The organism is Mesorhizobium sp. M1217, assembly GCF_040318275.1.
Lineage (GTDB): Bacteria > Pseudomonadota > Alphaproteobacteria > Rhizobiales > Rhizobiaceae > Mesorhizobium.
In genome coordinates, this window is the sequence record NZ_JAMYMA010000012.1 from 137,797 (window position 1) to 192,554 (window position 54,758).

The window sequence follows — 54,758 nt, forward strand, 5'->3', positions numbered from 1 at the left end:
GATCGGCGCGATCCTTAAACGCATCCTGCCGTCTTCGGTACTCTATCGTCTGCTCGCCAAACGCGCCTGAACGCAATCCAACTGGAACACACCATGGCAACTGTCTTCAACATCCTCGCTGTTCTCGTCATGGTCGCCGTGGTGATCGTGCTGATCCGCGGCCTCATCAACATGATGCGCGGCGGCTCCAGCATGACCTCCAACAAGCTGATGCAGACGCGCGTGCTGTTGCAGTTCGTGGCCTTGGTGCTGATAATGCTGGCGGTGTATTTCACCCGTAAGTGACGCACCGGCCGGCAGCCGGGAGGTAACCCGTGGTCAAGCTCAACAAGATCTACACCCGCACCGGCGACGATGGCACCACCGGCCTCGGTTCTGGTGAGCGGCGGCTGAAATCCGACCTTCGCATCGACGCCTACGGCACGGTCGACGAGGCAAATGCCTGCATCGGCATGGCTCGCATCCATACAGCGGCGGTAAATCCGGCGATCGATGCGATGCTCGGCCGCATCCAGAACGATCTTTTCGATCTCGGCGCCGATCTGGCAGTCCCCGATAATGGCAAGCCGCTCGACTACGAGCCGCTGCGCATCATCGCCTCGCAGACCGAGCGCATCGAACAGGACATCGACCTCCTCAACAAGGACCTTGAGCCGCTCAAATCCTTCGTGCTCAACGGCGGTACGCCGGCAGCGGCTGCCCTTCACCTCGCCCGCACGGTGGCCCGCCGCGCCGAGCGCATCATGGTGGCGCTGTCACAAGATCCAGACGAGCACGTCAACCGCGAGGCGATAAGATACATCAACCGTGTCTCGGACTTTCTGTTCGTCGCCGCACGCGCGGTCAATGACAATGGAAATGCCGACGTGCTATGGGTTCCCGGCAAGAACCGCTGAATCCGCCGGAAGCGGGAGAGGCCCGATGTTCATCCCGCTTTACGACACCAACCGGCTGCGGCACATCAAGCTGCAATATGTGACGATCAGCCTGATCGCGCTCAATGTGTTGATCTATTTTGTAACAACACTTGGCGGCGAGGACTTCGCCAACGCCGCGGTATTGGGCCTCGGCTTCATCCCGTCGGTTGTGCATGACAGCGTCGAGCTCGCTACGCAATTTGTCGTCATTCCGGAGAGCCTGAGCTATCTGACCTATTCCTTCCTGCACGCGGATATCTTCCACCTCGGCGGCAACATGCTGTTCCTGTGGGTGTTTGGCGACAATGTCGAGGATGCGCTCGGCCATGTCCGCTATCTCGTCTTCTACCTGCTTTGCGCCATTGCCGGCCTTTCTTCCAGGGCTTGGTGGCCTGGGATTCGCAAGTGCCGCTGATCGGCGCGTCGGGCGCCATCGCCGGTGTCGTCGCCGCCTATCTGATCCTTTATCCGCGGGTGAAGGTATGGGTGCTGGTCTTCGCCCGCATCCCGTTGCGCATCCCGGCCTTCATCCCGCTCATCCTGTGGATTCTGTTCCAGATCTTCATGTTTGCCCAGGGTGGCGAGGACCAGGTCTCCTGGGCCTGCCACATCGGCGGCATCATCGCCGGAGCCGTGCTGGTGCTTGTCTTGCGCAGCCGCGGCGTGCCGCTACTCGCCGGCGCCGACGAGGAGCCAGCCGTAGTCGCCGGGCCGGCGCCCATTGCCGTGGAGCCGCCGGCAAGCGATCTGCCGCCCGCCCAGCCGGCGCCGCGCTGGGGCCGGGGAAGCGTTTCCGGGCCGGACTGAACCGATTTGAATGCTTTGCCGAGGATCCGAGTGCGCCCGGGATATTGACGGGCGGGGTCGCCGCAACTACGGAAGCGCCACCCTACTGGCGTGGCGAGACCAGAATTCCGTCCGGAATGTCGGCTTTCGACAACTCTGAAGAGGTGCACGCTGCTATAGCGCGCCCGACGAGCGTGAAGAGACTATCGTGAAAGAGGTGACAGGCAAATGAAGATCCTTGTGCCCGTGAAGCGGGTTGTGGATGCAAACGTCAAGGTCCGGGTGAAGGCGGACGGTTCGGCGGTGGAACTCGCCAACGTCAAGATGGCGATGAACCCGTTCGACGAGATCGCGGTGGAAGAGGCGATCCGGCTGAAGGAAGCGGGCAAGGCCGAAGAGATCATCGTCGTGTCGATCGGGCCGCAGCAGGCACAGGAGACCTTGCGCACGGCGCTCGCCATGGGCGCCGACCGCGCCATCCTGGTCAAGACCGACGAGCAGACTGAGCCGCTGGGCGTCGCCAAGGTGCTGAAGGGGGTCGTAGAGGCAGAACAGCCCGGCCTGGTCATTCTCGGCAAGCAGGCGATCGACGATGATTCCAACCAGACCGGCCAGATGCTGGCTGCACTTCTCGGGTGGGCGCAGGGCACCTTCGCCTCCAAGATCGTGCTCGACGGTGACAAGGCCACGGTGACGCGCGAGGTCGATGGCGGCCTGCAGACGCTGGAACTGAAGATGCCGGCAATCGTCACGGCCGATTTGCGGCTGAACCAGCCACGCTACGCGTCGCTGCCCAACATCATGAAGGCCAAGAAGAAGCCGCTCGACGAGAAGAGCCCTGCCGACTACGGCGCCGACGTCAAGCCGCGGCTGAAAGTGATCAAGACCGAGGAGCCGGGCGGCCGCAAGGCGGGCGTTAAGGTCAAGAGCGTCGCCGAACTGGTAGACAAGCTGAAAAACGAAGCCGGCGTGCTGTAAGGCCAGGAAGGGACAACAAAAATGACAATTCTTCTGATTGCCGAACACGACAACGCGACGCTTTCCGACCAGACCGCGAAGGCGCTTTCCGCGGCGCTGCAGATCGGTTCGGACGTGCATGTGCTGGTTGCCGGCAAGGGCGCCAAGCCGGCAGCGGACGCCGCCGCCAAGCTCAAGGGCGTCACCAAGGTGCTGCTCGCCGACGCCGACGAACTGACCGAGCGTCTCGCCGAACCGCTGGCGGCGCTCGTCATTTCGCTTGCTGAGCCATACGACACGATCATTGCGCCGGCGACCTCGTCGGGCAAGAACGTCTCGCCGCGCGTCGCGGCCCTGCTCGATGTCGCCCAGATATCGGAAATCATCGAAGTCGTGTCGCCCGACATCTTCAAGCGGCCGATCTATGCCGGCAACGCCATCCAGACCGTGCAGTCGAGCGACGCCAAGAAGGTCATCACCGTGCGCACTGCTTCCTTTCAGGCAGCACCCGAGGGCGGTTCCGCGCCGGTCGAGACGGTTCAGGCGGCAGCCAATCCCGGCCTGTCGAGCTTTGTCGAGAACAAGCTGTCCGAGACCGACCGCCCGGAGCTGACCTCGGCCAGGATCATCATTTCGGGCGGCCGTGCGCTGGGCTCCTCCGAGAAGTTCCAGGAGGTCATCCTGCCGGTCGCAGACAAGCTCGGTGCGGCTGTCGGCGCATCTCGCGCCGCGGTCGATGCCGGCTATGCGCCGAACGACTGGCAGGTCGGCCAGACCGGCAAGGTGGTGGCGCCCGATCTTTATATTGCCGTCGGCATCTCCGGCGCCATCCAGCACCTTGCCGGCATGAAGGATTCAAAGGTCATCGTCGCCATCAACAAGGACGAGGAAGCGCCGATCTTCCAGGTCGCCGACTACGGCCTCGTCGGCGACCTCTTCGTCATTCTGCCGGAACTGCAAAAGGCGCTTTGACGCCCTCTGCCAAAGCGTATTAAATTCTGCGGGGTGGGGTAGACGAAGTCGCCCCGCCCTTTTAGTTTGCACTGCACAAAAAGCAGGCCGCAAAGGCCTTGACGGGATCGGGTAATGAGCAAGATCGAGACGATCGGCATCATCGGCGCGGGCCAGATGGGTGGCGGCATCGCCCATGTATCGGCGCTGGCGGGCTACAAGGTGCTGGTTTACGACATTTCGCCCGACCGCATCGAAAAGGGCATTGCTACGGTCAGCGGCAACATGGCCCGTCAGGTCGGCTCCGGCAAACTTGAGGAAAAGCTGCGCAACGAGGCGATGGCGCGCATTTCCGCGGCGCCGGCCATGGCCGACCTTGCGGGCGCCGATCTGGTGATCGAAGCGGCGACCGAAGACGAGACAGTCAAACGCAAGATCTATGCTCAGCTCTGCCCGCAGCTCAACCCCGAGGCCATCCTGGCGACGAACACCTCGTCGATCTCGATCACCCGGCTGGCTTCGCAGACCGACCGCCCGGAACGCTTCATCGGCATACATTTCATGAACCCGGTTCCGGTGATGAAGCTGGTCGAGCTGGTGCGCGGCATCGCCACCGAGGACCAGACCTTCGAGGCAGCAAAAACCTATGTGAAGCAGCTCGACAAGACGATCACCGTCTCGGAGGATTTCCCGGCCTTCATCGTCAACCGCATCCTGCTGCCGATGATCAACGAGGCGATCTACACGCTCTATGAAGGTGTCGGCTCGGTCGACGCCATCGATACCGCCATGAAGCTCGGCGCCAACCATCCGATGGGGCCGCTGCAGCTTGCCGACTTCATCGGGCTGGATACCTGCTTGTCGATCATGCAGGTGCTGCATGACGGCCTGTCGGATTCGAAATACCGCCCCTGCCCGCTGCTGGTCAAATATGTCGAGGCCGGTTGGCTCGGCCGCAAGACCGGGCGCGGCTTCTACGACTATCGCGGCGAGCATCCCGTTCCGACGCGCTGATCGCCACCGCTACCAGCGCACGAAAAGCCGTCCGCCGACCGCCCCGAGCGCGGCAAGGCCGGCGATCGCGATCGTATACCAGGTGCCGACGAAAAGCGGCGAATCGTCGAAGCAATGCGCTGCATAGAAGGTCGCCGCCAGCCCGCCGGCAAGCAGGCCCGCGGTCGCACCGGCAAGCACCGGCCTTGTTGGCGCGCCATGGCGCAGCACCGCGAGAAAGACGGCAAGCGGGCCGATGCCGATCAACGGAATGAAGGTCAGGCAGATGACCATGTTCGTGCCGACCAGGCGCGTGCCCCAGTCGGACACAGGCACGACGAGGAGTTCGAGAATCACGGCCATAATCACCAGCAGCGGCGCGGCGATCATCCAGCTCGCCGCCCGCCCTGACGATGCACCGGGCGTCGACAGCGCGCGGACGAGGGCAAAGGCGCTGACGGCTAGAGCAATCGTGAAGACGAATTTGGACAGGAACCGCATCGTGTGCATGGCAAATGCGATGTCGGGACGTGGGCCGATCGTCAGCCAGAAAACCGCGGCCGCGATCACGATGGCCGCGCCGGTTGCAAGCAACCAGGCGGCGCCCAGCGGCAGCGCCTTGCTGCGGACATCGGCATCGAGCGCCTTGATAAGATCTTCGGTCCTCATGCTATTCCCGCCCCGCCCCGAACCGTTTGGCAATGGCGGCAAGCCCGCGGTGTAGTGACACCCGCACAGCCGTCTCGCTGATGCCGAATTTCGCCGCCGTCTCGCCGATCGAACGGCCTTCGACCGACACGGCCGAGACGACCGAACGCTGCGCCGGCGACAGGCAGTCGAGTGCCCGGTTGACGTCGCGCTCGCTGATCGTCTCCGATTCCGGCTCGGCAAAGGTCTCGGCGATTTCGTCGATCTCGATCTCGATCCGCCGGCCGCGCCGCCGGAACGCATCGATCAGCTTGAAGCGGGCTATTGCATAAACCCAAGGCAGCACCGGCGCATCATGGCGCCAGGTATGTCGTTTCACATGAATGGCCAGCAAGGTTTCCTGCACGACGTCCTCGGGATCGACCCCGCCCTGCACGATCTTGCGCCGGGCAAAGCCACGAACGAGGGCGGCGATCCGGTGCAGAAAGTCGGCATAGGCCCTTTCGTCTCCGGCGATTGCGGCCCGCAGCAGCCGGGAAAGCTCGGCTTCGTCCTTGCCGCTCACAAGAGTTCACTCCCCGATATTCGCGTCTCGGCGCTGGTTTGTTACGTGGCCGGCGAAATAATGTCCAAGGCAAATTAGCTGGGCATCACGAAAGTTTGCTCCTTTTGAGCGATTGAGCGGGCCAGCAATGTTGACTGCGCTAGTCATGTATTGATAGGTGCAGCATACCAAGCCAAAGACCATCGAAATCGAGGACGATGCCATGAAATATGCTCTTTCCGCCCTTGCCGGTGCGACAGCACTTGCAATCAGCCTGATCGCCGGCCCGGCGTTAGCCGAGGACGAGGGCATCGTCGTCTACAACGCCCAGCACGAAAACCTGACCAAGGCCTGGGCGGAAGGATTCACCAAGGAAACCGGCATCAAGGTCACCGTCCGGAACGGCGGCGACAGCGATTTCTCCAATCAGATCGTTGCTGAGGGGTCCTCTTCGCCAGCTGATGTGTTCCTGACGGAAAACTCACCGGCCATGGTGCTGGTCGAGACAGCCGGCCTGTTCGCGCCGGTCAACGCCGAGACGCTGGCCCAGGTTCCGCAGGAGTACCAGCCGGCGAGCGGCAAATGGGTCGGCGTTGCCGCGCGCAGCACCGTCTTTGCCTACAACAAGACCAAGCTGACCGCCGACCAGCTGCCCAAATCGCTGCTCGATCTCGCCGATCCGAGCTGGAAGGGCCGTTGGGCCGCTTCGCCCTCCGGCGCCGATTTCCAGGCGATCGTCAGCGCCTTGCTGCAGCTCAAGGGTGAGACTGCCACGGCCGACTGGCTGAAGGCGATGAAAGAGAATTTTACCGCCTACAAGGGCAACAGCACGGTGATGAAGGCGGTCAATGCCGGCGAGGTCGAAGGCGGCGTGATCTATCACTACTACTACTACGGCGATCAGGCCAAGACCGGCGAGAACAGCAAGAATGTCGAGTTGCACTATTTCAAGCACGAGGACCCCGGCGCTTTCGTCTCGGTTTCCGGCGGCGGTGTGCTGGCCTCGAGCAAGCACCCGAAGGAAGCCCAGGCTTTCCTGAAATGGGTCACCGGCAAGGGCGGCCAGGACGTGCTGAAAACCGGCGATTCGTTCGAATACGCAGTCGGCAAGGGCGCCGAGTCCAATCCGAAGCTGGTGCCGCTGGCCGATCTGCAGGCGCCGAAAGTCGACCCGACGGCGCTGAACTCGAAAAAGGTGACCGACCTGATGACGGCGGCCGGCTTGCTTTAGCCGGCGTTCGTCCTAAAAGGGCAACCGACTGCGCTCCTGTGGGAATTCGCTTTCCGCGGGAGCGCTCTGTTTTCAAAATGGCATTTGCCCATGACCACAAGCTGCTCGCCACATTGTCGGCCGCCGATCGTTTCCGCCTCCGGGCGGACCCGGCGCAACGTCTGATCTGATGCAGTCTGCGATCGATCTCGCACCTTCAGGCTTGCCGGCCGACACCACGGCCGTGCGGGCACGTCGTTGGTCGGTCTCATGGATTGCGTTGGCTGCCGTCTTTGTCTCGCTTTTCGCGCTGCTGCCGCTTGCCTTCATCGTCTGGGTGGCGGTGCAGACCGGCTGGGAAACGGTGGCGGCGCTGGTGTTCAGGCCGCGCGTCGGCGAGCTTCTGGTCAACACCAGCCTGTTGGTGGTGCTGGCGGTGCCGATCTCGATCGTGCTGTCGGTGGCGCTGGCTTGGCTGACGGAGCGCAGCGATCTGCCGGGTGCCCGCTTATGGGCCTGGCTCTCGGTGGCGCCGCTCGCCATTCCCGCCTTCGTCCACAGTTACGCCTGGATCACCATGGTGCCCAGACTGCACGGCCTGTGGGCTGGCGTGCTTGTGTCCGTCATCGCCTATTTCCCGTTCCTCTATCTGCCGGTGGCGGCAGCTTTGCGCCGGCTCGATCCGGCTCTCGAAGATGCAGCGGCAGCCCTCGGGCTCGGCCCGTGGCGGGTGTTTCGGCGTGTCGTACTGCCGCAGCTCAGGCTCGCCATCTGCGGCGGCTCCCTGCTGGTCGGCCTGCACCTCCTGGCCGAATACGGGCTCTACGTGTTCATCCGCTTTGACACCTTCACCACGGCGATCGTCGATCAGTTCCAGTCGACCTTCAACGGCCCGGCCGCCAACATGCTGGCCGGCGTGCTGGTGACCTGCTGTTTCGTGCTGCTCGGGCTGGAGGTGCTGGTGCGCGGCGAGGAACGCTATGCCCGCGTCGGCTCGGGCGCCGCGCGCCACCAGCAGCGCACGAGCCTGGGGCGCGCCACCATCCCTTGCCTGCTGCTGCCCGCTGTCACCACGCTGCTGGCGCTGGGCGTGCCGTTCGTCACCATCGGCCGCTGGCTACTGGCTGGCGGCGCCGATGTCTGGCGGCTCGACGAGATCGGCCTGGCGCTCAGCCAGACACTGTTCCTGGCGATAGCCGGCGCGCTGCTCGCTACCGTCGCGGCAATGCCGATGGCGTGGATTTCGATCCGCGCGCCGGGGCGGCTGCAACGCGTCCTGGAAGGCTGCAACTATATCGTCGGCGCGTTGCCCGGCGTCGTCATCGCGCTGGCGCTGGTCACCATCACCGTGCGTATCGCCATGCCGCTCTACCAGACCTTGTTCACCATCCTGGTCGCCTATGCGCTGATGTTCCTGCCGCGCGCCCTGATAAGCCTCAGGGCGTCAATCGCACAGGCGCCGGTCGAGCTCGAACGCGCCGCCTCCAACCTCGGCCGGTCGCCGCTCAAGGCACTGTGGTCGACGACGATCCGCCTGTCGGCGCCGGGCGCCGCGGCCGGCATGGCATTGGTCGCGCTCGGCATCATGAACGAGTTGACCGCAACCCAGATGCTGGCACCCAACGGCACCCGCACGCTGGCGATGGCGTTCTGGTCCTATAGCGGCGAGATCGACTATGCGTCGGCGGCGCCTTATGCCCTGATCATGGTGGCGATGTCGCTGCCTTTGACCTGGCTGCTCTACGTCCAGTCGAAGCGGATGGCCGGGCGATGAGCTTTCTCGAGCTGAGCGGCATCCACAAGCACTACGGCCCGGTGGCAGCACTTGCCGGCGTCGACCTCAGCGTGGCCAGCGGCAGCCGAACGGCGATCGTCGGGCCATCCGGTTGTGGCAAGACCACCTTGCTGCGGCTGATCGCCGGCTTCGAGGCGCCGGACCAGGGCCGCATCGTGCTCGATGGCGAGGTGCTGGCCGATGGCGACACGGCCGTGCCGGCGCATCGCCGCGGCATCGGGCTGGTGGCGCAGGACGGCGCTCTGTTCCCGCATCTGAGCATCGCCGCCAATATCGGGTTCGGCATGGGCCGTCACGAGGAAAAGCGGAGCGAGCGCATCGCCGAGCTCGCCTATGTCGTCGGGCTGGACAAAGGGATCCTGAAGCGCCGCCCGCACGAACTCTCCGGCGGCCAGCAGCAGCGCGTCGCGCTCGCCCGCGCCATGGCCATGAAGCCGCGGCTGATGCTGCTCGACGAGCCGTTCTCGGCGCTCGACACCGGCCTGCGCGCCTCAATGCGCAAGGCCGTGGCCGAGCTCCTCGAAACGGCCGGCATCACCACCATCCTGGTCACCCATGATCAGGCCGAGGCGCTGTCATTCGCCAGCCAGGTCGCGGTGATGCGCGACGGCAAATTCTCGCAGGTCGGCACGCCGCGCGAGCTCTATTTCAAGCCGAAGGACCGGATGATCGCCGAGTTCCTCGGTGACGCCATCGTCCTGCCGGCCAGGATCGCCGATGGCGTTGCCACCTCGCCGCTCGGCCGCATTGCCGTCGACAGCACGGAGCGGCGCGACGTCGCCCGCATCATGCTACGGCCGGAGCAGGTGCTGCTGAAACGGACATCGCGTGAAGGCATGTCCGGCACGCCGGACATGCTGTTCGGCGAGGTGACGGAATCCGAATTCGCCGGCTCGATGTGCACGATCGCGGTGCGTCTCTTGAACAGCCCCGATCCGCCCGATGCTGCCGCCATCGGCAACACGCCGTTGATCCTGCGCAAGCCGGGCATGGACGCGCCGGCGATCGGCGAGATCGTCCGGCTGACCGTGTCTGGCAAGGCGCATGTGTTTGCCTGAACGGTTTGCACGAAGCCAACCTCAATCGACCCGTTTACCGGCCTGATCGAACCAGTGCAGCTTTTCAGACCTCGCCACGACGCGCAATTGGTCGCCTGGCTTGGCGCTGGCGCGGCCTGAGACGCGCACGACGATACGGCTGCCGGCTGCCGCGCAGTGGAGAAAGCTTTCGGCACCGACCGGCTCGACTGCTTCCACTGTCGCCGGCAACGCAAGCGCGCCGGCCGGCGCCTCTGCCGCGAAGGTGATATCGGCATCCTCCGGACGAAAGCCGAGTGTCACCGCCTTGCTTTGTCCAGGCGCCGAGCCAATCACCGTCCCGTCCGTCAGTACCGAGCCTGGAGAGGCCCCTGTGAGGGCCAGCAGATTCATCGGCGGCGCGCCGATGAAGGAAGCAACGAAGGTCGAGGCCGGCTTCTCGTACACGTCGAGCGGCGCGCCGATCTGCTCGACCAGGCCGGCGTTCATGACGACAAGGATGTCGGCCAGCGTCATCGCCTCAAGTTGGTCGTGGGTGACATAGACCGAGGTGACGCCAAGCGAGCGCTGCAAATTCTTGATCTCGACGCGCATCTGCCCGCGCAATTTCGCATCGAGGTTGGACAGCGGTTCGTCGAACAGGAAGACCTTCGGGTTGCGCACGATGGCGCGGCCCATGGCGACACGCTGGCGCTGACCGCCGGAAAGCTCGCGCGGGCGCCGGTCGAGCAGCCCCGAAAGCTCCAGCACCTTGGCAGTCGAGCGTACCCTGCTGTCGATCTCGTCCTTCGGCGTGCCGCGGTTGCGCAGGCCATAGGCCATGTTGTCGTAGACCTTCATATGCGGGTAGAGCGCATAGTTCTGGAACACCATGGCGATGTCGCGCTCGGTCGGGCCAATGGCGTTGACCACCTTGCCGTCGATGGCGACTGTACCGGCCGAAATCGTCTCGAGCCCGGCGATCATCCTCAGCAGCGTGGACTTGCCGCAGCCGGAGGGGCCGACCAGCACGCAAAGCTCCTTGTCGGGAATGGCGATGGAAACGCCCTTCACGGCCTCGACGCCGCCGGGATAGATCTTCTTGACATCCTTCAGATCGACGGTCGCCATCGGCTTCTCACTTTTCGGATTCGACCAGGCCGCGCACGAACCAGCGTTGCATCAGCACCACGACCAGGATCGGCGGCACGATGGCCAGTATCGCGGTGACCATGACCAGGTGCCATTGGGTGTCGGCATCTGCGAAGGAAACCATCTTTCGCAGCGCGATGACGATGGTGTTCATGTCGTTGCTGTTGGTGACGAGCAGCGGCCAAAGATACTGCGTCCAGCCGTAGATGAAGAGGATCACGAACAGCGCGGCGATGTTTGTCCGCGACAGCGGTACCAGAATATCGAAAAAGAAGCGCCATGGACCGGCACCGTCGACACGCGCCGCCTCGACCAGTTCGCCCGGGATGGTCATGAAGAACTGGCGAAACAGCAGCGTTGCGGTGGCCGAGGCGATCAGCGGGATAATCAGGCCGGCATAGGTGTCGATCATGCCGAGATCGACCATCACCTTGTAGGTCGGCAGAATGCGCACCTCGACCGGAAGCATCAAGGTGATGAAGATCAGCCAGAAGAAGGTCATGCGCAGCGGAAAGCGGAAGAACACGATCGCGTAGGCCGACAGGATCGAGATGAAGATCTTTCCCACCGCGACGCCGAGCGCCATGATCGTGGTGTTGAGGAGCAGTCTGCCGACGCTGATACCGCCGATACGACCGATGCCGCCGAACAGCGCCTCGCTGTAATTGTTCCATAGCTGGTCGCCGGGCAACAGCGGCAGCGGCGGCCTGAGGATCGTTTGCAGCGTGTGCGTCGAGGCAACGAAGGTGTAGTAGATCGGAAAAACCACGATCAATATGCCAAGGATAAGCACGGCATGGGCGATGACGGTGCGGAGCGGGGATTGGCCGATCATCGCTGCCCTCAGCCGTAATGGACTTTGCGTTCCACATAGCGGAACTGGATGGCTGTGAGCGCGATGACGATGGCCATCAGGATGACCGACTGCGCCGCCGAGTCACCCAGGATCAGATTGACGAAGCCGTCATTGTAGACCTTGTAGACCAGCGTCTCGGTCGTCTTGCCCGGGCCGCCCCCGGTGACGGCATGAACGATGCCGAACGTGTCGAACAGGGCATAGACGGTGTTGACGACCAGCAGGAAAAAGGTTGTCGGCGCAAGCAGCGGGAAGACGATGGTCCAGAAGCGCTTGGTCTCGCCGGCGCCATCCATGGCCGCCGCCTCGATCAGCGTTTTCGGCACCGCCTGCAGGCCGGCGACGAAGAACAGGAAATTGTAACTGATCTGCTTCCAGGCAGCCGCCGACACCAGCAGGATCATGGCGTGGGTGCCGTTGAGCAGCGGGTCCCATGCGATGCCGAGGCTTCTCAGCAAATAGGCCAACGAGCCGATCGAAGGATTGAACAAGAAAAGCCACAGCATGCCGGCAATCGCCGGCGCGACGGCATAAGGCCATATCAACAGTGTGCGGTAGAGGCCTTTGCCGCGCACGGCCTTCTCGGCCATGACCGCGAGCAGCAGGGCCACAACCATGGCAACGATCGCGGTCGCAAGCGAGAACACCACGGTGACCTTGATCGAGTTGAGGTAGGCCGGATCGGCCAGCACCTTCCGGAAATTGGCAAACCAGACAAACCTGCTCTTCAGCCCGAACGGGTCTTGCCTGAGCATCGACTGGTAAAGCGCCTGACCGGCCGGCCAGTAGAAGAAAACCAGGGTGATGGCGAGTTGTGGCGCCACCAGCAGGTACGGCAGGATCTTGTTGGGAAATACGACGCGTGGAGACAGGCTGATTTCCCTCACTATCCAGGTGTCGCCAACGCGAGCTCGCGTGGGCGATATTTCAACCGACTAACGCATGTCGCCCAAAAGTGCGCAGCGGTTTTGGGATAACGACATGCATAAGAACAAGAGCTTAAAGCGCGTCGCATGTGGCCATTCAAACGCGACGCGCTTTAACCGAGATAATCTCGTCAGTTCTCCAGCGCTTCCTTGATCGCGGCGTTGCCGCGTGTGACCGCATTGTCGAGCGCCTGCTGAGCGGTTTGCTGGCCGGCCAGCATCTTCTCCAACTCCTCATTCTGGATATCACGCACCTGCGGCAGATTCGGCAGGCGCACGCCCTTCGAGTTGTCGGTCGGCGCCTTGCCCGTCATCTGCAGGATGGGTGTCTCGCGGCCGGGGTTTTTGTCATAGAAGCCTGATTTCTTGGTCGCCTCATACGCGGCGAGCGTCACAGGCAGATATCCCGACTTCTGGTGCAGATATTTCTGCACATCGGTCTTGGACAGATAGGCAAAGAAGGCGGCAACACCCTTATATTCCTCGTCCGACTTGTTGCCGAACACCCACAGGCTGGCACCGCCCGGCGTGGTGTTCTGTGGTGCGCCCTTGGCGTCGCTATCGTAAGGAAGCTGGCCGATGCCATAGTTCATGCCGGACTTGACGATATCGCCGAGGCCGCCCGACGATTCGGTGAAGATGCCGCATTCGCCAGCGAGGAATATCTGCTTGGCTTCGGAGGTGCGACCGCCATACTTGAACGTGCCGTCCTTGGCCAGGTCCGCGAGCGCCTGGAAGTGGTTGACGAAAATTGGCGCATTGATCTTGAGTTCGACATCGCCGCCGGCCAGGCCGTTCTGCTGAGTGGCCCAAGGCACGTCATTCCACGCCGCGAAATTCTCCAGATGGATCCAGGTCAGCCAGGTCGAGGTATAGCCGCAAGGGGCGGCGCCGCTCGTCTTGATCTTCCTGGCAGCTTCCCACACCTCGTTCCAGGTCTTGGGCGGGCTGTTCACGTCGAGGCCTGCCTTCTGGAAAATGTCCTTGTTGTAGTAGAGGATCGGCGACGAGGAGTTGTAAGGGAACGACAGCATGGTGCCGTCCGGCTTCGAATAATAGCCGACGATGCCGGGCAGATACTGGCTCTTGTCAAAGGTCATCCCGGCACTGGTCAGCACATCGGCCGCCGGCTTGATCGCACCCTCGGCCGCCATCATCACGCCGGTGCCGACGTCGAACACCTGGAGGATATCGGGCGCCTGGCCGGCGCGGAAAGCGGCGATGCCGGCATTCAGCGTCTCCGGATAGGTGCCCTTGAACACCGGAACGAGCTCATAGTCGCTCTGGCTGGCGTTGAAATCCTTGGAGATCTTGGCTACGACCTCGGCGTTGGCGCCGGTCATGGCGTGCCACCAGCTGATCTGCGTGACGGCGAAGGCGGAGGTGGTGGAAAGCAGGGTCAAGGTGGCGGCGACACCGGCCGCGAAGCCGAAGAACTTCATGTTTCATCTCCCGTTTGTCATTGGCGAAAGGGGCACTCTCGCAAAGCCAATATGTGGCGCTGATGACAATCGGACAACGGTTTTGTTGCGGGTCAATGAACATCGCTTCCGGCTAAAGTGCGCTCGCTACCGAAAGCGTCGCCAGGAACTACATCACCGCCTTCTCGGCGGAGCGCATCGGTTTTCCCCCGAAAAGGCCCGCCTCATGGCCCGCGGGTTAACCATTCGTTATAATCTCCAAGAGCTAATCAGTCACACCTCCCCTGTTATTTGGCAGACCGAGTGAACCCAGGATGCTGACGGTCTATAATTGTATTGTAAGTCAGCACGACCTGAGACTGGTCGCACTTGCCGCCCTCGTCTGCGGCATTTCTTGCTTCTCTGCAGTAAATCTCCTTAAGCACATCGGCCGATCGACCAACCGAAACCGGCTTGTCTGGCTAATGATCGCCGCAACTTCGACCGGGTTCGGCATATGGGCGACGCATTTCATCGCCATGACTGCGTTTACGCCGGGAATACCAAACGCATATAATCCGGGATTATCCGCCTTTTCGCTTGCCGCCGCCGTCATCCTGACCGCGCTTGGGATGTGGGTTGCCACCTTGCGCCGCGGCATCGACCATTTCCTCGTCGGCGGTGCCATTCTCGGTGGCGCCATCGCGACGATGCACTATATCGGCATGGCGGCGTTCGAGGTCGAGGGCCGGATCGTATGGAACCTGCTCCTTGTCGCGATATCGCTTCTGGCCGGCGGGACGCTCGCGGCAATGGCGCTCCTTGTCGTCTTGCGCCGCCCGTCCGCGCTCGCAACACTTGGTGGCGCCGCGCTTTTGACGCTGGCGATTTGCAGCTTGCATTTCATCGCGATGGGCGCGGTGTCGATCATTCCGGATTCCTCGATTGAAATATCCGAACATTCCATCGAGCCCATTTCCCAGGCCTTTGCCGCAGCGGTCGCCAGCCTGGTAATCCTTGTGCTGTCAGGCGCCGCGCTGTGGATCGACCTGCGCTTTCGCCGGCAGAGGCTCGAGGCCGATCGCATGCACGATCTCGCCAATGCCGCGGTCGAAGGGCTGATCGTTTGCGATGGCACACGCATAGTCAGCGCCAATGACAGCATGGCGAAACTGACGGGCACGGCGACAGCCACCCTGAACACGATGCAACTCGGCGAGCTGTTCGATGGACAGAGCGCAGCCGATGTATCCAGCTTCGGCGAACAGGCACAAGAAACGAAATTGAGGGGCAGCGACGGCACGAGAATTCCTGTCGAGCTGATCGCCAGGAAGATCGCCTACTGCGGCAGGCCTCATACGGTGCTTGCCGTTCGCGACATCCGTGAGCGCAAGAAGGCGGAAGAAGAGATCCTCCGTCTCGCGCATTTCGATCCACTTACCGGACTTGCCAATCGGCGGAGCTTTTCTTCCCGGCTCGAAGCAGAAATCGCTTCGATGGAGCGTGGCAGCAAGGATGGATATCTGGCGCTCCTGCTGCTTGACCTCGACCGGTTCAAGCAAGTCAACGACCTCTACGGCCACAGCGCCGGTGACGCCATGCTGCAGAAGCTGGCGCACTGCATTTCCGGCATTCCGCGCCACGGACAGATGCTCGCGCGTCTCGGCGGCGACGAGTTTGCCGTATTAGCTCCGAACCTCCCCGACCCCCTGGCCGCAGGCCGCATAGCCGAGGACTTGCTGGCGGCGATCCGGGAGGAAAACAGGGTTTCAGTCGGCTCCGGCCTTGTTTCGGCCAGCATCGGCATCGCCTTCTTTCCGCTGGATGCCGAAGATCAGGCCGGCCTGATCGGCCATGCCGACACGGCACTCCATCGCGCCAAGACCGAGGGCAGGGACACGTATCGTTTTTTCGAGATAGCCATGGGCACCGCGGCCCGCGACAAGCGCGTGATGGAGCATGAACTGCGCCAGGCGATCGCCCGCAAGGAGTTCCACCTCGTCTACCAGCCGCAGAAGGAAATCCGCAGCGGCAAGATGATCGGCTTCGAAGCCCTGGTCCGTTGGCAGCATCCGGAGCGGGGCGACATTTCCCCGGCCGTTTTCATCCCCGTGGCCGAGGACAGCGGCGCCATCGCGCAGATCGGCGACTGGGTGCTGACGACGGCTTGTAACGATGCAGTTCGCTGGACAAATCCGCTGATGGTCGCCGTCAACGTCTCCGCCGTGCAGCTTCACAATCCGAACTTCAGCCGCAAGGTGCACGACGCACTGGCGAGATCCGGCCTCGCACCCGGCAGGCTCGAACTGGAGATCACCGAAACGGCCCTAGTGAAGGACATGCCCCGCGCATTGGCAACCTTGAGGCAGGTCAAGGCGCTTGGCGTGCATGTGGCGATGGACGATTTTGGCACCGGATATTCTTCGCTGTCCAACCTTAGCGCCTTTCCCTTCGACAAGATCAAGATCGACGGGTCGTTCATCAAATCGGTCGATAAGAACGGCCAGTTCGCGGCGATCGTCCGCGCCGTGCTGGGGCTTGGACGCGGTCTCGGGCTGCCGGTCCTGGCGGAGGGCATCGAGACGCCGGGCGAATTGCAGTTCCTTGACGCCGAGGCTTGCGAGATCGGGCAAGGCTATTACCTCGGCAAACCGGCTCCGATCGAGACATTCGGCGAGTTGACGGGCGTCACGGCTCCGGCAGTCCGCGCCGCCAGCCGGCGCGGCGCAAGCATCGCCGTGCTCAAGCCGCGCCTGCGCACGGTCTGAGCCTATCCCGGCTGAAGCGCTGCCTCGACCAGACGCTTGGCATCCGGCCCTGACCATTCGGCCGGGCCGTTCATATGGGCGATCAGGCAGCCTTGCCCATCGATCAGCATGGTGACCGGCAGACCGAGCGCCAGGCCGCGCGTCTTGACGTCGTTGAACAGTGCCATGGTGGCATCGCGATAATAGCCGAGCGCCTTGACGCCGGTGTCCTCGAGGAACTTCTTCGGCTTGGTATCGTCGCCGGCATCGACGTTGACTGCAACAACCTGAAACGCGTCGCTGCCCATCTCCTTCTGCAGTGCATCGAGCGCCGGCATTTCGGCGCGGCAAGGTGCGCACCATGTTGCCCACAGATTGAGCAGCACCGTCTTGCCGGCATGATCGGCGATCGTCGTCGGCTTGCCGTCGGGGCCGTTGAAGGCGAGGCTTTTCAGCGATTGCGGCGGATCCGCCGGCAAAAGCGCGGCGACTTGACCGGTAGCGGCCGCGGCGATCTTCTTGGCATGGTCGGTCTTGGCGGCGCAGGCGACGTCGTCCTTGCCGCCGCCGGCGGCCACTTGCGCGGGCGCGTTGTTGCCAGAACCGCTTTCCCTGACATATACCGCGACCGCGCCGGCCAGCACGCCCGCAACCAAAGCGGCGAGGATGAGACGCAAAGCCGGGAAAAATCTATTGCCGTCTGCCATTTTTCAAAAACTGCTCCGGAGCACGGGTTATAGCGATGAGCGACAAGAAGGCCAGCAACCAGATGTGGGGCGGACGTTTTGCCTCGGGTCCGGCCGCAATCATGGAAGCGATCAACGCGTCGATCTCGTTCGACCGCAAACTCTATGCCCAGGACATTCGCGGCTCGATCGCCCATAGCGAGATGCTGGCGCAAACGGGCATTATTTCGGCGGCCGATCAAGAAAAAATCAGTCACGGGCTGAACACGATCCTGGCAGAGATCGGGGCCGGCACATTCGAGTTCTCGACCAGGCTGGAAGACATCCACATGAATGTCGAGGCCCGCCTCGCCGATTTGATCGGCCCTGCCGCCGGCCGCCTGCACACTGCCCGCTCGCGCAACGACCAGGTGGCGGTCGACCTCAGGCTCTGGGTCAAAGACGAGTGCTTTCGTGTCGCCGAGGCGCTGAAAGGCCTGATCACAGCGTTCCTCGCCCGGGCCGAGGAGCATGCGGCAACGGTGATGCCGGGCTTCACCCACATGCAAGCGGCGCAGCCGGTGACCTTCGGCCACCACTGCATGGCCTATGTCGAGATGTTTGCGCGCGACCTGTCGCGCGTCCGCGATGCGATCGAACGGATGGACGAAAGCCCGCTCGGTGCGGCCGCCCTTGCCGGCACCAGCTTTCCGATCGACCGGCACCAGACGGCAACGGCGCTTGGTTTTCGCGAACCGATGCGCAATTCGCTCGACAGCGTTTCGGACCGCGATTTCGCGCTGGAATTCTTGGGGCTGGCGGCGATCTGCGCGACACATCTGTCGCGGCTGGCCGAAGAGATCATCATCTGGTCGACGCCGCAATTCGGTTTCGTCAGGCTGTCGGATAGCTTCTCGACGGGTTCGTCGATCATGCCGCAGAAGAAGAACCCCGACGCCGCCGAACTGGTGCGCGGCAAGACCGGCCGTGTCACCGGCCATCTGGTCGGCCTGCTGACGGTAATGAAGGGCATGCCGCTGACCTATGGCAAGGACATGCAGGAAGACAAGGAATCCGTCTTCGACGCGGCAGAGACGCTCGACCTGATGCTGGCGGCGATGACCGGCATGGTGCGCGACATGACGGTGAACACTGCCGCGATGAAAAAGGCGGCCGGCGCCGGCTATTCGACTGCGACCGACCTCGCCGACTGGCTGGTACGCACGCTCGGCCTGCCGTTCCGCGAGGCGCACCATATCACTGGCCGGGCGGTGGCGCTGGCCGAGGACAAGAAGGTCGGGCTCGACAGGCTTTCGCTGCAGGATTTGCAGTCCATTCACCTCGGTATCAGCGCCGACGTGTTTTCGGTTCTGGCCGTGCAGAATTCTGTAAAGAGCCGCACAAGCTTCGGCGGCACCGCGCCGTCCGAGGTGCGCAAGCAGATCCGCTACTGGAAAAAGCGGCTAGCCAAGGCGTAAGACGCGGGGTGCAATGGCCGCAAAACTCGGATAGAAGCGCTGCGGGCAACAGTTTCGGACGGATGACGCGATGACCGGAAGCAGGATTTTGGTGACGCTGACGCTGCTAGCGGCGATGGCGACCGTTGCGGCCTGCGGCAGGAAGGCTGCGCTCGATACGCCCTACGCGGCAGCCGTGCAGGCGCGCAAGGACGCCGAGAAGGCCAAGCAACCTTTGCCGCCGGAGCCGGAAAAACCTGTCGAGGACAAGAAATTCATCCTCGACCCGCTGCTCTGATTTTCGGACCGATCTCGTGAACCATTTCGACTACCGCGACGGCGTACTGCATGCCGAGGACGTGGCGATATCAGATATCGCCGCCAGTGTCGGCACGCCGTTTTATTGCTATTCGACGGCGACGCTGACCAGGCATTTTCGCGTCTTTGCCGAAGCTTTTGCCGGGCTCGACGCGCTCGTCTGCTATGCCATGAAGGCGAATTCCAACCAGGCTGTGCTGAAGGTGCTGGCAAGGCTTGGCGCCGGCGCCGACGTGGTCTCGGAAGGCGAACTGCGCCGCGCTTTGGCTGCCGGCATTCCGGCAAGCAAGATCCTGTTTTCAGGCGTCGGCAAGACCGCGCGCGAAATGGATTTTGCGCTCTCGGCCGGCATTCTCTGTTTCAACGTCGAATCCGAACCGGAGCTGGAGCTGCTGTCGGCCCGCGCCACCGCGCTGGGCAAGATCGCGCCGATCTCGCTGCGCATCAACCCGGATGTCGACGCCAGGACGCACAAGAAGATTTCGACTGGGAAGGCCGAGAACAAGTTCGGCATTCCCTGGCAGCAGGCGCGGAAGGTTTATGCCCGCGCGGCTGAGTTGCCGGGCATCAGGATCACCGGCATAGATACCCATATCGGCAGCCAGATCACCGAATTGCAGCCCTTCGACGACGCCTTCGCGCTGCTGGTGGAACTGGTCGGCGCGTTGCGTGCCGACGGGCATGCCATTGAGCATATCGATGTCGGTGGTGGCCTCGGCATTCCCTACCGCGTCGACAACAACCCGCCGCCTTTGCCCGAAGCCTATGCCCAGATCGTCAGTAAGCATGTCGCCAAGCTCGGGCTGAAAGTGATGTTCGAGCCGGGCCGGCTGATCGTCGGCAATGCCGGCATCCTGGTCTCGGAGGTCATCTTCGTGAAAGAGGGCGACGCCAAGAACTTCCTCGTCGTCGACGCCGCGATGAACGATCTGATCCGGCCGACCCTTTACGACGCCTTCCACGACATCAGGCCGGTGGTGCAGCAGCCGGTCGCGGCACCGCGCATGAAGGTCGACGTCGTCGGCCCGGTCTGCGAGACCGGCGACTATCTCGGGCTCGACCGTGACCTGCCCAGGCTGAAAGCCGGCGACCTGATCGCTGTCGCCACCGCCGGCGCCTATGGCGCCGTCCAGGCCGGCACCTACAACACCAGGCCGCTGGTGCCGGAAGTGCTGGTCGACGGCGACCGCTTCCACATCGTGCGCCCGCGCCAGACCTATGACGAATTGATCGGGCTGGATTCGGTGCCTGATTGGTTGACCTGAGAGATACCTTGCAGCGCTACAGCCGGTGCTGGATGAGCGCCCTGGCCTCGGCGATCCTGTCCTCGTTCCGGCGATAGAATATCCACTGCTTGATACGCTTGCTGCGCAAAAGCCCTGCCTGGGTGAGCACGCGCATATGCTCGCTGAGCGTCGCCTGCGTGATCCCCAGCTTTTCCGCGATCAGCAGCGCGCAGACCCCGTCCTCGACCAGATCACCGTCCGCCTGCGGCGGAAAATGCGCGCGCGGGTCCTTGAGCCAATCGAGGATCTGCAGTCTGCGCTCGCTGGCAATCGCTTTGAAGACGTCGACCTCTTGCATTTAGGCACTTTGCCAAGTTACTAAGTAATGTCAACTCTGAATGTCAACTCTGGGAGTGAAGCATGCTGCATGGCCACACGATCACCCGCGAGCGCATTGCGGCGATGGAACCCCGCATCCGGCCCTTCGTGCGCCACACGCCGGTGCTGCGCGTCGACATGGCCGATTTCGGCCGCCCGCCTCTGCCTGTCGACCTGAAGCTCGAATGCCTGCAGCATTCCGGCTCGTTCAAGGCGCGTGGCGCGTTCACCAATCTCCTCGAACGGCCGGTTCCCGCAGTTGGCGTCGTCGCCGCATCGGGCGGCAACCACGGCGCCGCGGTCGCCTATGCCGCCATGCGGCTCGGCCATAAGGCGACCATCTTTGTTCCCGAAGTGAGCCCGCCGGCCAAGCTGGGCCGCATCCGCGGCTACGGCGCCGAGCTGATCGTCGGCGGCGCCCGTTATGCCGAGGCGCTGGCCGCCAGCGAGAGCTTCGCCGAAAAATCCGGCGCGCTGCAGATCCACGCCTTCAACCAGGAGGAGACGCTGGTCGGGCAAGGCACGCTGGGCCTCGAGATCGAGGCCGACCTGCCGAAGCTCGACACGCTGCTGGTCGCTGTCGGCGGCGGCGGCTTGATCGGCGGCATCGCCGCTTGGTTTTCCGGCCGCATCAGGATCATTGCCGTCGAGCCAGAGGGTGCGCCGACGCTACACCGCGCTTTCGAGGCGGGCCGGCCTGTCGATGCCCCAACCGAGGGCATCGCCGCCGATTCGCTCGCGCCGAAGCGTGTCGGCGAAATGATGTTTCCTATCGCCGAGGCGTTCGTCGAGCGCTCGATCCTCGTCGGCGACGACGACATTATCGCCGCCCAGGCGGCGCTGTGGGACCGGGTGCGAATCATCTCCGAGCCGGGCGGTGCGGCGGCCTTCGCGGCGCTCCTGTCCGGCCGCTACAGGCCGGCTGTGGGCGAGCGCGTTGCCGTTCTGGTCTGCGGCGCAAACGCCAATCCAGCGAAATTTTGACAATATCCGGGGCATTATTGTTCACGTTTTGGGGAACCGCCTCGCCTTCGCCGTGTTTGTTGGTATCCTTAGGGCGACGTGCAGCCGCCTGAATGCACGACGTATGCGCTAAGATTTTGGGTCTTCGCATCGTGCTTCCCGAAAATCGACTTTTCGGGCCCATGCGATAGACTCGTGAGGTCCGGGCTATCCCGCCCGGCCAGGAAGGGCCGATGACGCAACGACCCGTCTTTACCAGCGATCGCAGCCTGGCCGGGCGCCTTGCCTTGAGCCGGCTGGCGACGCAGGTCTCGATAATCGTCGAGCGCGGCTGGCCGTTGCTGCTGCCGCTGATCATCGTCGCCAGCCTGTTTCTCAGTATCTCGTGGCTCGGTCTGTTCCCGCTTTTGCCCGATTTAGTGCGATTCGGTCTCATCACGGCATTCGGCGTCGCAGCGCTTGCCGCACTCTATCCATTGCGTTTCTTCCGCACGCCATCCAGTGCCGAGGTCGACCGCCGCATCGAGGCGGCCAACCGGTTGCTGCACAGCCCGGTGCAGGTCCAGACCGATCGCCCGAGCGGCAAGGAAAGCATTTTTTCGCGAGCCCTGTGGCGCGAGCATCAGCGGCGCATGGCGGACCGGCTGGGCGAGCTTGGCGGCGACGTGCCGCGCACGCGCGTCCCCGAGCATGACCCGTGGGCGTTGCGCGCCGTTGCGGCGCTTTTGTTGGTCACCGCCTTTGCCTTCTCCTTCGGGCCGTCGGGTGGCAAGCTGAGTGACGGGTTTGTTGCCCGTGCCGCGCGCGACGTCGTGCCGCCGCGCATTGATGCCTGGGTGACGCCACCGGCCTATACCGGCAGGCCACCAGTATTCCTCAACGCCCCTGTCCTTGCCAACAATGCCAATCAAGCGGCGCCGACCTTCACCGTTCCGGAGGGCAGCGACGTGTCGCTGCGCGTCACGGGCGGTTCGGGCGAGGAAACGCTGAGCTACGCCGACGCCGGCGGCAACACCCGCGCCATCGATCCGACCGGGCCGCAAGCCAAGCCAGAGGCAAATACTGCAACGCCATCCACCGTGCGCCAGTTCAGCGGCAAGTTGACGGCCGACGGCATGCTGACGCTGCAATCCGGCGACGGCGAGCTCGGCCGCTGGGCCTTCGCCATAATCCCCGACAAGCCGCCGCAGATCCGCTTTGTCGGCGAGCCGAAACGCGCCGTCAACGGCGCCTTCGAGCTCAACTACCAGATCGACGACGACTATGGCGCGGCCTCCGCCAAGGTGGTTTTCGCATTGGCCGATCCGCAGGTGCCCAACGCGCATCCGCTCTATGGCCCGCCGGAAATGCCGCTGACGTTGCCGCGCCGCGGCGGCAAGGCTAATGCCGCCAAAACGACGAAGGATCTGACCGACCATGTCTGGGCCGGTGGCAACGTCAAGCTGTCGCTTGTCGCCACCGACGGCGCCGGACACACGGCGACCAGCGAAACCAAGACGCTGGTGATGCCGGAGCGGCCATTCTCCAACCCCTTGGCGCGGGCCGTGGTCGAGCAGCGCCGCATACTGGCGCTCGATGCCTATGCCAAGGACCGCGTGCTCGACCTGATGGATGCGATCACGCTCAGGCCGGAAGACACGTTCGACAATATGGCGCACTACCTCGCCATCATGAGTGCCCGCACCCGGCTGAAGATGGCCGACAGCGACGACCAGTTGCGCGACGAGGTCGCTTACCTCTGGGAGATCGCGCTCGGCATCGAGGAAGGCAATCTGTCAGCGGCCGAGAAGCGGCTGCGCCAGGCGCAGCAGGCGCTGCAGGATGCGATCAAGAACGGCGCCAGCGACCAAGAGATCGAGAAGGCGATGAAGGAACTGCGCGAGGCGATGGACCAGTTCCTGCAGGAATTCGCGGCGCGGGCGCAGCAGAATCCGAATGCGCCGCAGATGCAGCAGAACGGCCAGGAGCTGCGCCAGAGCGACATCGACCGCATGATGGACCAGATCGAGAACCTGGCAAAATCCGGCAATCGCGACCAGGCGCAGCAATTGCTGTCGGAGCTGCAGGACATGATGAACAATCTGCAGGCAGGCCGCCAGCAGCAAGGCGGCCAGCAGGACAGCGAGATGCGCCAGCAGATGGACAAGCTGGGCGAGATCATGCGGCGCCAGCAGGAGATGATGAACGACACCTTCCGTATGGACCAGATGCAGCGCGGCCAGCAACAGCGCGGGCAGAACCGCGACGAGCAACTCGGCGAGAACGGTGAGCAAGGCCCGATGGGCGAAGAGGGCAAGCCCAGCCCGGGCGACGACCGCGATCCGCTCGGCCGGCCGAAGCCGATGACGCCGCAGGAATTTGCCGATGCGCTGAAGCAATTGCAGGAAGGCCAGGGCAAGCTGCAGAGCGAGCTCGATCAATTGAGGAAGGGCCTCGAAGGCATGGGCCTCGACCCCAATGAGGGGTTTGGCGAAGCCGGCAAATCCATGGGCAATGCCGAACAGGCGCTCGGCGAGGGCGAGGGCGACCAAGCCGTCGGCCACCAGGGCCGCGCATTGGAAGCCTTGCGCAGGGGCGCCAAGGATATGATGAAGCAATTGCAAGCGATGCAAGGCGACCAGGGCGGCAACGGGCAGGGCGGACGCCAGCAGAATGCCGACCGTGACCCGCTCGGGCGGCCCCGCACCAGCGAGGGTCCCGATGACGGAAGTTCGGTGAGAGTGCCTGACGAGATCGACGTGCAGCGCGCGCGCCAGATCCTCGAGGCAATCCGCAAGCGGCTCGGCAACGCGCTCAGCCCCGATATCGAGCGCAGCTATCTGGAGCGGTTGCTGGAGCTGAAGTAAGGCTGCACTCTACATTTTTGGAAGATCGCCGTGCGCGGTCCTCCGTGGTGGCAGCTATCGCCGGACCGAGCGACGTGTTTAACGGTTGGTGAACGCCTCGCGGATCGCCTCTTCCATGCCGTCGATCGCCTCGCCGGAAGCGTTCGGATTGCGCCGCAGCACTACGTTCGAGGAATCGATGTCGCCGAAGCCGTCGGCGGCCGTAAGTTCGCGGCAGCCGGCCGGAATGTTGCTGCGCGAGATCGGCGCAATCGCCAGCCCGGAGGTGACGGCGAGCCGCAGGCCGCCATTGGTATCGCTGGTGTAGGCGACACGATAGGCGAGACCGCGCTGTTCCAGCGACTTTATCGCGAAATCCTTGCACCAGCCGGCGCGGTTGTAGAGCGCGATCGGCACCGGCCGGTCCTCATGCATGTGATGCAGCTCCGACGTCACCCATACGGTCGGATCATGCATCAGCACCTCACCGCCCGAGAGATCCTGCCATTCGAACACCACCGCCAGATCGAGCTCGCCGGCGGCGAGCGCCGCGATCTGCGCACCGGAATGCGCGTAGCGGACGGTGATGTCGACCTGAGGATGGCGCTTGGCAAAGGCACCGAGCGCGCGCGACAGGATCGCGTGGCCATATTCCTCCGGGATACCAATGCGCACCGGCCCGCCAAGCGGCGCCGCGACCATCGATGCCGCCGTCTCGTCGAGCAGCGAAACGATGCGCCTGGCGTTGGCGATGAGCTCGCCGCCGCGCCGCGTCAGCGCCACACCACGCGAGCCGCGCTCGAACAGGCTGTCGCCGACCATGCTTTCGAGCTTCTTCATCTGCATCGAGACCGCCGACTGGGTGCGGCCGGCCCGCTCCGCCGCCTTGGTGAAATTGCCGGTGTCGGCGACCGCGACGAAGGTGCGCAAGAGGTCGCTGTCGAGATTGGGTCGCATGTGCCCGCCATAAGAAAATCTGATTGCTGGCATCATTCCAATTCGTTTGCAACATGTCAAACGGCGGACGATAGTCGCCTCACCCATTGGATATGCGGCCGCGAAATCGGCCGCGGACCAATCAAAAGTCCTCACTCGTACCCGCTGCCCGAAACGGTGGCGGGTTCTTTTTACCCGGATGCAGGCCTGCTTCCGGCCGGCGCGCAGGAGACCGGAGCGCCCATGCAGAATCGGCTTGTGCTCGGCATCCTCAGCCTCTGTCTCGGCGTGTTGGTCTTTTCACTGCAGGACCCGCTGGTCAAGGCGGTGTCGAGCCGCTATCCCGTCACCGAGGTGATGGCGATCCGCTCGATCGTCGCCCTGCCGATCCTGGTTTTCCTCGTCCACGCCGACGTCGGATTGCAGGCGATCCAGTCGAAGCGGTTCGGCATGTTGACGATGCGCGCCTTCATCCAGTTCACCTCCTACACGGCCTACTATCTGGCAATCGCCGCCCTGCCGCTGGCCGACGCGGTGGCGCTCTATTTCATGGCGCCACTGTTCATCATGGCGCTGGCCGGCCCGTATCTCGGCGAACGCGTGTCCTGGCAGGCGCTCGCCACCGTCCTGGTCGGCATGCTCGGCGTGCTGGTGATGGCGCGCCCGGGTGCCGGCGTGTTCGACTGGGCGGCGCTGCTGTCGCTAGGCTCGGCTCTGCTCTACGGTTTTTCGCAACTGATGGCACGCAAGATCGGCGACACCGAATCCTCGACCGTTATGGCGTTTTACCAGAACGGCGCCTATCTGGCCGGTGCTGCCCTGGTGGCGGGGCTGTTTTGGCTGGCAGACATCGACCATGCCGTGCATCCGAGCCTCGAATTCCTAGTCCGGCCATGGGTCTGGCCGACGACGTCGGATCTGCTGAAGATGGGGGCATGCGGCTTCGTTGCCTCGGCCGGCATGATCCTGTTGTCGCAGGCCTACCGGTTGGCGCCCGCCAACAGCGTCGCCACCTTCGAATACACCGGTATCATCTGGTCGCCGCTATGGGGTTTTCTGTTCTTTGCCGAAGTGCCGCGACCGGCGACGGCGGCCGGCGCAGCCCTCATCATCGGCGCCGGCCTGTTTGCGCTCAATGCCAGCCGGCGCCGGAGCGGCGCGCCAGCCATCGCTGCGACCTGCGACCCTGCGTGAAGGCGGTCGGCCTTGGGCTTTAGGCGAAACAGGCGAGCGCCTGTTCGACGCGGGCGCGAATTTCAGCCAGCGTGAACGGCTTTTGCACGACATCGAGAATAACGCCGTCCAATTCCTCGGCGCGCTCGCGCTGATCGGCAAAGCCGGTCATCAGCATGATCTTCATCGCCGGGAACAGCGCCGCTGCCGCCTTGGCCATCTCGATGCCGTCCATCTCCGGCATGCGGATGTCGGACAGCACAAGGTCGTAGCCCCCTTGCGCCGCCCGGATCAGAGAAAGACCGTGCGCGCCGTCGGCGGCAATAGTGACATTATGCCCGGCGCGTTCGAGCGCACGGGCGGCGAGGGTGCGGACGGATTCATCGTCCTCGACGATCAAGAGCTTTGCCATGGGCAGGATATTTGGCGAGGAAAAGTTGATGTTTCCTGAAGGCGCTGAGTGTCGATGAGGCCTTTTCAGAATTCGCTCCGGCGAGTCAGATGGCGTGGTTTTCGAGAACCGGAGCGGAGCGGACGTTCGAGTCCGGGAGCTTCGCGCTTGATCCCGAACTCGGTTTCGATTTCGGAAAGCATCATGCGCAAAATCAAAAGTGCTACAGCGTCCTTTGCGCGCCCAAAGGACGCGCTGCGCTGCAGGAAGCGCAGAACACTGCGTCAGGTGGCCGCCGGAGTAGAATTATCAAAAAGGCCTCAAGCGTCGCCCTTGACCATGCCGACGAACGGCAATTCGCGAAACGCGTGGGCGACGTCCATGCCATAACCGACGACGAAATAATCGGGGCAGTCGAAGCCGACATAGTCGGCGTTGAGCGTGGTCTGGCGGCGCATGCGCTTGTCGAGCAGCACGGCGATGGCACAGCTCCTCGCGCCGCGCGACAGCATGAGGTCGCGGGTGAAGCTCAGCGTCTTGCCGGATTCGAGAATGTCGTCGATGAGAAGCACATCGCGGCCGGCGACCTCGTTGTCGATGTCGCGCAGCACCCTCACCTCACCGCTGGTTGTCCCGGCGCCATAGCTCGAGATGAAGATGAACTCGACCTCCGGCGACAGGCCGACATCGTGCATGGCACGGATAAGATCGGCGGCGAAGATGAATGATCCCTTCAGCACCGAGATTACCAGAAGGTCGTGGTAGTCGTGCCCGGCGATCTCCTTGGCAAGTTCCAGATTCCGCCGCGCGATGGCGGACGCCGAAAACAGGACTTCGATGTCCTTGCCGCGCACAACTGGCATTGGCCGCCTTTCCAGAAATGATCGCCTTGTAGGCGAAGCTGACCGAAAACGGTCTTCAACCCCGTTTCTAGGCATGTCGAGCCGTCTGGCAAGGCCAAATCTTTGGCAGGGCGCCCGCGAACCGTCCCCTGCGCGTCGCAAATCGTTTATCTGGTGACCTGTTGATTTTCTGGCGCCGTTCTAACGAACCAGCGCATGGCCGCCCGAAATCCAGAAGGCGGCCAAGGCGGCACCGACGCCGGCAATCCAGAAGATCGGCCCACCGTGCACCCATAACGGCCGTTCGACGGCGGTTTCCGGCTTGCGCAACATGTCCATGCCTTCGATCGAAGGGGTGGAAATCGTGCGCGCAGGCGGCGGCGCAAAGTCTGGACGCGTAAAATGGCGGGGCAGCACCTCATAATCGGCATCGATGACGTCGGCGGTCACGTCGCGCATGATGCGTTCCGGCTCGGCGGCCGCATCGGTCATGATTTCGCCGGAAACCGGGCGCGCGGTTCGATCCTCAGCCATCGTGGCCCAACACTACGGCACCTGTTCGCTGTTCGTTTCTTTGGGTAAACGGAAATGGTTAACGCTTCCCCACCGGAACCCCTGTGACTCGTTTGAAAAGCCCCCAAATTAACCGTCGGTTAACCATGCCGGCCGATGGTCTTTCCACAGAAAGGGCTGGCATCTTGCCGCCGAGAATTTCAGGTCGTCGAAAGTGATCCGCTTCGAAAATGTCGGCCTCCGCTATGGCATGGGTCCGGAGATCCTCCGCGACATCTCCTTGCACATTCCGGAGCGCTCCTTTCAGTTCCTGAGCGGACCTTCAGGCGCCGGCAAGACGACGTTGCTGCGGCTTTTGTTCATGTCGCTGAAGCCGACGCGCGGCCTGATCACCATCTTCGGCAAGGACCGCTCGCGCATCTCGCGCACCGAATTGCCGCATCTGAGGCGCCGCATCGGGGTGGTGTTCCAGGATTTTCGCCTGCTCGACCATATGACCACCTACGAGAACGTGGCATTGCCGCTGCGCGTGCGCGGCCGCGAGGAGGCGACCTACCGCACCGACGTCACCGAGCTGCTGAAATGGGTCGGCCTCGGCGAACGCATGCATGTGCTGCCGCCGGTGCTGTCTGGCGGCGAGAAGCAGCGCGCCGCGATCGCCCGTGCGTTGATCGAGCAGCCCGAGATCCTGCTCGCCGATGAGCCGACCGGCAATGTCGATCCACCGCTGGCACGACGCTTGCTGCGGCTGTTCATCGAGCTCAACCGGCTGGGCACTGCCGTGGTGATCGCCACGCACGACCTCGGCCTGATGGAACAGGTCGACGCACGGCGCATGATCCTGGCCGGCGGAAGGCTGGACATCTATGACTGAGCTCTCCGTCGAACATTTCGAGGGTCACGACGCCGCAGCGGCCAAGCCCCGCGTCCAGCGCAAGATGGCGCCGATCGTGCCGGCGCAGAACATCGCCGGCCGGGCGCTGGTGCTGGTCATCGCCATCATGACGTTTCTGTCCTGCCTGACGTTTGGCGCAGTCACGCTGGTGCGTGACACCGCCTCGGTCTGGGAGAACCAGATCTCGCGCGAGGCGACCATCCAGATCAAGCCGGTCGACGGCCTCGACATGGAGGCCGCGCTTGCGCTGGCCTCGCAGATCGCCGGCGAATTCCCTGGCGTGAAAAGCGCCAGGATCGTCGACCGCGAAGCAACGGCCCGGCTGCTCGAGCCTTGGTTGGGCTCGGGCCTGAACATCGATGAGCTGCCGGTGCCGCGCCTGATCATCATCACCATCGACGAGAACAGTCCGCCCGATTTCGCCGCACTGCGCGCGGCGATCACGCCGAAGCTGCCGAGTGCATCGCTCGACGATCATCGCACCTGGGTCGACCGGCTGGTCACCATGGCCCGCACCACGGTAACGATCGGTCTCGCAGTGCTGGCGCTGATGCTGTCGGCGACGGTGCTGACCGTGGTGTTCGCGACGCGCGGCGCCATGGCCGGCAACGGCCACATCATCGAGGTGCTGCATTTCGTCGGCGCCGAGGCGCGCTTCATCGCGCGCGAATTCCGCCGGCATTTTCTGGTCACCGGCATGAAGGGCGCCGCGGCGGGCGGCGCCGCGGCAATCCTCGTCTTCATCGTCTTCTCCTGGTGGTCGTCACGCAACATGGCAACGCCGCAGGCCGACCAGGCGACCGCCCTGTTCGGCAATTTCGCCATCGGCTCGGCGGGTTATCTCGGGGTCGCTGTCATGGTGCTGGTGATCGGCGCGCTGACCGCGGCAACCTCCCATTTCACCGTGGTTACCTATCTCAGCGACATCGACATTCGCCAGCCGGACGCCGGCTAAAGGAAAGATCGATCACGGATGAAAACGCATCGTCACGAAAATTGCATTTTTTTCCTACCAAAGGCCGTATTTCGGGGTTAACCATTTCATGATGGACGTTCGGGACTCGACCGATACCGCTGGGTGCATGCCAGTGCTGGTTGCGCGTCCGCATGAATTCGCCGGGCCTGATGAATTTGCCAAGCCGGATCAGTTCGCCAAACACGGGCGGCTGCTGGCAGCCCGCTCCTTACGCCTCTCGGCTCTCCTTCTGCTCGGTCTTGTGGCGTTGTTTGTCGCCGGCTTCGGCTGGTTCGCCAATACCGTCAGCCGTCTGACGACGCCCGCCAATCCGGCAAGGGCCGACGCTATCATCGTGCTGACCGGCGGTCAGTCGCGCCTCGACGCCGCAATGGGGCTGCTTGCGTCAGGCAAGGGCGAGCGGCTGCTGATCAGCGGCGTCCATCCCTCCGCCAGCCGCCGCCAGCTTCAGGCCGCGACCGGCGGCGACAAGAGGCTGTTTTCCTGCTGCGTCGACATCGACCGCGCCGCGCTCGACACGATCGGCAATGCCGAGGAAAGCGCCAAATGGGTCGAGGACCACGCCTACGGCACCGTCATCCTCGTCACCAACAATTATCACATGCCGCGCAGCCTGCTGGAAATGGGACGGCTGCTGCACGGCGCCAGGCTTGAACCCTATCCGGTGGTCAACACCAACCTTGGGAATGGCGGCTGGCTGACCAAGCCGGAAGCGCTGCGCGTGCTGTTCACCGAATACAGCAAATACCTGCTGGCGCTGGCGCGTGGCATCATGCCGGTGAAGCAACCGCCCAACAGCGTCACGCTGGCCGACGCCGCGGGCGGAAACTGAACGGCACCGGCAGTTTTTATTCCCTGGCTGTTGCACCCGAGCGCAAGCGCGCGATCTCCTGCTCGAGCCGTTCTATACGCCTGTCGCGTTCGGCCAGAGCCGCCGCCACATCGGCCGCTTCGAAACGCTGCGGGATGTGCTGTGAGCAATTGGAATCCCAGGCAGAAACGGTAAACAGGATGACCTGTTCGGGTCGCGCTTTGTAGTCTTGCGGCACCAGCTTTGCCATCAGTTCGGCATCGCCCTCGACGACCTGCGCTGTGCCCCAGATCTTGATGCGCTGCCGGTGGGCATAATCGATGAGGAACAGGAAAGCCTGTGGGTTGTCGCTGAGATTGCCTTGGGTGATGAACTGCCTGTTGCCGGAAAAATCGGCAAAGCCGATCGTCCGTTCGTCGAGCACCTTGAGGAAACCGGCAGGCCCGCCGCGATGCTGGATGTAAGGCTGCCCGTCAGCATTGGCGGTCGACAGGAAGACGCTGGTCTGCGCCTCGATGAAGGCGGCGAGATCGGGCGTGATTGCCGCCTGCCAGCCACCACGCTCCTCAACACGGGCATAGGCCTGGCGCGAGCCCTTGCGGGCTTGGATCGCCTTCACCGTCGGTGTGAAGGCAACATCGCTGGTGTGAGCGTTCATGAAGACCCTCCTCAACTGCCGAGCTACGCTGCATTACTCACCGAAAAGTAGATACTTCCATCTTCGAGAAGCAGATGCCATATCCGCGATGCGTCCTTCCATTCTTCGGAAGGGCCAATTTTTTCGGGAAAGTTATGGATCGCCTCCACTCCATGTCGCTTTTCGTTGCCGCGGCGGAGACAGGCAGCCTTTCGGCTGCCGGGCGTCGCTTCGGCATTCCGCTGACGACGGTCAGCCGCAAGGTTTCGGACCTGGAAAGGCACCTGAAGACACGGCTGTTGAACCGCTCGGCGCGGCAGCTGTCGCTGACCGATGCCGGCCACGCCTATCTCGCCGCCTGTCGTCGCATTCTCGACGAGGTCGGCGAGGCCGAGCGAATAGCCGCCGGCGAGTACAGCGCCCCGACCGGCGAACTGATCGTCACCGCGCCGATCGTCTTCGGCCGCCTGCATGTGCTGCCGGTCGTCACCGCCTTTCTCGCCGCCTACCCCGACGTAAGTGTGCGGCTGACACTCGCCGACCGGATAACCCAGTTGGTCGAAGAGCACATCGATCTCGCCATCCGCATCGGCGCCCTTGCCGATTCGAGCCTGGTCGCCGTCCGCCTGGGTTCGATCCGCCGCGTCGTTTGCGCGAGCCCGGCCTATCTCGCCGAGCACGGCACGCCGAAAACGCCGCAAGAGCTTGCAGCACACAGTGCGATCACCTTCGAAGGGCTCAACGCCTCCGCCTGGAGTTTCGCCACCGGCAAGGCCGAATTCACCGTACCGGTCCGCTCCAGGTTACGGGTCAACACCGCTGAGGCGGCAATCGATGCGGCGATTGCTGGCGTCGGCGTGACGAGGCTGCTTTCCTACCAGATCGCCGCCGCGGTTCGGTCGGGTACGCTGCGCCCCGTGCTGCAGGAGTTCGAGCCCGAGCCATGGCCGGTGAGCCTCGTCCACGCCGGCCAAGGGCTGCTGCCGGTGAAGCTGCGCGCGTTCCTCGACTTCGCCGCCCCACGCCTGAAGCAGCGCCTGCTGCAGGCGGCGTGGCAGGCGTGACGAAGGACGGCCTACCGCAAAACCGGGCCGATCGCCCGCCTCGCACCGTTTCCTTTTTGCCGGCGCTTGGTGTAACCAACGCACACCTCCTCACCGGGCACTTGCTGTATGCTCTATTTCCGCTCGCTGGCGTTCAATCTCGCCTTTTACCTCAATCTGATCGTCCAGATGATCCTCTGGACCCCGTATTATTTCCTGTCGCCGCGCCACCGCGCCTGGTTCGTGCCGAAATTCTGGTCGCGCACCAGCATGTGGCTCTACGACAAGATCGCCGGCACCAGAAGCGAGATCACCGGCCAGGAGAACCTGCCTGAAGGCTCCTTCATCCTGGCGCCGAAGCACCAGTCCTTCTGGGACACGATCGCTTTCCTGCCGTTCCTCGACGATCCCGTTTACATATTGAAGCGGGAGCTGACCTGGATCCCGTTCTTCGGCTGGTACATCTTGAAGATGCGGATGATTCCGGTCGACCGCGGCAGCCGCTCGAAGGCATTGAAGATGGTGATCGCCGCGACCAAACAGGAATTGGCGCGCAATCCCCGCCAGCTCATCATCTATCCCGAGGGCACGCGCCGGGCGCCGGGCGACGAGCCGGTCTACAAATACGGCATCGTCGAACTCTACGCGCAACTTGGCATTCCGGTGGTGCCGGTCGCTCACGTCGCCGGCCTCTATTGGCCGCGCCGCAAATTCCTGCGCTATCCCGGCACGATCAAGGCGCGCTTCCTGTCGCCGATCCCGCCCGGCCTCGGCAAGGACGAATTCATGCAACGGCTGATCGGCGAGACGGAGGCCGCCTGCGACCAGCTCCTCGTCGAGGCGTCGCAAACGCCGAACCCGCCGCCGATGCCGCCGACTGCGGTGAAAAGGCTTGGTGAGCTGGACGCGAAACCTGAATTGAAAGGCTGAGCCAACGGCCTCAGATGCCACAAGGGCTCACGGCAGGGCAGCCAGGGCGGCTGTTGCAACCAGCGTCACGGCAAACACCAGATTGATGATCCGCGAAGCCAGCGGTTTGCGCAGCAAACGTGCAAAGGCTGCGCCGGCGAGAAGCCACAAGAGATGAATGGCAACGATCATCAAGGTGAGAACCCCCAGCTTGGCTGAAATACCGAGACCGCCGGCGCCGGAAGACGCGCTGGCGAACACGGCGGCAATCGCCACATAGGCTTTCGGGTTGGCAACAGCCAGAAGAAACCCGCCAAGGAAAGTGGGAAGCGCCGCTCCACGGACGCGTGCCGTCAGTGGCGGCGCCGTCGCTATCTTGAACGCCAGGTAAAGGATGTAGGCTGCCGAGGCGACCGCCAGCAGCGCCGCGAGCTTCGGCAACGCGGCGAGAACGGCCATGATGCCCGTCGCCACCACCACGAGCACGAGGATCGTGCCAACAACGATCCCCGAGGCATAGCGGAGCGAATCCCGCAGGCCGAACGCGGCGCCGACCGCGGTGACGCTTATCGTCGCCGGCCCCGGGCTGCCCATGACGATGGCCGATGCCAGCACAAGCGCCAGCAATTGCTGCCATAGCTGCTGATCGAGAAGAACCTGTCCGGCCATGCGGCGTCCCTGCATCCTGTGACGATGTAGGACGGTAGGCAAGGCAGCGGTGCGGGTCTTGAACGATCGTGCGCGGCTATGCGCTGGCCTTGTCGAGCTCGGCGATATCGTCCGGACTGAGCTGCAACGACGCCGCACGCACCAGGCTGTCGAGCTGGCCGAGCGTCGTCGCGCTGGCGATCGGAGCGGTGACGCCGGGGCGCGCCATGACCCAGGCCAGCGCCGCTTCCGCCGGCTTGGCCGAATGTCTGGCCGACACGGCGTCGAGCGCTGAGAGAATGCGCATGCCACGCGCGTTGAGATACCCTTTCACACCGCCGCCGCGCGGGCTTTTGCCGAGATCGGCTTCGCTGCGGTACTTGCCGCTCAAAAACCCTTTGGCGAGGCTGAAATAGGTGATGACGCCGATGTCCTCGGCCACGCACAGATCACGCAGCGGACCATCGAAGAACGAGCGGTCGTAGAGGTTGTATTCCGGCTGCAGCACCTCGTAGCGCGGCAGGCCGCGCAGGCTTGCTACGTCGAGTGCGGCGCGCAATTGGGCGGCGTCGAGGTTGGAAGCGCCGGCATAGCGGATTTTGCCCTTGTCGAGCAGTTTCTGGTAAGCACCGAGCGTTTCCTCATACGGGGTCGCAGGGTCGGGCCAGTGCGACAGATAGAGATCGACGGTATCGACCTGCAGCCGCTTCAGCGAGGCATCAATGGCCTTTTCGATATAGGCGGCGGACAGATCCCTTTTGCCCTGCCCCATGTCCGAACCGACCTTGGTGATGACGACAACCCTGTCGCGGTTGCCGCGGCTCTTCATCCATTTGCCGATGATGGTTTCGGATTCGCCGCCCTGGTGGCCGGCAATCCAGCGCGAATAGGAATCGGCCGTGTCGATGGCGTTGAGACCGGCGTCGACAAAGCGGTCGAGCAAGTCGAACGAGGTTTTCTCATCGGCGGTCCAGCCGAACACATTGCCGCCCAGAACCAATGGCGCGATGGATAGGTCGGTGCGACCGAGACGACGTTTCTGCAAGGCTGATCTCCATGGTGATTCATGCTGAGGCGGGTGGGAGCCGCCGACCGGGCTAACCTATGTCGCGCCATGGCAACGTCAAACGCATAGCCTCTTTTCCAACCCGCTGGCGCTTCACAAAACCGCGACCCGCCGCGCCGTGTCCGGCTTCCAAACCAGCCCCTCTGAGGAAATTGGCAAGTTTAGCACATAGATTGTCAAATCCGCCAATTCTGGCCTTTGCCGGCCGGCCATAAGTTCCGCGGCGCCGACGCAAATTTCGGCACGGTCTGGCCAAGCCCAGACGGTTTGCCCCGGATCGTTTGTTATGGAGACCGGCATGAAAGCAATTGTATTTGACGCCATCGGCTCGCCGCGCGACGTGCTCTACGTTGACGACCTGCCGATGCCGCGGATCGGCGATGGCGAGGTGCTGGTCAGGATGGTCTCGGCCTCGATCAATCCGGGCGACTTCCTGTTTATCCAGAACCTCTATCCCGAACCGAAGAAGCCGCATTTTCCCCAGCAGATCGCGGGAAACCATGGCGCCGGCATCGTCGAAGCCGTTGGCGCGAACGTTTTGCTGGAACCGGGCACGCTCGTCGCGTTCAGCTATTATGGCAGTTGGGCCGAGTACGCGGCCATTCCCGCCGAATGGCTGATCCCGTTGCCTGCCGGCTATCCGGTCGAACGCGCCGGGCAGATGGTGAACCCCATTACCGCGTGGGATCTGATGGTGGATTCCCGTGTGCGGCCTGGCCAGTGGCTGGCTGTCACGGCCGGCTATTCGTCGATTTCGACAATGGTGATGCAGTTCGCCCAACGACGCGGCATCAACGTCATCGCTCTGGTGCGGCGCTCGCACCAAAGCTTCGATCTGAAGACGCTTGGCGTCGCCGCCATTCTTGACCTTTCGGACTTGAAGGCAGGTATCCGGGAAGCTGTGATGGATATCACCGGTGGCGCCGGATTGAACGGGATTATCGACAATGTCGGCGGACCTGTCAGCGGCGAATTGATCCGCACCCTGGCGCTCGGCGGGCAGATGGTGATCAATGGCGGCATGAGTGCCGAGCGCTTCGAACTTCACAATTTCGATGTGTTGCTGAGCGGCGTCGAGATCAGGGCGAATATCTATCGCTACTTCTTTTCGCCGCCGGTCGAAGCCGAACGACCTGTGCTACGCGAGATCATCGACATCTTCGGCCAGCCCGGCTTCCACGTTCCTGTCGGCGGTCTCCGCCCGTTGACCGAGTTCAAGCTCGCCGTGGCAAACAGCCTGGATCGCGCCGATCTTGGCAAACAGATTTTCAGGATGTAGCCCGGACCACGACGCCGCAAGCATCATGGTCAACGACCAAAGAAGCTACGTCGCGACCCGTCTTGTCACCTCTTCCAGCCAGCGATCGCTTATACCCAGTGCTTCGAGGTGCTCCAGCGTGCTGAGCACGTAATCCTCATTCCTCCCCGACTGGCCGACGGCGCCGCGAACGACGGCTGCTGCCTCGGCGGCGTCGAGCGCACCGGCATATTGCTCATGGCTGCGGTCCACGACATAGGCGATGGCTTCGACCGTCTCGCCCCCATCCGTTTCACGCTTGTCGAGGCGAACGCTGAGCACACGCTCGAGATAGACGTTGGTGACCAGCTCGCGTTCGCGCAGATAGGTGATGACCTCGTTGCGCAGCTCGCCTGGAACCCGGAACGCCAGCCCGATGCAGGAGCCGCCGCGGTCGAGGCCGAGCACCAGGCCCGGCCGTTCGCGCGAGCCGCGATGCACGAAAGAATAGACGCAGAGCGAACGGCGATAGCCATGCAGGCGGGCACGCCGCGTCTCGACATGTGCGAATCCCGGCCGCCAGATCAGTGAGCCGTAGCCAAAAACCCAAAAATCGCCCATATCGCCAAGCCTGATTGTGACGAACCACCCCACCGGTGGTGTTTCAGTCCGTCTACCTGTTGTTGCCGAAAGCGACAGCCCGCCCGTGTCACCCGCGTTAACGAAAGCCGCAGCATGACGTCAAGTGACGAGCGCCCGCCGCCCAGCCAACGTCGCCGCCTGTTGTGGCTTGCCGCTTTCATCCTCGTGCTGTTCGGCATCTACAGCGCCGGCTGGTTCTACCTGGCGGATCTGGTCGAGAGCGCAACCGAAAAGGCGGTCGCCGATCTCGACGACAACGGCATCAAGGCCGACTGCGCCAATCTTGCGGTCAGCGGCTATCCCTTCACCTTCACCCTTTCCTGCGACAGTCTGGCTTACGAGGACGACAGCCGCAACGTCGCTGCATCGACAGGCAAAATCAACGCCGCCACGCAGATCACGCGGCTTCTGTCGCCTGCCGCCGAGTTCAGGGGGCCGCTCAGGACCTCTGTTCCCGGCATGACGCCGCTGTGGATCGACTGGGATGATCTGCGGGCCGACATGAAGCTGTCCTGGCCGCTGCCGGGGCGCCTCTCGCTGCAGGCAGAAGGCCTGTCCGGCCAGACCGATCCGGCGGACGACACCGATCCTGTCTCGCTGTTCAGCGCCGGAACCGCCACCGGACAATTGCGCCCAAACGGCCAGGACATCGACTATGCCGGCAATTTCACCGATCTCGAAATCGACGCAGAGGCCATCGGCGGGCGCGTCTTGCCGCCACTCGACGGCAGCGGCGACGTGACATTGAAGAACGGTGTGACGCTGATCAAGGCAAATCCGAAGAGCCTGCGCGGCCAGGCGGTCGAAATCCGCGAGCTCGATCTGTCGTCCGGAACTGCGCGCATCACCGTTTCCGGACCGCTGTCGGTCGACAATGATGGTCTCATAAATGCCGACCTGATGATCAAGCTCAATGATCCGAAGGCCGTGGCGGCAATCCTCGCCACCGCCATCCCCGAGCAGAAGAAAGAAATCCAGACCGGCTTCGCCGGACTGGCGCTGCTCGGCAACGCACCGTCGATGCCGCTGAAGATCGTCAAGGGCAAGGCCTCGCTCGGCTTCATCCCGCTCGGCAAGATCAAGCCGCTCGACTAGAGCAATTCCAGGAAATTGTGAACGGTTTTCCGTCCGGATTGCGTCAAACAAAAAGATAGACCGGTTCGGCGTTTCCGTGAAACGATGAACCGTTCTGGGGCGGTACGGCCTGCGATCGGCTTGCCGCGGCTTATCCCTTCGGCGGGTGTTCGACTGCCTGGCGGCCGAAATCCGGTACGTCGATGTCCTGGCCGGCCTCGATAATCGAGCGGCGGACAGCGCGGGTGCGGGTGAACAGGTCGAACAGCTTTTCGCCGTCGCCCCAGCGGATCGCCCGCTGCAGCGAGGATAGATCTTCCGAGAACCGCGCCAGCATTTCGAGGATGGCGTCCTTGTTGTGCAGGCAGACGTCGCGCCACATGGTCGGGTCGGACGCCGCGAGACGGGTGAAGTCGCGAAAGCCGGAAGCCGAGTATTTGATGACCTCGGACTTGGTCACCGACTCCAAATCGTCGGCGGTACCGACGATGTTATAGGCGATGATGTGCGGCAGGTGCGAAACGATGGCCAGCGTCATGTCGTGATGCTGCGGGTCCATCGTGTCGATGTTGGAGCCGCAGCGGCGCCAGAATTCCGAGAGCTTTTCCAGCGCCACGGGATCGGTGCCGGCCAGCGGCGTGAAAATGCACCAGCGGTTCTCGAACAGTTCGGCAAAACCGGCATCCGGTCCCGATTTTTCGGTGCCGGCCAAAGGATGGCCGGGGATGAAGTGCACGCCATCAGGCACATGCGGCTGCATCTGCGCGATCACCGATGCCTTGGTCGAGCCGACATCGGTGAGGATGGCGCCCTTCTTCAGCGCCGGTGCGATCTCCTGGGCGACCGTGCCTGAAGAGCCGACCGGCACCGAAACGATGACCAGATCGGCATCGCGAACCGCTTCTTTCGCATCTGTCGTGTAGGTGTCGCCAAGGCCGAGTTGGCTCGCCCGCTCCAGCGTCGCTTCGCTGCGCGTCGAAATGGTGACTTGGCCGGCAAGTCCCTCGCGGCGGATGACGCGGGCCAGCGACGAACCGATCAGGCCGATGCCGACCAGCGCGATCTTTTCGAACATCGGTGAGGTCATGGTGCCCTAGCTTTTCAGGAATGTCGCGAGTGCTGCGACAACGCCGCGATTGGCCTCTTCGGTGCCGATGCTCATGCGCAGCGCGTTGGGAAAACCGTAGCCGGAAACGCGCCGCAATATGTAGCCGCGCGCACTGAGGTAGTCGTCGGCGGCCGCCGCCGAATGCTTTTTGTCTTCGGGAAAGTGGATCAGGATGAAATTGCCGACGCTCGGGGTCACCCGCAGCCCGAGCCCGGTCAATTGCTCGCTCAGCCAGGCCAGCCAGGTCTCGTTATGCGCGACGCTGCGCTCGATATGAGCGCGGTCGCGGATCGCCGCGATGCCGGCCTCGATCGCCGTCGCATTGACGTTGAAAGGCCCGCGCACGCGGTTGATCGCGTCGATGACGTGCATTGGCGCATAGATCCAGCCGATCCGCGCGCCACCGAGGCCCAATTTCGAGAAGGTGCGGGTCATGACCACGTTTTCCGCGCTGCCCACCAACTCGACGCCGGCTTCATAGTCGTTGCGCCGGACATATTCGGCGTAGGCGGCATCCAGCACCAGAAGCACGTTTCGCGGCAGGCCGGCATGCAGGCGGCGCACCTCCTGGAACGGCACGTAAGTGCCGGTCGGGTTGTTCGGATTGGCAAGGAAGATGATCCTGGTACGCGGCGTCACCGCGGCGAGGATCGCATCGATGTCGGCGCGTTCATCGGTCTCCTTGACCGTTACCGGGACGGCACCGGCCGACTGTATGTAGATCTTGTAGACCATGAAGCCGTGTTCGGTGATGATGGCTTCATCGCCGGGCGCGAGGTAGGTCTGCGCAAGCAGGCCCAGGATCTCGTCGGAACCGTTGGAGCAGACGATGTTCGCCGGATTGAGCCCATGCACCTCGGCGATCGCCTCCCGCAGGCGCCTGGCGCTGCCGTCGGGATAGACCGCGAGCTTGTCGGCGACCGCGCGCGCGGCCTCTATCGCCTTTGGCGAAGGACCGAGCGGGTTCTCGTTCGCCGACAGTTTGTGGACTTTGACGACACCTTCAGGCGCCGCGCTCTTGCCGGGCACATAGGCTTCGATGTCCATGATGCCGGCGCGGGGCGTTGGACGTGTCTGATCCGGTGTCTGGCTCATTCCATGAAATCCGTCGAGGAAGCCTCCATCCGGAAGCCGCAGCGGAAATACAAGCCGTGGCCCGGAATGTCGAGGGGCGGCAATTCGGGATCAATAACTTGCCGTTGACGAAGCCATGCGTCAGTCCTAGAAGAGCAGCGACAGTTCCGTGGTGATTTGGCCGGTCGGCTTGCAGCCACGTTAAACAACTTGCTAAAGGGCCGTTTGCATCTTGTAACCGGCTTTGCGAAGGCATGGCCGGTTTTTTGTTGCCCTGACTGGTTGTTGCCCGGACCGGCGGACAACTGAAGGCCGGGCAAGGAGATGTGATGGTCGCTTTGCGCGCGCGAAAAACCAACAACGAGGCCGACCAGCCGTCGAGCCCGGTGTTGCGTTTCGGCGCCGACAAGCCGCTCAAGCTCGACGCCGGCACGCTGCTGTCGCCGTTCCAGATCGCCTACCAGACCTATGGCACGCTCAACGACGCGCGCTCCAACGCCATCCTCGTCTGCCATGCGCTGACCGGTGACCAGCATGTCGCCAACACCAATCCGGTGACCGGCAAGCCGGGCTGGTGGGAAGTGCTGATCGGCCCCGGCAAGATCATCGATACCGACCGTTTCTTCGTCATCTCGTCCAACGTCATCGGCGGCTGCCTCGGTTCCACCGGCCCCGCCTCGACAAATCCCGCAACCGCCAAGCCTTACGGGCTCGACCTGCCGATCATCACCATCCGCGACATGGTGCGGGCGCAGCTGATGCTGGTCGAGCATTTCGGCATCGAACAGCTGTTCAGCGTGCTGGGCGGCTCGATGGGCGGCATGCAGGTGCTGCAATGGGCCTCCAGCTATCCCGAGCGCGTCTTCTCGGCCCTGCCGATCGCCACCGGCGCCCGCCATTCCTCGCAGAACATCGCTTTCCACGAGGTCGGCAGGCAAGCGGTGATGGCCGACCCCGACTGGCATGGCGGCAAATATTTCGAGCACGGCAAGCGACCGGAAAAGGGGCTGGCGGTGGCGCGCATGGCCGCCCACATCACCTATCTGTCGGAAGCAGCGCTGCACCGCAAGTTCGGCCGCAACCTGCAGGACCGCGAAGCGCTGACCTTCGGTTTCGATGCCGACTTCCAGATCGAGAGCTATCTGCGCCATCAGGGCATGACCTTCGTCGATCGCTTCGATGCCAACTCCTATCTCTACATGACCCGGGCGATGGACTATTTCGATCTCGCCGCCGACCATGGCGGCCGGCTGGCCGATGCCTTCGCCGGCACCAAGACCCGTTTTTGCCTGGTCTCCTTCACCAGCGACTGGCTGTTCCCGACCGAGGAGAGCCGCTCGGTCGTTCACGCGCTGAACGCGGCCGGCGCCTCGGTATCGTTCGTCGAAATCGAGACCGACCGCGGCCACGACGCCTTCCTGCTCGACGAGCCGGAACTGTTCGCCGCCATCAAAGGCTTCATCGCCTCGGCGGCCCGGGCTAGAGGGCTCGGCGCATGACCTCGAAAAGTTGCACGCTTTTCGGATCAGGACCATGTGCCAGGCATCAGCGCATGACCCTGAAAAGTTGCAGACTTTTCGGATCAGGATCATGCGCCAGGCATCAGCGCATGGCCCCGAAAAGTTGCAGACTTTTCGGATCAGGACCATGCGCCAGGCAGGAGCCGAGCCAATGAGCGTCAACCGCGCCCAGCGCGTCGACCTCGAAGTCGTCGCCGATCTCATCCCGCCGCAGTCGCGGGTGCTGGACGTCGGTTCCGGCGACGGCCTGCTGCTCGAATTGCTGCAGGCGACCAAGAAGGTCGACGGCCGCGGGCTGGAACTGTCGCAGCGCGGCGTCAACGAATGCGTGGCGCGCGGCCTGTCGGTCATTCAAGGCGATGCCGACAAGGACCTCCAATTCTATCCCGACAAGGGCTTCGACTTTGTCGTCTTGTCGCAGACCTTGCAGGCGACCCGCAATCCGAAGCTGGTGCTCGACGAACTGCTCCGGATCGGCAACCGCGCCATCGTCTCATTCCCCAATTTCGGCCACTGGCGGGTACGCTTTTCGCTGCTCTTCAACGGCCGCATGCCGGTGACCAAGGACCTGCCCTATTACTGGTACGACACCCCCAACATCCATTTCTGCACCATTCGCGATTTCGTCAATCTATGCGACGAGCTGGGCGCGACGGTGGAAAAGGCAACCGCGCTCGACGCCAACGGCCAGCGGATCGGCTTCTCGATGCCGTGGTGGTTCTGGAACTTTTTCGGCCAGCAGGCGGTATTTCTGCTGAAACGGTAGCAGGCCGCCCGCGAGCCGATCATTCCCCTTATTCAAGCACGTCGGTGGCCTTGTGCGGGTGCTCGACGCCGTCGACGAAGACCACGTCGGACTGAGAATTCGCGGTGCGCAGCGGCAAGATCTCCTGATAGGCGGGCGAGCGGTACCATCCGCGCGCCTGCTGCATGTCTGGAAACTCGATCATGACGAGGTGCCCCGGCCAATTGTTTTCAACCACGTCCACCTCGCTGCCATGCACAATGAAGCGCCCGCCGAACGGCTCAAGCGTGGCATCGATCTTCTGCAGGTACTCGACGATCGGCGGCCCCGACGTGACCTGGCGCATATGGGCGACGGCGTAGGCGGTCATGGTGTAACTCCTTGTGGTCGAAAGCCGGACAACCGGCTTGATGGGAGCAGTTTGCCGGGACGTTGCGCGCTGGTCGATTACCCCCGAGGTAATGACACCGAATACAAAACTGGCGCGCCGCTGCCGTCACCTGAAAGATATTTCTGCCTGGCACCGATGATTTCCGCCCACCTGCGCTGTCCTTATCGATGAGCGCGCCTGGATGGTCCGGCGGCCGGGAACAGAGAGGTGATCCATGGGATCGTTGCAAAATCAGAATGTCGTCGTCGTCGGAGGCAGCCGGGGTGTCGGCCGCTCCATTGCGGAGGTCGCCCTCAAGGAGAAAGCGACGGTGCTGGCGGTCGCCCGCGGAAAACAGGCCCTGGCGCAATTTGCCTGGGAGGTCTCCGGCGTGAAGACGCTCGCGATCGATGCGACGGTGGACTCCGCCCCCGATAAGGTCTTCGCCGCGCTGGAGCCGGACGTGCTGGTGATCTGCGCAGGCGCGCTGGCCCCTTCCGCGCCGGTGCACGAACAGAACTGGAAGGCGTTCTCGGCAAATTGGGACACGGACGTCAAGGCGTCGTTCCTGTTTTGCCGCGCCGCTCTGCGGCGTCCGCTCAAGCCGGGAACCCGGATCGTTCTGATCTCCAGTGGCGCGGCCTTGAGCGGTGGGCCACCCAATGCCGGCGGCTATGCCGGCGCAAAACGCATGCAGATGTTCCTGGCCGGTCATAGCCAGAAGGAGTCCGACCGGCTTGGCCTCGGCCTGCGCTTCATGGCGCTCGCGCCGATGCGGATCATGCCGGAGACCGGCGTGGGCAAGGCCGGCGTCGACAGCATCGCGGCCTATATGGGCATCCAGCCGGCGGACTTCATCGCCGCCATGACCGACATGCAAACGCCGGCCGATGTCGGACGGGCGGTGGTCGCACTCGCCACCGGCCAGCCGCAAGGCAGTTCCTTCATGGTGAGCGGGAGCGGGCTTGCCCCGGCCGCCTGAGGCGCGCGTAATGCAAACCTGACCCGGAACCCGAAAGTAGCATGACAGACGCTCAACCACCTCTGGAACCGGCACGCCAGCCGATCCTCGATCGGCTGGCCTTCGAGAAGGTCACGGCCGCGCATCGCCGCGAGCTCAAGCTGCATTGCTATCGCATGATGGGTTCGCTGCACGAGGCCGACGACCTCGTCCAGGACACGTTGCTTCGCGCCTGGCGCGCAAGGTCGGAGTTCGACGGGCGGGGTTCCGTTCGCGGTTGGCTCTATATGATCGCGACCAATGCTTGCCTTAACGCCATCAAGGCGAGGTCGAGGGCGCGTCGCATTCTCCGGGAACCCGGACGGCCGCCGTCGCACGGGGCGGCCATAGGCGGGCCTGTAGCCGAGATCGCCTGGCTGGAGCCCTACCCCGACGCCGAGCTTCCAGACATTGCCGGCAGCGAGCCAGGTCCGGAAGCCCGTTACGAGACCCGCGAGGCCGTGCAGCTCGCCTTCGTCGCCGCTATCCAGGATCTGCCGCCCAGGCAGCGCGCCGCGCTGCTGCTTGCCGACGTCCTGGGATGGTCGGCCGTCGAGACGGCGCGTTTGCTGGGCGGATCGACGGCTTCGATCAACAGCGCGTTGCAGCGCGCCCGCGCAACGCTGACGGCGCGCTATCCTGGCGGACGGCCGGCCAGCCGATCACGGCCCAACCCCGAAGAAGGCCTGCTGCTCGAACGTTACATGCAGGCCTGGCAGGCCGCCAATCTCGAAGGTTTGATCGAGCTCCTGCGTGAGGACGCCATCTATACCATGCCGCCTTGGCGCGAATGGTATCAAGGCCGCGAAGCGATCCGCGGTTTCTTCGAGACCGTCTGGCCGAGGTTCGGCGGCTTCCGCACGCTGGCCACCGCGGCCAATGGCCAACCGGCGGTCGGGGTCTATTCCCGCAGCCACGATGACCCGGCGTGGCGGGCCCATTCCCTGCATGTGTTCGAGCCAGCCGAGGGCGGGATCGCTTCCTTGACGATCTTCATAGGGCCGCTCGGCCCCAGCCTGTTCCCGGCCTTCGGCCTGCCACCGGCCTAGCTTACCCCCTAGCAAGCCTTACCGGTCGAGTTCCGGGAAATACGGGTCGGAGAAAAACCGCCGGTCGCGCTCGCCTTGCAGGCAGTCGATCGGTGCGTCGGTGCGGATCGTCCTCGGATCCTCCTTGGGATACTCGACGCCGCTGACCTCGAGGATCAGTTTGCGGCGAGTGGCGGTGGCGAATTCGGAAACCGCATAGATTGGCAGGACGAACGAGCCCGGTCCGCCGGTGACGCATTCGGCATAATACCGGTCGAGATGGCTGAAGGTCGGTGACGGGCTGATCAGGATCGGCAACCCGTTGATGACGATGCCCTTCGCCAGCGCCGCATCGCGTGCCGTTGTGACCGGCAAGCCGGTGTTGTTTGGGCCATCGCCAGAGACGTCGATGACGCGGCGTTTGGCCACGAAGGCCGTGCCATCGAAAAGCTCGGCGCCGAAGGCCACGGCACCGGAAATCGAGGTGCCGCGGAAGCTCCTGAACGGGCGGGCCGCGATCTTGTCGGCGAAAGCGTTGGCGCTCTCCTTGCTGTCGATGACGTGCCAGGCAATGACCGCATCGTCGCGGATGGTGCCGGCCCATTCGAAATAGGCGATGGCGATGCGGCCGGAAGGGCCGGCACGCACGGCATTGATGAAGTCGGGATGGCGCAGCGCCGCGACATAGCCGGCGCGCTGCAGGGCAAACTCTCTTTCATCCATCGACTGCGAGATGTCGACGGCCAGCACCAGCTCGACGTCGACGGCAATGGCATTGGCGGGCGCGGCCACAGGTGCTGCCGGGGCGCAGGCAAGGCAGGCGAGCAGGGCGAGAGCGTCAAGCATGGCCGATCGGAACGTTCCCATCTGAAACGATCGCGATAGTTTTTCGCCGCGATCGCGGCGAAATAAAGCTTGGCTTCTATTTCTTTCGGCGGGCCGAGGCGATAATCGGGGGCGGTTCGATGGCGCCTGCCCTGACACGGGCCGGCTTGAGGGGCGGTTGGCCGGCATCCTTGACGATGGTCAACGCTCGCGGGAAGAAGCGGGTATTGTGCTGGCCGCGGCCGATATTGAGGATCGCGGCGTCGGGAAGGCGCTTGTCCAGCATCGACAGCACTTGCCTCAGCGTCGCGCCGTCGAACGCGTCCAGCGCCTCGTCGATGATCACCCATTTCGGCCGTCGCAAGGCGAGCCTGGCAAAGGCCAGCAGACGCTGCTCGTCGTCGCTGAGCTCACGCTCCCAGCGCGCCGAGTGATCGAGCGAGGACGACAGGCGTTGCAGCCCGACATCGGCCAGCACCTCCGAAATCTCGGCATCGCTCGCCTCCGCCGCGCCGTCTGAATGGTTGAGCACCTCGCGCAGCCTGCCGAGCGGGAAATAGGGAGTACGCGGAACGAAGATCGGCGCTTCTCCGGCCGGCATGCCGATCCGGCCGCTGCCCCATGGCCACAGACCGGCAATGGCGCGGAAGAAAAGCGTCTTGCCGGCGCCCGGATCTCCGGTGATCATGACGCGGTCGCCGGCGCGGATTTCGACATGCGGCTCGGCAAGCTTGGTGCATCCGTCCGGCGAGGCGATCTCGAGCTTCTCGAAGGTCAGGCTGCCGTCGGGATTTTCGCCGAACGAAATGCGCCTTTCCGTGTCGTGCAGCGCGTCGGTGTCGCCAAGCGCGATGCGGAAGTCGGCGACCCGCATCAGCGTGGCGCGCCAATCGGCGATGCCGCCGATATTGTTGATGAACCAGCGCAGCGAGGAATGGACCTGGTTGAAGGCGCCGACCGCCATCATCAAGCCGCCAAAGCTGATATCGCCGGCAAAATAGACCGGGGAAGCGACGAGGATCGGCGCGACGACAGTGATCCAGCCATAGGTGTCGGTTACCCAGGAAAGATTGATCTGGGCGCTGTAGATGCGCCGCATGGCGCCCAGCACCATGCCAAGGTCGAATTCGAGCCGGCGCCTGGCATCGGCCTCGCCATGCGCAAGCGCGATGGCATCGACATTCTCGTTGACGCGAACCACCGAGGAGCGCAGTTCCGCCTCACGCGTATAGCGATCGTTGTTGAAGCGGATCAGCGGCCGCCCGACCAGCCAGCTCAACCACGAAGCTGTGCCCGCATAGAGGATCGCCGCCCAGACCATGTAACCGGGTATGGCCAGCGAATGGCCGCCTATGTGGAAGACGAAGCCGGAAGACAGCGACCACAAGACGCCAACGAACGAGGCAAGCAGGATGCAGGACTGCAGCAGGCCGATGCCGAGACCGGTCGAAAGGTCGGAGAGATGCCCGGCATCCTGCTGCAGGCGCTGGTCGGGATTGACGCCGATGGCGCCGGCATGGGTCAGCCGGAAGGCACGCGCCGGCCGCATCCATTCGCCGATCAGGTCGAGCGTCAGCGCCTCGCGCAGCTTCAGGCGAAGCATCTGGTCGAGCCAGGTCTGGCTGACATTGAGCACCACAAGCCCGCCGGCGATGCCGGCGAAGACCAGAAGCTGATGCAGGAAAGCCGGCATGTCGCGCCGCGCCAGCGCGTCGTAGAAAGGCTGGTTCCAGCGATTGAGCAGAACCTGCCCGATCGAGCTCGCCACGATGACGGCGACGATGCCGATCGCTGCCCAAAGCAATTGTTTTCGCACTGGCGAGGTGGTCAGCGCCAATTTGATTGTTGCCAGCTGCTCACGCAGGCTGCTGGCTTCGATCGACGTGGCAAGCTTCTGGGCGCTGGGCTCGACATCCGGATGATCAGCCATGAGTGGATCCTTGCATTCGGAAGCGGTGCTAAACCCCGGTGATAGGATCGACCGCATCTGCCTTCAATCGGGCAGCGAACCCGTCCGCGACAGATAGGTGAGAAAAAGCCTGCGTCGGATCACGAACGCGTCATCCTGGCGACGCCGGACGTTCGGCCCCCGACAGCCGGCCAAGCGTCGGCGCGCCATGCGGCGAGAGAACCGGCACGAAGACGCGGCGGGAGGCGCGCTGCGCCACCGGGACGCCCTGATAGAGCCGCTTCTGCGCCTCGACAACGATGACGCCCGAAAAGATCGGCCAGAAGCGCCGGCCGGCACGCTCCAGCACATTGTGGAACTGCATCATGAAACGTCGCGGCGACGGCGGAAAGAACAGCGCATCGGACCATGCCGCCGGCGTGAAATTCGCTTCGCGCAGCAATTCGGTCAGCTGGCCGCGCGAGAACGGCCGGCCATTGCCGAAAGGCGTATGCTCGAAGCGCGCCCAGACGCCTCGCCGGTTGGGCACGACGATGACGACACGGCCGGCCGGCGACAGCACCCGCCAGATCTCGTTCAGCGTCTCGCGCGGGTTCTCGACATGTTCGAGCGAATGGACGAGCAGCATGCGGTCGATGCAGGAATCGACCAGCGGCAGCTCCTCGTCGAAGACCAGGGCGGTCGCCGTCGGCCCCGTCGCCGGCCAGACCACCGCGCCCTGCGTCGCCGGCATGAAGGCAAAGACGCGCTCGGCATCGCTGCCGAAGCGCTCCAGCCACGGCAAGGTATAGCCGAGACCGACCAGCCGCTCGTTGGGCACAACAGCCCATAGCGAGGACAGCGCCATGGTGATCGAGCGTTCGGCCAGGCGCCCGAGCGTGGTCGAATAGAAGGAACGGAGGTCGACAATATCTGAATGCATGGGCGGAACGGTAGCTTCGAAGCAGTCCAAGTTCAACAAAGGCAGATGACATCGGCTGGCAGGCGCCCTATGTCTGCGCCTGTAAACGGAGAGATATGATGCCGGTCGAGATCGAACAATTCATGTGCCGCAGCGACAATTTCGGCGTGCTGGTGCATGACCCCAAAAGCGGCCAGACGGCGCTCATCGATGCGCCCGAAGAGGCGCCGATCCTGGCCGCCATCAAGCGCACCGGCTGGACGCCGACGATGATCCTGACCACCCACCACCATCTCGACCACGTCGAGGCCAATCTGGCGCTGAAGGAGCGCTTCAAGCTGCGCATCGTCGGGCCGGAAGCCGAAAAGGCAAAGATTCCCGGCATCGACGAAACCGTCGAGCAAGGCTCGGTTATCCATCTCGGCGATGAGCGGATCGAGGTCATCGCCACGCCCGGCCACACCGCGGGCCATGTCACCTATCACCTGCCGGCGTCGAAAGTGGCGTTCGCCGCCGACACGCTGTTTGCGCTCGGCTGTGGGCGGCTGCTCGAATGCAAGCCGCCGGTGATGTACGAATCCCTGAAGAAGCTCGCGGCGCTGCCGGCCGAGACGGTTATCTATTGCGGCCATGAATACACGCTGGCCAACGCCCGTTTCGCGCTGACCGTCGACCCGACCAATTCGGCGCTGAAAGAGCGTGCCGCCAAGATCGAGGCGCTGCGCGCCGACGGCAAGCCGACGCTGCCGACGACGATCGGCGAGGAACTGTCGACCAATCCGTTCCTGCGCTGGCACGATCCGGCGATCCGCAGGCATCTCGGCCTGGAAAAGGCCTCCGACGCCGAAGTGTTCGCCGAGATCCGCAAGCGCAAGGACAATTTCTGAGCGGCACCAGGAGCTAGGGCATGACCAGTTCCGCCGAAATCATCGCCCTGCTCGGCCTGAAGCCGCATCCGGAAGGCGGCTGGTATGCCGAAACCTTTCGCGACGGCGCGGCAGGCACGCGCGGCCATTCGACGGCGATCTATTTCCTTCTGGAGAAGGACCAATTGTCGGCCTGGCACCGGGTCAAGGACGCGGCCGAGGTTTGGCACTTCTATGACGGTGCGCCGCTGGCGCTGTCGATACATCGAGAAGGCGGTCCCGTCATCGAGGAGATCCTTGGCACGGCGCTTGCCGCAGGCGAGCGGCCGCAGATCGTCGTGCCGGCAGGCTGGTGGCAGTCGGCACGCAGCCTCGGCGAATGGACGCTGGTCGGCTGCACCGTGGCGCCGGGCTTCGATTTCGCCGCCTTCGAACTGGCCGAACCAGGCTGGCTGCCGGGAACGCCCTAGGCACACCTAACCCAGCAGGAAACCCAGGGTAATGGCCAGTTGGCCGGCGTAGTACAGCGCCCAGACGGCATGGCGCACCCAGACGCGGTGCGGCGAGATGGCGGACAGCAGGAACCTTTCCGAAGCGAGCAGCCCGTCGGACAGCATGAGCAGGAGGACGCCGACGACGACCCAGACGCTGTTCAAGGTGAGCGCCGCAATTCCCATGGCGAGAATTGCCGCCACGCGAAGGCCTATCGGCAGGCGCAGTGCCGGGCCGACGCGGCGCCGGAGCGCGAAAACCATCGCCAGCACCAACACGACCATCGCCAGCACGATCGCTGCCCGCCACGGCTCGGCCAGAAGCAGCCCGAGGCCGCCGCCGGCACGCAGGAACAGCACGAAGTAAAGCACATGAGCGGCAAGAAAACTGGCCGCGCCGCCAAGAAATGCCTTCTCGCCGTCGCGCGACAGGAAGGCGTCGCCGACGGCGCTGACGCCCAGTGCGGCGACGAGCAGCCATGGGCCGCTCTGCTGCACGACCAGCACCGCCAGCATCGCCACCGCCAATGTCCTTGCCGCCGACCGCGAAAGACGCGGCGGCATGCCGAGGCTGAACGCATAGATCACCGCCGCCGCCAATGAAAACAGCAGCGTCGCATTGGCATTGGCATCGATGCCGCCGGGAAACGGCATCAAGCGTTTGCCTTGCTCGTGGCCCTCTTGCGCAGCAACAGCGATTTCGCCGCCAGTGCCGCGCCGCCGGTGATCAGCACGCAGGCGGCGAGGATGCGCCATGACGGCTCGGCGAAGCCGGCGGCGATCAGCACCAGTGTCGACAGCAGCGGCGCGGCGTAGCTTGCCGCCCCCAGCACCTGGATGTTGCCGCGCTTGACACCGATGTCCCAGGCATAGAACGCCGCCCCTACCGGCATCAGACCGAGGCCGAGCACGGCCAGCCACTGGCCGGCGCCGTTGGGCAGCACCGTTTCTTCCAGCAACAGATGGCAGACGAGCGAAAGTGCCGCGGTGGCGGCGCAGAACCAGGTGACGATGCTGGTCGGCACCGACGGGAAGCGCCGCGATAACAGCGAATAGGACGACCACAACACGGCACAGACGGCGGCCATCGCATAGCCGAAGGCATAACGTGCATCGAAGGCAAGTCCGCCGCCCTTGGTGACGATCAGGACCGTGCCGGCAAGGCCGAGCAGCGCGCCGACGATATGGTTCCAGGCCAGCCGCTCGCCAGGCATCAGCGCCGATCCCAGCACGATCAGCAGCGGCCACAGATAGGCGATAAGGCTGGCCTCGACGGCCGGCGCATTGCGCAGCGCGGTGAAGTAGAAGAAGTGGTAGCCGAACAGGCCGGCAATGCCGATCACCCAGACTTGGCGCGGTATCTTCGCGGCGCCATCGGCTGCCGGCATGAATAGCCGGGCAACCAGGCCGACGCAGGTGCCGATCGTAAAGGTGATTGCCGAAAGCAGGAACGGCGGCACCGAACCCGAAGCATCCGTAAACAGCGCCAGCAGCGCCCACATGGCGACCGCGGAGAAGCCGATCAGTGTTGCGCGCGCCATACCCGTCGCCCCGTGGCCCATTGGCGGCGCACCATCACGCCTATTCGTCTGCTTCGAACCGCTCCGCGCTGACCGTCAACGGGCCGATTTGCGTGCTGACCGTGGCGCGGATCGGCGCATATACGCCGCTTTGGCCGACCGGTGCAAACGTCACCATGATGCGGCTGCGTTTCTTCAAGTAGTTCAGCGCCTTGCGGTTCTTGCGGTAGCCGGCCACCGGCTCGAAACCCAGCCTGCAGGTGACCGTATCGCCCTCGTAGCCGGCCACCGAGATCGACCCTTTCGACTCGTAGGTCAGTTTCAGATCGGCACGCATTTCGCCGTCATAGAGCTTCACCGTGCGCCCGCAGACCTGGTCGAGGCTGTCGGCATGGATGACGGTCGCGGCCATCGGATCGAGGACGGATACGAGATCGCTGCCGACCAGCGGTATCCAATTCTCGGGATTGCGCTTCTTTGGCTCAGGCACGACCTTGGTCGAGGTGACCACGCCGTTGGCAAACTGGATGTCGATCATCGACGCCTTCTTGCCGGACGTGTAGTCGGCGCGAAACGCCTGCGGCTGCAACTGCTTGCCCGAAATCTTGCCCTTCGATGAGATCGTGCCTCGCGTATCGTCGAACAATGTGGCGAGCCCGGCGCTGGAGACGCTGCCCTCGATCGAATAGGTGTCGCCCTCGTAATGGCTGGAGAATTTCGCCTTGGCCACGGAAAGGCCGAGGAACGACACCGAATACTCGCCCGTGAAGGATTGCGGCTCGGCGGCCGAAACCGTCGTCGACAGCGCGACGGCGAACAGCACGACCAGGGCATGGAGGAAAGAACGAGGCATGGCGGGTCCTTGATTGTCGACCGGAGACGGGCGATCTGGCATGTCCCTGTGTGACCGCTTATAGGCTGAATTCCGGCCTTAATGTGAAGGCGGCGTCGGCAGGGAACGCTGGGGCTGGTCGGTGGGAGGTGACGGAAGCCAGAAATGAAAAACCCGCCTCGGCGGGCGGGTCGTCGGCGCGAATCAGCACCATACCCAAATTAGTAGCATAGCTGCCGGCACAAAGCAAGAACAAAATGTGGCGCTCGATGAATTTGTCGATCTCTCCCCTTGCGGAGGAGATGCCCGGCAGGGCAGAGGGGGTGGGAAGGATCGCCAAGATCCAGCTTATCCTCCCAGTGCCGAGAGTTTTGGCTGCAACGGAGCTAAGTCGGAGGGACAGCACCCCCTCTGGCCTGCCGGCCATCTCCCCCGCAAGCGGGGAGATCGGCAGCTTCGCCACTGGTGCTCATCTCTTGAAGGTGCAATTCCCTCTCCCGAACCAACCCCAAGCTTGACGCATCGGCGAAATGCAACTATGGAACGCCAACTTTTTCCATAAGGCCGCCTGACCGAAACCGCGCGCCACCCGGCGCGGGTCGAATGTTTGGCCAGGGCCGAGAACCGAAGGTTAGTATCATGTCCCGCACTTGCGAACTCACTGCCAAGGCAGTCATGTCCGGCAACAATGTGAGCCACGCCAACAACAAGACCAAGCGTCGCTTCCTGCCCAATCTGGTCAATGTGACGCTGATCTCGGAAGCGCTGAACCAGAATGTGCGCCTGCGCATTTCGGCCAACGCGTTGCGTTCGGTCGAGCATCGCGGCGGCCTCGATGCCTTCCTGGCCAAGGCCGACGCCAAGGAATTGTCGCAGCGCGCCCGCCTGTTGAAGAAGCAGATCGCCAAGAAGCTCGCCGACCAGCCGGCCGCCTGAGTTTTTCGGCGGTCAGCGCCTTCCAGGGCGCGACCCGGATTCTGGATCGCGTTCCGCTGGTTCCATTACCCAGGATAAAAAAATGATTTTCCTCTCGCGGTACCTGCCCTTCGTGGCCGCCATGGCGCTCGTCGTCGTGGCCTCGAACATCCTTGTGCAGTTCCCGATGCAGGGTGCAATCGGCGGGTTGTCGCTGGGGGACATCCTGACCTGGGGCGCCTTCACCTATCCGTTCTCCTTCCTGGTCACCGATCTCGCCAATCGCCGCTATGGGCCGGCGGTGGCGCGCAGGATCGTCTTTGTCGGCTTCATGACCGCGGTGGTCTGCTCGATCGTCATCCCGCCCTTGCTGTTTCGCCACGGCCTGATCGAATTCGAGACCGCCGCCGACCGGCTGGTGCGCATTGCCGCGGCGTCGGGTGCCGCCTTCCTCACCGCGCAATTGCTCGACGTCACCGTGTTCAACCGGCTGCGCCGGCAGAGCTGGTGGCGCGCGCCGATTGTCGGCACGCTGGTCGGCTCCGTTTTCGATACGGTGGTGTTTTTTACCGTCGCCTTCGCGGCGGCCTTCGCCTTCGCCGGCCCGAACGATGGCTTTGCGCTGGAGACCGCACCGCTGATGGGCGTGCTGCCGGTCGAGACGATGCGCTGGGTATCCTGGGCGCTCGGCGATCTCAGCGTCAAGCTGGTCATAGCGGTGGTGGCGCTGATCCCCTACCGGCTGCTTGCCACCCGCTGGAGTCAGCCGGCACTGGCGACATAGAGCATGATCCCGAACCGAAGGTCCGCGTTAGCGAAAAGTGGGAACCGGTTTTCGGACAAGATCATGCTCAAAGACTATCGAGCATGATTCCCTGGCTTCAACTGGACTCGGCAAAAACGACTGACGGCGGACAGGAGCTTCGCCTGAAACGGCGCGGCGGCGAATTCTCGATCATGCTTGGCGCCAACGAGCTGATGAACAGTCGGCTCAGCGGTTCCGAAGAGGCGCTGGCCAAACTGTCCTGCCAAAGGATTGCCGGCCGCCTGAACCCAAGCATCCTGATCGGCGGCCTCGGCATGGGCTTTACCTTGCGCGCGGCGCTGGCCGAGCTCGGCGACGATGCGCAG

58 protein-coding genes, 1 pseudogene and 1 riboswitch (2 of these 60 only partly in view) are annotated in these 54,758 nt (G+C 63.5%); of the genes and pseudogenes, 33 read left to right on the forward strand and 26 right to left on the reverse strand.

What is annotated here, in order from left to right; all coding sequences use genetic code 11:
* From NKH37_RS21055 to NKH37_RS21085, 7 genes and pseudogenes are all read left to right on the forward strand, one after another.
* Positions 1–70, forward strand: partial view of an SDR family oxidoreductase gene (locus NKH37_RS21055; RefSeq protein WP_353006098.1) — the final stretch only. 797 nt of this gene lie to the left of the window's left edge; the window shows 70 of its 867 coding nt (coding positions 798–867); its start codon lies off the left edge, out of view; it ends in the stop codon at positions 68–70.
* Positions 71–93: 23 nt separating this feature from the next.
* On the forward strand, positions 94–285 hold the full coding sequence (locus NKH37_RS21060) for a twin transmembrane helix small protein (protein ID WP_023677950.1): 192 nt from the start codon (positions 94–96) through the stop codon (positions 283–285).
* 29 nt (positions 286–314) lie between these two features.
* Positions 315–896, forward strand: a complete 582-nt coding sequence (locus NKH37_RS21065) for a cob(I)yrinic acid a,c-diamide adenosyltransferase (RefSeq protein ID WP_023721070.1) — start codon at positions 315–317, stop codon at positions 894–896.
* A 25-nt stretch (positions 897–921) separates the two neighbouring features.
* Positions 922–1,724 (forward strand): annotated as a pseudogene (locus NKH37_RS21070) (rhomboid family intramembrane serine protease).
* Between the two features lie 207 nt (positions 1,725–1,931).
* A complete protein-coding gene (locus NKH37_RS21075; RefSeq protein WP_023677947.1) occupies positions 1,932–2,681 on the forward strand; it encodes an electron transfer flavoprotein subunit beta/FixA family protein in 750 nt (249 codons plus the stop codon).
* A 21-nt stretch (positions 2,682–2,702) separates the two neighbouring features.
* Complete coding sequence (locus NKH37_RS21080) at positions 2,703–3,632, forward strand: electron transfer flavoprotein subunit alpha/FixB family protein (protein ID WP_023721072.1); 930 nt, start codon at positions 2,703–2,705, stop codon at positions 3,630–3,632.
* A gap of 114 nt (positions 3,633–3,746) precedes the next feature.
* The gene (locus NKH37_RS21085) at positions 3,747–4,625 is read left to right on the forward strand and encodes a 3-hydroxybutyryl-CoA dehydrogenase (protein WP_023721073.1); all 879 of its coding nucleotides are present in this window, start codon (positions 3,747–3,749) and stop codon (positions 4,623–4,625) included.
* A 9-nt stretch (positions 4,626–4,634) separates the two neighbouring features.
* Here NKH37_RS21085 and NKH37_RS21090 read toward each other — a convergent pair whose 3' ends face one another.
* Positions 4,635–5,273, reverse strand: a complete 639-nt coding sequence (locus tag NKH37_RS21090) for an NrsF family protein (RefSeq protein WP_353006100.1) — start codon at positions 5,271–5,273, stop codon at positions 4,635–4,637.
* Position 5,274: 1 nt separating this feature from the next.
* Positions 5,275–5,817, reverse strand: a complete 543-nt coding sequence (locus NKH37_RS21095; RefSeq protein ID WP_352483526.1) for a sigma-70 family RNA polymerase sigma factor — start codon at positions 5,815–5,817, stop codon at positions 5,275–5,277.
* A 202-nt stretch (positions 5,818–6,019) separates the two neighbouring features.
* Here NKH37_RS21095 and NKH37_RS21100 point away from each other — a divergent pair, with 202 nt between their 5' ends.
* The 3 genes from NKH37_RS21100 (at position 6,020) to NKH37_RS21110 (ending at position 9,859) form a co-directional block, all read left to right on the forward strand.
* Positions 6,020–7,027: an iron ABC transporter substrate-binding protein gene (locus tag NKH37_RS21100; RefSeq protein ID WP_352483525.1), complete on the forward strand. Its 1,008-nt coding sequence runs from the start codon at positions 6,020–6,022 to the stop codon at positions 7,025–7,027.
* A 169-nt stretch (positions 7,028–7,196) separates the two neighbouring features.
* Positions 7,197–8,780 carry an ABC transporter permease gene (locus NKH37_RS21105; RefSeq protein WP_352641365.1) on the forward strand — a complete coding sequence of 528 codons (1,584 nt, stop codon included), beginning with the start codon at positions 7,197–7,199 and terminating at the stop codon, positions 8,778–8,780.
* Complete coding sequence (locus NKH37_RS21110) at positions 8,777–9,859, forward strand: ABC transporter ATP-binding protein (RefSeq protein ID WP_023721080.1); 1,083 nt, start codon at positions 8,777–8,779, stop codon at positions 9,857–9,859. The genes NKH37_RS21105 and NKH37_RS21110 overlap by 4 nt, the downstream gene beginning before the upstream one ends.
* Positions 9,860–9,880: 21 nt before the next feature.
* Here NKH37_RS21110 and NKH37_RS21115 read toward each other — a convergent pair whose 3' ends face one another.
* From NKH37_RS21115 to ugpB, 4 genes are all read right to left on the reverse strand, one after another.
* Positions 9,881–10,948 carry a sn-glycerol-3-phosphate import ATP-binding protein UgpC gene (locus NKH37_RS21115; RefSeq protein WP_353006101.1) on the reverse strand — a complete coding sequence of 356 codons (1,068 nt, stop codon included), beginning with the start codon at positions 10,946–10,948 and terminating at the stop codon, positions 9,881–9,883.
* 7 nt (positions 10,949–10,955) lie between these two features.
* Positions 10,956–11,804, reverse strand: coding sequence for a sn-glycerol-3-phosphate ABC transporter permease UgpE (gene ugpE / locus NKH37_RS21120; RefSeq protein WP_353006102.1), 849 nt, complete (start codon positions 11,802–11,804; stop codon positions 10,956–10,958).
* 8 nt (positions 11,805–11,812) lie between these two features.
* The gene (gene ugpA, locus NKH37_RS21125) at positions 11,813–12,697 is read right to left on the reverse strand and encodes a sn-glycerol-3-phosphate ABC transporter permease UgpA (protein WP_352483564.1); all 885 of its coding nucleotides are present in this window, start codon (positions 12,695–12,697) and stop codon (positions 11,813–11,815) included.
* A gap of 185 nt (positions 12,698–12,882) precedes the next feature.
* Complete coding sequence (ugpB, locus tag NKH37_RS21130; protein WP_352641359.1) at positions 12,883–14,193, reverse strand: sn-glycerol-3-phosphate ABC transporter substrate-binding protein UgpB; 1,311 nt, start codon at positions 14,191–14,193, stop codon at positions 12,883–12,885.
* Between the two features lie 293 nt (positions 14,194–14,486).
* Between ugpB and NKH37_RS21135 the strand changes: the two genes are divergently transcribed.
* Positions 14,487–16,919: a bifunctional diguanylate cyclase/phosphodiesterase gene (locus tag NKH37_RS21135; RefSeq protein WP_353041311.1), complete on the forward strand. Its 2,433-nt coding sequence runs from the start codon at positions 14,487–14,489 to the stop codon at positions 16,917–16,919.
* A gap of 2 nt (positions 16,920–16,921) precedes the next feature.
* Here NKH37_RS21135 and tlpA read toward each other — a convergent pair whose 3' ends face one another.
* Positions 16,922–17,605: a thiol:disulfide interchange protein TlpA gene (gene tlpA, locus NKH37_RS21140; RefSeq protein WP_352641354.1), complete on the reverse strand. Its 684-nt coding sequence runs from the start codon at positions 17,603–17,605 to the stop codon at positions 16,922–16,924.
* 35 nt (positions 17,606–17,640) lie between these two features.
* Between tlpA and argH the strand changes: the two genes are divergently transcribed.
* From argH to lysA, 3 genes are all read left to right on the forward strand, one after another.
* Positions 17,641–19,041 (forward strand): argininosuccinate lyase, encoded by a 1,401-nt coding sequence (argH, locus tag NKH37_RS21145; protein ID WP_352495613.1) that lies wholly within the window; start codon positions 17,641–17,643, stop codon positions 19,039–19,041.
* Between the two features lie 70 nt (positions 19,042–19,111).
* Positions 19,112–19,318, forward strand: a complete 207-nt coding sequence (locus NKH37_RS21150) for a hypothetical protein (protein ID WP_023677931.1) — start codon at positions 19,112–19,114, stop codon at positions 19,316–19,318.
* Positions 19,319–19,334: 16 nt separating this feature from the next.
* Positions 19,335–20,603 carry a diaminopimelate decarboxylase gene (lysA, locus tag NKH37_RS21155; protein WP_352591122.1) on the forward strand — a complete coding sequence of 423 codons (1,269 nt, stop codon included), beginning with the start codon at positions 19,335–19,337 and terminating at the stop codon, positions 20,601–20,603.
* Between the two features lie 16 nt (positions 20,604–20,619).
* On the opposite strand, the gene NKH37_RS21160 is transcribed toward lysA, so the two are convergent.
* Positions 20,620–20,922, reverse strand: coding sequence for an ArsR/SmtB family transcription factor (locus tag NKH37_RS21160; RefSeq protein ID WP_352483516.1), 303 nt, complete (start codon positions 20,920–20,922; stop codon positions 20,620–20,622).
* 62 nt (positions 20,923–20,984) lie between these two features.
* On the opposite strand from NKH37_RS21160, the gene NKH37_RS21165 reads away from it, so the two are divergent.
* Together NKH37_RS21165 and NKH37_RS21170 are read left to right on the forward strand one after the other, a co-directional pair.
* A complete protein-coding gene (locus NKH37_RS21165) occupies positions 20,985–21,926 on the forward strand; it encodes a threonine/serine dehydratase (RefSeq protein WP_023721089.1) in 942 nt (313 codons plus the stop codon).
* 212 nt (positions 21,927–22,138) lie between these two features.
* Entirely contained in the window at positions 22,139–24,751 is a 2,613-nt protein-coding gene (locus NKH37_RS21170) for a TIGR02302 family protein (protein WP_353006103.1), read from the forward strand.
* 78 nt (positions 24,752–24,829) lie between these two features.
* Here NKH37_RS21170 and NKH37_RS21175 read toward each other — a convergent pair whose 3' ends face one another.
* Positions 24,830–25,687, reverse strand: coding sequence for a LysR substrate-binding domain-containing protein (locus NKH37_RS21175; RefSeq protein ID WP_023721091.1), 858 nt, complete (start codon positions 25,685–25,687; stop codon positions 24,830–24,832).
* A gap of 222 nt (positions 25,688–25,909) precedes the next feature.
* On the opposite strand from NKH37_RS21175, the gene NKH37_RS21180 reads away from it, so the two are divergent.
* Positions 25,910–26,860: a DMT family transporter gene (locus NKH37_RS21180; RefSeq protein ID WP_352483513.1), complete on the forward strand. Its 951-nt coding sequence runs from the start codon at positions 25,910–25,912 to the stop codon at positions 26,858–26,860.
* A gap of 19 nt (positions 26,861–26,879) precedes the next feature.
* On the opposite strand, the gene NKH37_RS21185 is transcribed toward NKH37_RS21180, so the two are convergent.
* From NKH37_RS21185 to NKH37_RS21195, 3 genes are all read right to left on the reverse strand, one after another.
* The gene (locus NKH37_RS21185; RefSeq protein WP_023721093.1) at positions 26,880–27,251 is read right to left on the reverse strand and encodes a response regulator; all 372 of its coding nucleotides are present in this window, start codon (positions 27,249–27,251) and stop codon (positions 26,880–26,882) included.
* 299 nt (positions 27,252–27,550) lie between these two features.
* The gene (gene hpt / locus NKH37_RS21190) at positions 27,551–28,093 is read right to left on the reverse strand and encodes a hypoxanthine phosphoribosyltransferase (protein WP_023721145.1); all 543 of its coding nucleotides are present in this window, start codon (positions 28,091–28,093) and stop codon (positions 27,551–27,553) included.
* A 180-nt stretch (positions 28,094–28,273) separates the two neighbouring features.
* Positions 28,274–28,564: a hypothetical protein gene (locus NKH37_RS21195; RefSeq protein ID WP_245278668.1), complete on the reverse strand. Its 291-nt coding sequence runs from the start codon at positions 28,562–28,564 to the stop codon at positions 28,274–28,276.
* A gap of 235 nt (positions 28,565–28,799) precedes the next feature.
* On the opposite strand from NKH37_RS21195, the gene ftsE reads away from it, so the two are divergent.
* The 3 genes from ftsE (at position 28,800) to NKH37_RS21210 (ending at position 31,288) form a co-directional block, all read left to right on the forward strand.
* Entirely contained in the window at positions 28,800–29,459 is a 660-nt protein-coding gene (gene ftsE, locus NKH37_RS21200; protein ID WP_023677923.1) for a cell division ATP-binding protein FtsE, read from the forward strand.
* Complete coding sequence (locus NKH37_RS21205; RefSeq protein WP_023721095.1) at positions 29,452–30,435, forward strand: cell division protein FtsX; 984 nt, start codon at positions 29,452–29,454, stop codon at positions 30,433–30,435. The genes ftsE and NKH37_RS21205 overlap by 8 nt, the downstream gene beginning before the upstream one ends.
* A gap of 88 nt (positions 30,436–30,523) precedes the next feature.
* Entirely contained in the window at positions 30,524–31,288 is a 765-nt protein-coding gene (locus tag NKH37_RS21210) for a YdcF family protein (RefSeq protein ID WP_352483512.1), read from the forward strand.
* Between the two features lie 16 nt (positions 31,289–31,304).
* Here NKH37_RS21210 and NKH37_RS21215 read toward each other — a convergent pair whose 3' ends face one another.
* Positions 31,305–31,925 (reverse strand): pyridoxamine 5'-phosphate oxidase family protein, encoded by a 621-nt coding sequence (locus NKH37_RS21215; RefSeq protein WP_352483511.1) that lies wholly within the window; start codon positions 31,923–31,925, stop codon positions 31,305–31,307.
* 134 nt (positions 31,926–32,059) lie between these two features.
* Between NKH37_RS21215 and NKH37_RS21220 the strand changes: the two genes are divergently transcribed.
* Together NKH37_RS21220 and NKH37_RS21225 are read left to right on the forward strand one after the other, a co-directional pair.
* On the forward strand, positions 32,060–32,968 hold the full coding sequence (locus NKH37_RS21220) for a LysR family transcriptional regulator (protein WP_023721098.1): 909 nt from the start codon (positions 32,060–32,062) through the stop codon (positions 32,966–32,968).
* Positions 32,969–33,076: 108 nt separating this feature from the next.
* Positions 33,077–33,877, forward strand: a complete 801-nt coding sequence (locus NKH37_RS21225; RefSeq protein ID WP_023721099.1) for a lysophospholipid acyltransferase family protein — start codon at positions 33,077–33,079, stop codon at positions 33,875–33,877.
* A 27-nt stretch (positions 33,878–33,904) separates the two neighbouring features.
* On the opposite strand, the gene NKH37_RS21230 is transcribed toward NKH37_RS21225, so the two are convergent.
* Together NKH37_RS21230 and NKH37_RS21235 are read right to left on the reverse strand one after the other, a co-directional pair.
* Positions 33,905–34,525, reverse strand: coding sequence for a LysE family translocator (locus NKH37_RS21230; RefSeq protein ID WP_352917668.1), 621 nt, complete (start codon positions 34,523–34,525; stop codon positions 33,905–33,907).
* 76 nt (positions 34,526–34,601) lie between these two features.
* Positions 34,602–35,549 (reverse strand): aldo/keto reductase, encoded by a 948-nt coding sequence (locus tag NKH37_RS21235; protein ID WP_023721101.1) that lies wholly within the window; start codon positions 35,547–35,549, stop codon positions 34,602–34,604.
* A 319-nt stretch (positions 35,550–35,868) separates the two neighbouring features.
* Here NKH37_RS21235 and NKH37_RS21240 point away from each other — a divergent pair, with 319 nt between their 5' ends.
* Entirely contained in the window at positions 35,869–36,849 is a 981-nt protein-coding gene (locus NKH37_RS21240) for a quinone oxidoreductase family protein (RefSeq protein ID WP_352495624.1), read from the forward strand.
* Between the two features lie 45 nt (positions 36,850–36,894).
* Here NKH37_RS21240 and NKH37_RS21245 read toward each other — a convergent pair whose 3' ends face one another.
* Complete coding sequence (locus tag NKH37_RS21245; protein ID WP_352483506.1) at positions 36,895–37,428, reverse strand: gamma-glutamylcyclotransferase; 534 nt, start codon at positions 37,426–37,428, stop codon at positions 36,895–36,897.
* A gap of 114 nt (positions 37,429–37,542) precedes the next feature.
* Here NKH37_RS21245 and NKH37_RS21250 point away from each other — a divergent pair, with 114 nt between their 5' ends.
* The gene (locus NKH37_RS21250) at positions 37,543–38,544 is read left to right on the forward strand and encodes a DUF2125 domain-containing protein (RefSeq protein ID WP_352495625.1); all 1,002 of its coding nucleotides are present in this window, start codon (positions 37,543–37,545) and stop codon (positions 38,542–38,544) included.
* 130 nt (positions 38,545–38,674) lie between these two features.
* Here NKH37_RS21250 and NKH37_RS21255 read toward each other — a convergent pair whose 3' ends face one another.
* Together NKH37_RS21255 and hisC are read right to left on the reverse strand one after the other, a co-directional pair.
* Entirely contained in the window at positions 38,675–39,610 is a 936-nt protein-coding gene (locus NKH37_RS21255; RefSeq protein ID WP_353006104.1) for a prephenate/arogenate dehydrogenase family protein, read from the reverse strand.
* A 6-nt stretch (positions 39,611–39,616) separates the two neighbouring features.
* Positions 39,617–40,726 carry a histidinol-phosphate transaminase gene (hisC, locus tag NKH37_RS21260; protein ID WP_352817679.1) on the reverse strand — a complete coding sequence of 370 codons (1,110 nt, stop codon included), beginning with the start codon at positions 40,724–40,726 and terminating at the stop codon, positions 39,617–39,619.
* Between the two features lie 138 nt (positions 40,727–40,864).
* A riboswitch (SAM riboswitch) is annotated at positions 40,865–40,942 on the forward strand.
* A gap of 92 nt (positions 40,943–41,034) precedes the next feature.
* Between hisC and metX the strand changes: the two genes are divergently transcribed.
* Together metX and metW are read left to right on the forward strand one after the other, a co-directional pair.
* Positions 41,035–42,204 carry a homoserine O-acetyltransferase MetX gene (gene metX, locus NKH37_RS21265; RefSeq protein ID WP_292661143.1) on the forward strand — a complete coding sequence of 390 codons (1,170 nt, stop codon included), beginning with the start codon at positions 41,035–41,037 and terminating at the stop codon, positions 42,202–42,204.
* Positions 42,205–42,376: 172 nt separating this feature from the next.
* Positions 42,377–42,991 (forward strand): methionine biosynthesis protein MetW, encoded by a 615-nt coding sequence (metW, locus tag NKH37_RS21270; protein ID WP_023721109.1) that lies wholly within the window; start codon positions 42,377–42,379, stop codon positions 42,989–42,991.
* Positions 42,992–43,019: 28 nt separating this feature from the next.
* On the opposite strand, the gene NKH37_RS21275 is transcribed toward metW, so the two are convergent.
* A complete protein-coding gene (locus NKH37_RS21275; protein ID WP_353006105.1) occupies positions 43,020–43,340 on the reverse strand; it encodes a DUF1330 domain-containing protein in 321 nt (106 codons plus the stop codon).
* Positions 43,341–43,575: 235 nt separating this feature from the next.
* Here NKH37_RS21275 and NKH37_RS21280 point away from each other — a divergent pair, with 235 nt between their 5' ends.
* Both NKH37_RS21280 and NKH37_RS21285 read left to right on the forward strand, forming a co-directional pair.
* Positions 43,576–44,322 carry an SDR family NAD(P)-dependent oxidoreductase gene (locus NKH37_RS21280; RefSeq protein WP_352483501.1) on the forward strand — a complete coding sequence of 249 codons (747 nt, stop codon included), beginning with the start codon at positions 43,576–43,578 and terminating at the stop codon, positions 44,320–44,322.
* A gap of 41 nt (positions 44,323–44,363) precedes the next feature.
* On the forward strand, positions 44,364–45,389 hold the full coding sequence (locus NKH37_RS21285; protein ID WP_353006106.1) for an RNA polymerase subunit sigma-70: 1,026 nt from the start codon (positions 44,364–44,366) through the stop codon (positions 45,387–45,389).
* 18 nt (positions 45,390–45,407) lie between these two features.
* Here NKH37_RS21285 and NKH37_RS21290 read toward each other — a convergent pair whose 3' ends face one another.
* The 3 genes from NKH37_RS21290 to NKH37_RS21300 form a co-directional block, all read right to left on the reverse strand.
* Positions 45,408–46,214, reverse strand: a complete 807-nt coding sequence (locus NKH37_RS21290; RefSeq protein WP_353041314.1) for a DUF1194 domain-containing protein — start codon at positions 46,212–46,214, stop codon at positions 45,408–45,410.
* A gap of 76 nt (positions 46,215–46,290) precedes the next feature.
* Positions 46,291–48,123 (reverse strand): ABC transporter ATP-binding protein/permease, encoded by a 1,833-nt coding sequence (locus NKH37_RS21295; protein ID WP_023721115.1) that lies wholly within the window; start codon positions 48,121–48,123, stop codon positions 46,291–46,293.
* A 130-nt stretch (positions 48,124–48,253) separates the two neighbouring features.
* On the reverse strand, positions 48,254–49,024 hold the full coding sequence (locus NKH37_RS21300) for a class I SAM-dependent methyltransferase (protein ID WP_352483498.1): 771 nt from the start codon (positions 49,022–49,024) through the stop codon (positions 48,254–48,256).
* Positions 49,025–49,122: 98 nt separating this feature from the next.
* On the opposite strand from NKH37_RS21300, the gene gloB reads away from it, so the two are divergent.
* Both gloB and NKH37_RS21310 read left to right on the forward strand, forming a co-directional pair.
* A complete protein-coding gene (gene gloB, locus NKH37_RS21305; protein WP_353006108.1) occupies positions 49,123–49,890 on the forward strand; it encodes a hydroxyacylglutathione hydrolase in 768 nt (255 codons plus the stop codon).
* A 20-nt stretch (positions 49,891–49,910) separates the two neighbouring features.
* On the forward strand, positions 49,911–50,339 hold the full coding sequence (locus tag NKH37_RS21310; RefSeq protein ID WP_352483497.1) for a cupin domain-containing protein: 429 nt from the start codon (positions 49,911–49,913) through the stop codon (positions 50,337–50,339).
* A gap of 6 nt (positions 50,340–50,345) precedes the next feature.
* On the opposite strand, the gene NKH37_RS21315 is transcribed toward NKH37_RS21310, so the two are convergent.
* The 4 genes from NKH37_RS21315 to NKH37_RS21330 are packed head-to-tail and all read right to left on the reverse strand — an operon-like array spanning position 50,346 to position 53,052.
* On the reverse strand, positions 50,346–51,014 hold the full coding sequence (locus NKH37_RS21315) for a lysoplasmalogenase family protein (protein WP_353006109.1): 669 nt from the start codon (positions 51,012–51,014) through the stop codon (positions 50,346–50,348).
* Positions 51,014–51,901 (reverse strand): aromatic amino acid exporter YddG, encoded by an 888-nt coding sequence (gene yddG, locus NKH37_RS21320; RefSeq protein WP_353041316.1) that lies wholly within the window; start codon positions 51,899–51,901, stop codon positions 51,014–51,016. Before yddG ends, NKH37_RS21315 begins: the two co-directional genes overlap by 1 nt.
* 40 nt (positions 51,902–51,941) lie before the next feature.
* Positions 51,942–52,733: a DUF3108 domain-containing protein gene (locus NKH37_RS21325; RefSeq protein ID WP_352495630.1), complete on the reverse strand. Its 792-nt coding sequence runs from the start codon at positions 52,731–52,733 to the stop codon at positions 51,942–51,944.
* Between the two features lie 58 nt (positions 52,734–52,791).
* The gene (locus NKH37_RS21330) at positions 52,792–53,052 is read right to left on the reverse strand and encodes a hypothetical protein (RefSeq protein WP_156948171.1); all 261 of its coding nucleotides are present in this window, start codon (positions 53,050–53,052) and stop codon (positions 52,792–52,794) included.
* 299 nt (positions 53,053–53,351) lie between these two features.
* Here NKH37_RS21330 and rpmB point away from each other — a divergent pair, with 299 nt between their 5' ends.
* The 3 genes from rpmB to NKH37_RS21345 form a co-directional block, all read left to right on the forward strand.
* Positions 53,352–53,648 (forward strand): 50S ribosomal protein L28, encoded by a 297-nt coding sequence (gene rpmB, locus NKH37_RS21335; RefSeq protein ID WP_353006111.1) that lies wholly within the window; start codon positions 53,352–53,354, stop codon positions 53,646–53,648.
* 82 nt (positions 53,649–53,730) lie between these two features.
* On the forward strand, positions 53,731–54,411 hold the full coding sequence (locus NKH37_RS21340; RefSeq protein ID WP_353006112.1) for a queuosine precursor transporter: 681 nt from the start codon (positions 53,731–53,733) through the stop codon (positions 54,409–54,411).
* An 83-nt stretch (positions 54,412–54,494) separates the two neighbouring features.
* Positions 54,495–54,758 carry the start of a spermidine synthase gene (locus NKH37_RS21345; protein WP_353006113.1) on the forward strand. It continues 408 nt past the right edge of the window, so the window shows 264 of its 672 coding nt (coding positions 1–264); the start codon lies at positions 54,495–54,497; its stop codon lies off the right edge, out of view.

Coding starts and splice junctions, on each gene's coding strand:
- NKH37_RS21060 (WP_023677950.1), top strand. CDS start 94: ATGGCAACTGTCTTCAACATCCTCGCTGTTCTCGTCATGGTCGCCGTG.
- NKH37_RS21075 (WP_023677947.1), top strand. CDS start 1,932: ATGAAGATCCTTGTGCCCGTGAAGCGGGTTGTGGATGCAAACGTCAAG.
- NKH37_RS21080 (WP_023721072.1), top strand. CDS start 2,703: ATGACAATTCTTCTGATTGCCGAACACGACAACGCGACGCTTTCCGAC.
- NKH37_RS21085 (WP_023721073.1), top strand. CDS start 3,747: ATGAGCAAGATCGAGACGATCGGCATCATCGGCGCGGGCCAGATGGGT.
- NKH37_RS21090 (WP_353006100.1), bottom strand. CDS start 5,273: ATGAGGACCGAAGATCTTATCAAGGCGCTCGATGCCGATGTCCGCAGC.
- NKH37_RS21100 (WP_352483525.1), top strand. CDS start 6,020: ATGAAATATGCTCTTTCCGCCCTTGCCGGTGCGACAGCACTTGCAATC.
- NKH37_RS21105 (WP_352641365.1), top strand. CDS start 7,197: ATGCAGTCTGCGATCGATCTCGCACCTTCAGGCTTGCCGGCCGACACC.
- NKH37_RS21110 (WP_023721080.1), top strand. CDS start 8,777: ATGAGCTTTCTCGAGCTGAGCGGCATCCACAAGCACTACGGCCCGGTG.
- NKH37_RS21115 (WP_353006101.1), bottom strand. CDS start 10,948: ATGGCGACCGTCGATCTGAAGGATGTCAAGAAGATCTATCCCGGCGGC.
- ugpE (WP_353006102.1), bottom strand. CDS start 11,804: ATGATCGGCCAATCCCCGCTCCGCACCGTCATCGCCCATGCCGTGCTT.
- ugpB (WP_352641359.1), bottom strand. CDS start 14,193: ATGAAGTTCTTCGGCTTCGCGGCCGGTGTCGCCGCCACCTTGACCCTG.
- NKH37_RS21135 (WP_353041311.1), top strand. CDS start 14,487: ATGCTGACGGTCTATAATTGTATTGTAAGTCAGCACGACCTGAGACTG.
- tlpA (WP_352641354.1), bottom strand. CDS start 17,605: ATGGCAGACGGCAATAGATTTTTCCCGGCTTTGCGTCTCATCCTCGCC.
- argH (WP_352495613.1), top strand. CDS start 17,641: ATGAGCGACAAGAAGGCCAGCAACCAGATGTGGGGCGGACGTTTTGCC.
- NKH37_RS21150 (WP_023677931.1), top strand. CDS start 19,112: ATGACCGGAAGCAGGATTTTGGTGACGCTGACGCTGCTAGCGGCGATG.
- NKH37_RS21160 (WP_352483516.1), bottom strand. CDS start 20,922: ATGCAAGAGGTCGACGTCTTCAAAGCGATTGCCAGCGAGCGCAGACTG.
- NKH37_RS21165 (WP_023721089.1), top strand. CDS start 20,985: ATGCTGCATGGCCACACGATCACCCGCGAGCGCATTGCGGCGATGGAA.
- NKH37_RS21170 (WP_353006103.1), top strand. CDS start 22,139: ATGACGCAACGACCCGTCTTTACCAGCGATCGCAGCCTGGCCGGGCGC.
- NKH37_RS21175 (WP_023721091.1), bottom strand. CDS start 25,687: ATGCGACCCAATCTCGACAGCGACCTCTTGCGCACCTTCGTCGCGGTC.
- NKH37_RS21180 (WP_352483513.1), top strand. CDS start 25,910: ATGCAGAATCGGCTTGTGCTCGGCATCCTCAGCCTCTGTCTCGGCGTG.
- NKH37_RS21185 (WP_023721093.1), bottom strand. CDS start 27,251: ATGGCAAAGCTCTTGATCGTCGAGGACGATGAATCCGTCCGCACCCTC.
- hpt (WP_023721145.1), bottom strand. CDS start 28,093: ATGCCAGTTGTGCGCGGCAAGGACATCGAAGTCCTGTTTTCGGCGTCC.
- NKH37_RS21195 (WP_245278668.1), bottom strand. CDS start 28,564: ATGACCGATGCGGCCGCCGAGCCGGAACGCATCATGCGCGACGTGACC.
- NKH37_RS21205 (WP_023721095.1), top strand. CDS start 29,452: ATGACTGAGCTCTCCGTCGAACATTTCGAGGGTCACGACGCCGCAGCG.
- NKH37_RS21210 (WP_352483512.1), top strand. CDS start 30,524: ATGATGGACGTTCGGGACTCGACCGATACCGCTGGGTGCATGCCAGTG.
- NKH37_RS21215 (WP_352483511.1), bottom strand. CDS start 31,925: ATGAACGCTCACACCAGCGATGTTGCCTTCACACCGACGGTGAAGGCG.
- NKH37_RS21220 (WP_023721098.1), top strand. CDS start 32,060: ATGGATCGCCTCCACTCCATGTCGCTTTTCGTTGCCGCGGCGGAGACA.
- NKH37_RS21225 (WP_023721099.1), top strand. CDS start 33,077: ATGCTCTATTTCCGCTCGCTGGCGTTCAATCTCGCCTTTTACCTCAAT.
- NKH37_RS21230 (WP_352917668.1), bottom strand. CDS start 34,525: ATGGCCGGACAGGTTCTTCTCGATCAGCAGCTATGGCAGCAATTGCTG.
- NKH37_RS21240 (WP_352495624.1), top strand. CDS start 35,869: ATGAAAGCAATTGTATTTGACGCCATCGGCTCGCCGCGCGACGTGCTC.
- NKH37_RS21245 (WP_352483506.1), bottom strand. CDS start 37,428: ATGGGCGATTTTTGGGTTTTTGGCTACGGCTCACTGATCTGGCGGCCG.
- NKH37_RS21250 (WP_352495625.1), top strand. CDS start 37,543: ATGACGTCAAGTGACGAGCGCCCGCCGCCCAGCCAACGTCGCCGCCTG.
- NKH37_RS21255 (WP_353006104.1), bottom strand. CDS start 39,610: ATGACCTCACCGATGTTCGAAAAGATCGCGCTGGTCGGCATCGGCCTG.
- hisC (WP_352817679.1), bottom strand. CDS start 40,726: ATGAGCCAGACACCGGATCAGACACGTCCAACGCCCCGCGCCGGCATC.
- metX (WP_292661143.1), top strand. CDS start 41,035: ATGGTCGCTTTGCGCGCGCGAAAAACCAACAACGAGGCCGACCAGCCG.
- metW (WP_023721109.1), top strand. CDS start 42,377: ATGAGCGTCAACCGCGCCCAGCGCGTCGACCTCGAAGTCGTCGCCGAT.
- NKH37_RS21275 (WP_353006105.1), bottom strand. CDS start 43,340: ATGACCGCCTACGCCGTCGCCCATATGCGCCAGGTCACGTCGGGGCCG.
- NKH37_RS21280 (WP_352483501.1), top strand. CDS start 43,576: ATGGGATCGTTGCAAAATCAGAATGTCGTCGTCGTCGGAGGCAGCCGG.
- NKH37_RS21285 (WP_353006106.1), top strand. CDS start 44,364: ATGACAGACGCTCAACCACCTCTGGAACCGGCACGCCAGCCGATCCTC.
- NKH37_RS21290 (WP_353041314.1), bottom strand. CDS start 46,214: ATGCTTGACGCTCTCGCCCTGCTCGCCTGCCTTGCCTGCGCCCCGGCA.
- NKH37_RS21295 (WP_023721115.1), bottom strand. CDS start 48,123: ATGGCTGATCATCCGGATGTCGAGCCCAGCGCCCAGAAGCTTGCCACG.
- NKH37_RS21300 (WP_352483498.1), bottom strand. CDS start 49,024: ATGCATTCAGATATTGTCGACCTCCGTTCCTTCTATTCGACCACGCTC.
- gloB (WP_353006108.1), top strand. CDS start 49,123: ATGCCGGTCGAGATCGAACAATTCATGTGCCGCAGCGACAATTTCGGC.
- NKH37_RS21310 (WP_352483497.1), top strand. CDS start 49,911: ATGACCAGTTCCGCCGAAATCATCGCCCTGCTCGGCCTGAAGCCGCAT.
- NKH37_RS21315 (WP_353006109.1), bottom strand. CDS start 51,014: ATGCCGTTTCCCGGCGGCATCGATGCCAATGCCAATGCGACGCTGCTG.
- yddG (WP_353041316.1), bottom strand. CDS start 51,901: ATGGCGCGCGCAACACTGATCGGCTTCTCCGCGGTCGCCATGTGGGCG.
- NKH37_RS21325 (WP_352495630.1), bottom strand. CDS start 52,733: ATGCCTCGTTCTTTCCTCCATGCCCTGGTCGTGCTGTTCGCCGTCGCG.
- rpmB (WP_353006111.1), top strand. CDS start 53,352: ATGTCCCGCACTTGCGAACTCACTGCCAAGGCAGTCATGTCCGGCAAC.
- NKH37_RS21340 (WP_353006112.1), top strand. CDS start 53,731: ATGATTTTCCTCTCGCGGTACCTGCCCTTCGTGGCCGCCATGGCGCTC.